Source organism: Paenibacillus tianjinensis, assembly GCF_017086365.1.
Lineage (GTDB): Bacteria > Bacillota > Bacilli > Paenibacillales > Paenibacillaceae > Paenibacillus_AQ > Paenibacillus_AQ tianjinensis.
In genome coordinates this window covers 6,226,558-6,273,877 of the sequence record NZ_CP070969.1, presented here as the reverse complement: position 1 = coordinate 6,273,877, position 47,320 = coordinate 6,226,558, and the positions used below count along the sequence as shown (strand labels likewise).

Genomic DNA, 47,320 nt, shown 5'->3' with positions numbered 1-47,320 from the left:
AGACTGTCACTCCTTTAAATCTTCCAAATGTGGCGTCAGCCATGAAGTGGAAATGTCGAAGAAAATGGGTTCGTGCTGAATCTTATCCCCAATATGCAATATCAAGAGACAAAAAAATATGGATAAATTTGAATTGTTCACAACTTTATCCACAGCTTGTTGATAATATAGAGAACAAACAAATCTATTCACATTCAAAAGTAATACCATCATAGCAAAACCACCCTTGTTTTTCAATGAGCCGGGCCATTTTATCCACAAATTCAATCACTTGTGTATAATTTTTAGGAACAACACTACATATTGTTGATAATTTGTTTACCGTTCGACAGTTTCCGTCATGGGGACTATTTTTTTATGCACAGGTTGTGCTCACTTTTGTGGATGTGGATTTATTTTTAGTCACAGGTGGATAACTGTAAAAGCTTGTGGATTAGATTTACGGTTCTGAAGGACTGTGGATAAACAATCTGTGGAATGGTGGAGGGAGTACAGAGAAACGGTTGACTTTTGGGCCGATTCTGTGTTTAAATATATAAAGGTGTTTTCTGTGAGGATAGGTCTCCAAATTTAATTGATAATACTTGTAGATACTGTCCCTACTCAAAAGAGCGGCTTAGACCGTTTCTGCTAATATGACAGTAATTAAGATCCTGTAAGGGAGGTGCAATACATGAGACCGACGTTCAAACCGAATGTGAGCAAACGCAAGAAGGTACATGGTTTCCGCAAAAGAATGAGCACGAAAAACGGCCGTAAAGTGCTGGCAGCCCGCCGCCTGAAAGGCAGAAAAGTTTTGAGTGCGTAAGTTAGGCCACTTAGGGACCACTGCGGTGGTCCTTTTTTAAATATAAGGGAGCATAAATGCAGAGCTGTATTTTTTGCTTCCTTATATAGGGCAGAAACGGATATCGTCCTGTTATATGGAACAAAGCCGTTTTCTTATTTGTGAATGGACACTTTCTAGGCTCAGCAAAGGCTCATGGCAACACTTTGCGGGCCTTTTTTAGCAGAGAAGAAAAGCTAATAGGTGTCACACTCAAAATGATCCCTCTCTAACTCGCAGAAACGGATACCTTCCTTACAAGGACGGCAAAGCCGTTTCTTCTTATGTATACGCAGATCGAAGGAAGAACATGCCTGATCCCGGACAAGCCGTTTATGGCGGCGGCCGGATGACTATACTAATTAGAAGATAAATTTCCGGAGCTTCCCTGAAAGCCCGGTTTTTGAATAGGAGATTCCCGTGCACAAAAGTTTACGATTACGAAACCGTGCGGACTTTAGCCGCGTATACCGCCATGGGAAGTCATTTGCGAATCATCAGTTTGTTGTGTACTGGTTCAGCAGAAAAGAGGTGGAGCGGTTCCGGCTTGGTGTGTCGGTCAGCAAAAAGGTCGGAAACGCCGTCGTCCGCAACCGGATGAGACGATTGGTGAAGGAAATTATCCGTCATCACGAACCGGAAATTGCCGGCGGGCTGGATATGGTATTTATCGTAAGAAAAGGAGCCCTGAACATGGATTATGCGGAGCTCGAAAAAAGTGCCCTCCATGTACTGCGCAAAGCCAAGCTGCTCAAGGCCTCACGCAAGTAATGGCTGCGGAAGAGGCTTGTTTATTTGTATTCATAATTATGGTATGATTTACGGTGCAATGGAATGTTTAAGAGAGGGGTTTTGAAGTGTCTCTATTGAAGACTAAACGAGGAAAAATGTTTCTTCTCCTCGGGTTAATGGTTCTAATGATCGCTGTTCTGTCGGGATGCTCTCCGTCGTCGACTACAGTGACGCATACTACGGAGGATTTGAAAAACGGAGGCTTTTGGCAGAGTAATGTAGTATATTATTTCGCCATCGCCCTGGATACGTTCGCAAAGTGGTTTAATGGACAATATGGACTGGCCGTTCTTGTAATGGTTATTATTGTCCGTACGCTAATTTTGCCGCTTACCATGAAACAGGTAAAGAGCTCGCGTGCGATGCAGGCGATTCAACCGGAACTTGAGAAGATTAAGAAAAAATATAAAGATGAGCCCGAAAAGGTACAGCAGGAAACGATGCGCCTTTTCCAGGAAAACAAAGTTAACCCGATGGCAGGCTGTCTGCCGCTGATTGTGCAAATGCCGATTTTTATCGCGCTTTACAACTCGATTTATTATAACCCTGATCTGCGGGAGCATTCTTTCTTATGGCTTCAGCTCGGTAAACCTGACCATCTGTTCATTCTGCCATTGCTGGCTGCAGCAACTACGTTCCTGCAAACCCGCATGATGACCAAAATGAATCCGGTTCAGCAGCAGGGTCCGATGCAGTTCATGATGATGGTATACCCGGTATTGATCTTCATCATGTCGTACAACTTCCCTTCAGCACTGCCGTTGTACTGGTTCTACAGTAACCTTTACACCATTATCCAGAACTACTTCTTATACCGCAACAACGATAAGACCAAGTTGGCTGTCGCAACTGCCGGTACCGGCAAAGAAGTGAACCTTGTGAAGGGCAAGGATACAAGCGCCCGCAAGGATGTTACTCCCGCTGCAAAAGGCAATGGCGGCAAAGCAAAGAAGGGAGCCAAAAAGTCAAAATGAGCAAAGTCGTCGCAACAGGGAAAACCATTGAAGAAGCTGTAGAACGGGGACTTAACCAGCTTGGAGTTCAAAAGGACCGGGTCACGGTCAACGTACTTGAACAGCCGTCAAAAGGATTCCTTGGATTGATCGGTGCGAAAAGTGCCAAGGTGGAACTCACCTTGATTACCGAAGCCGCACCGGCGTCAGCGGCGAGTGCTCCGTCACTGCCTCAGCAGTCAACACGAGAGAGCAAACAGGAGGCTGGCGGCGGTGTGCCGCGCCAAGATTCCGGACAACCGGTGGAGGAAGCTTACCAAGAGGCCGTTCATTTCATTGTGGATGTCGCCAAGAGCATGGGGCTCACGGTGGAAGTGGAAATCGTTCATACCAAGGAATCGACCATTCTGCAAATCTCCGGTCCGGATCTCGGCCTCCTGATTGGCAGAAGAGGACAAACTCTCGATGCTCTGCAGTATTTGGCTAATATTGTGGCCAACCGTTATTCTGACAGTTTCATCCGTCTGGTGCTGGATGCGGAGAATTTCCGCGAACGCCGTAAGAAGACATTAGAAGAACTGGCTGACCGGTTGGCTGGCCGTGTAGTTCGAACCCGTAAAGAGGTTGTGCTGGAGCCCATGTCGCCGCAGGAGCGTAAGATCATTCACTCCAGGCTGCAGGATCATCGTCAAGTCAGCACGCTTAGCAAGGGTGAAGAACCTAACCGGCGCGTCGTTATAACATTGAAGTAGAGATAAATACAGCCGCAATGACTCCTTGACCAATGTAAGGGGTCATTGCTTTTTTTAAAACCATAAGAATTTAGTGCATTCACATTCTAAATTAAACACTATATTGAGGTGAGAAACAGCATGCTTAGTGACACCATTGCTGCCGTCTCGACGGCACTGGGCGAGGGTGGAATTGCAATTATCCGCGTGAGCGGACCGGAAGCTATATCTGAGGTTGCACCTTTGTTCCGCAGCTCAACCCCGCTTACGGAAGTTGCTTCCCATACCGTTCATTATGGCCATATTATTAACCCGGTGGACGGTGAACGAATGGAAGAGGTCCTGGTGACTGTAATGAAGGGACCACGGTCCTTCACAACAGAGGATGTAGTGGAGATCAGTGCCCATGGCGGAGTGATTTCAGTCAGAAGAGTGATGGATCTGCTTTTGCAGCAGAATATCCGATTAGCCGAGCCGGGTGAATTCACCAAGCGCGCTTTTCTGGGCGGACGGATTGATCTCTCTCAGGCGGAAGCGGTCATAGATTTGATTCGTTCTAAGTCGGACCGTGCATTTTCCGTTGCCCTGAAACAGGTCAGTGGATCGTTATCCGAGCGGATAAAGAGTTTGCGCCATACCCTTATAGAGACTCTGGCACACATTGAAGTGAATATTGATTATCCTGAGCATGATGTGGAAGAATTTACGGCTGAGTTCATTAAAGAGAAAAGCAGTGAGGTAATGGAAGGTATTAATAAGCTGCTGAAGACGGCCAATGAAGGGAAAATTCTGCGTGAAGGTATTACGACGGCAATTGTCGGCCGCCCTAATGTCGGCAAGTCCTCCTTGCTTAATGCGCTCGCCCGTGACAACAAAGCGATTGTGACTGATATTCCGGGAACAACGCGTGATGTAATAGAAGAATATGTAACGATCAACAATATCCCGCTGAAGCTGCTCGATACCGCAGGTATTCGGGAAACAATGGATGTCGTTGAGAAAATCGGTGTAGAACGTTCCAAGGCAGCTTTCAGTGATGCTGATCTGATCCTGCTTGTCCTTAATGCGAATGAAGAATTGCATGAGGATGAATTGGCACTAATGGAACAAATCCACGGTAGACAAGCCTTAGTCATCATGAATAAAATGGACTTACCGCCACGCCTGGACAAAGCCAAGCTGCTTACGTTCTTTGATGAATCGAGCATTGTGCCGATGTCAGTGCTGGAGGAGGAAGGGCTGGATAAGCTGGAGGAAGCCATTTCGGAGCTGTTTTTCGGCGGCAAACTGGAATCCGGTGACCTTACTTATGTCAGTAATGTGCGGCATATTGCCTTGCTCAAAAAAGCGCATAAGTCGCTGCAAGATGCTTATGAAGCAGCTGATATGTTCGTTCCAATTGATATGATTCAAATAGATGTGCGTCTGGCTTGGGAGCAGCTCGGAGAGATTATCGGTGATACCGCTGCTGATTCGCTGCTAGACCAAATTTTCTCGCAATTCTGTCTAGGCAAATAAGATGCAGCAAGGGGCCTGTATGGGATCCCTGCTCTGCATAAACTATATAATTCAGCTTGTTATACGAAGCTATTAGGAGGAATAAGAGATGAGCTATGAAGGAGGCAGCTATGACGTAGTGGTCATAGGCGCCGGCCATGCCGGCTGCGAAGCTGCACTGGCTGCAGCCCGGATGGGCTGCAACACTTTGATGATAACGATTAACCTGGATATGGTGGCATTCATGCCTTGTAATCCTTCGATTGGCGGTCCGGCTAAAGGACATGTAGTCCGTGAAATTGATGCGCTTGGCGGAGAGATGGGCCGCAACATCGATAAGACTTTTATTCAGCTGCGGATGCTCAATACCGGTAAAGGACCGGCCGTTCATGCTCTTCGCGCACAGGCGGATAAATTCCTTTATCAGCATGCCATGAAAGAAACAATGGAGAAGACACCCAACCTGACGCTTCGTCAGGGAATGGTCGAAGAATTGATCGTTGAAAACGGCCGTTGCGCCGGGGTGATTACCAAGACTGGCACTATATACCGTAGTAAGACAGTTATTTTGACCACCGGAACTTATTTGCGCGGAAAAGTAATTATGGGTGAGCTGACCTATGAGAGCGGTCCAAACAATCAGCAGCCTTCAGTCCGACTGTCGGAGAATCTGCGTGAGTTGGGCTTTGAGCTGGTTCGCTTTAAGACAGGTACACCACCGCGTGTGCATAAAGATACGATTGATTTCTCCAAGACAGAAATTCAGCCGGGTGATGATAAGCCGAAGTTCTTTTCTTTTGAAACGAAATCGTCGCAAAACGAACAACTGCCTTGCTGGCTGACCTACACTTCTCCAGTGACGCACCAGATCATTAATGACAATCTTCATCGTGCTCCAATGTTTACAGGTATTATTGAAGGAACGGGTCCGCGTTACTGTCCTTCCATCGAAGATAAGGTGGTCCGGTTCAGCGACAAGTCACAGCACCAGATTTTCCTTGAACCGGAAGGAAAAAACACTTCGGAGTACTATGTACAGGGTCTTTCCACTAGTCTGCCGGAGGATGTTCAATTAGCAGTGCTTCGCTCCATCCCAGGAATGGAAAAGGTAGAAATGATGCGTAACGGCTATGCGATTGAATATGATGCGATGGTGCCTACCCAGTTGTGGCCTTCACTCGAAACCAAACGTCTGCCGGGACTATTCACAGCCGGACAGATTAATGGTACATCCGGATATGAGGAAGCAGCAGGACAAGGTGTAATGGCCGGTATTAATGCTGCCCGTAAAGTGCAGGAGAAAGAACCGGTGGTTCTCGATCGTTCCCAAGGCTATATTGGAGTACTGATTGATGATCTGGTTACTAAAGGAACCAATGAGCCTTACCGTTTGCTTACATCACGGGCAGAATACCGTTTGCTGCTTCGTCATGACAATGCTGATCTGCGGCTGACACCTATTGGTTATGAGATTGGTTTGATACCGCAGCAGCGTTATGAAGCCTTCCTGAATAAAAAGGAAACAGTCGAACGTGAAATTCTCCGGCTTAAAGAAACAAAAGTAAAACCCGTAGAAGTCAATGAAGCATTAGCAGCATTTGAGTCTGCAGCTATTGTAGATGGCAGTAACTTGCTTACTCTGATGCGCCGCCCTGAACTTGCATACAGCTTTGTTGATCAAATATCCCCAGCCCCTGAAATCCTTGATGAAGAGATGAAGGAGCAGGTAGAGATTCAAATTAAATATGCCGGATATATTGAGAAACAGCTGGCACATGTGGAAAAGCTGCAAAAGATGGAAAAGAAGAAAATCCCGGATGATATTAATTATAATGAGATTCATGGACTGGCTATGGAAGCACGGCAGAAGCTGACGAAGATTGCCCCGATTTCTATCGGACAAGCTTCACGGATTGCCGGTGTCACACCGGCTGACATTTCGATTCTGCTTGTGCATTTAGAGCATTACAACCGAGTAACGGCGGCGAAAGGATAATTTATGGACAGTACTTCAGCGCAGTTCATTGCACTTTTGCAGGAGCGTGGCCTTCAGCTTGCACCCCGACAATTGGAGCAATTTGAGCTTTATTATCAGGAACTGGTTTCTTGGAATGAGAAGATGAACCTTACGGGAATTACTGAACGTAGTCAGGTTTATATGAAACATTTTTACGACTCGCTTTCTCTTGCATTCTATTTAAACATGGATGATGTAAAAAGTCTGGCAGACATCGGATCAGGAGCAGGATTTCCTGGTATTCCCTTGAAAATTTGTTTCCCTCATTTAAAGCTGACAATTGTGGATTCTTTAAGTAAAAGAATTTCGTTTCTCCAGCATATTTGTGACACTTTAGGATTAATCGGAGTAGAGCTTATTCATGGCCGGGCAGAGGATGTAGCTAGACAATTCGTGCATCGTGACGCATATGATGTAGTAACTGCCCGTGCTGTGGCACGTTTATCACTGCTGAATGAATTCTGTCTTCCGTTCACGCGAAAAGATGGTATTTTTGCAGCGATGAAGGGTAATGATCCTGCCGAGGAATTAACAGAAGCCAAAAGAAGCCTCAAGGAATTGCGGGCTGAACTCAAGCAAGTTGAGTCATTTAGCCTGCCTGTAGAGGAATCGGCGCGGCATATCGTCATGATCCGCAAAACAGGAGCCACACCTGCTAAATATCCCCGCAAAGCAGGAATGCCAGCCAAATCTCCACTAATCTGATTGTTTCACGTGAAACAATGTAAATAGGTGAAAATAAGCTGCGTTCTATAGCAAGCAAAACAACAAGCCTTTTATCCATGGGCTTGTTGTTTTATTTTGTGATAGGCGTTAAACAGCTTTCACGCAGAATTTATTATGCAGGAAAAATAGGTCTTTATGGAGAATAGGATTATGAGCGGAAAAGTGATAGAATAATATAGTGATAGAATTTCAGCGACTATCTGGAATGGAGTTTCTTCCGGAAATGAGCGTCTTTTTACCTGGGGTTTCCAGGCTGCATTGAATGCTGTACGATAAGCTTTTTTCCAGGCAAGGTCAAGAGGATCGTACTATAACGAAACTAGGTGGTTATGAACGGAATGAAAGAACAATTCACCAAGCTTTTTGGATTTACCGAGCGGAGCAGCGGAGAAGAGATCAAACAGATCCCGGTTCATGAGGTTATTAGCAGTCCTTATCAACCACGGACAATTTTTGATGATGAGAAGATAGACGAGCTATGTCAGACCATCAAAACTCACGGAGTTATTCAACCCATCGTTGTGCGAGTGCGTGATTCTTTGTATGAGATTATCGCGGGTGAACGGCGTTGGCGTGCGGTTAAGAAGCTCGGCTTGGAGACCATTCCGGCCATTGTTCGTGAGTTCAATGATTCTCAGGCTGCATCAATTGCATTAATAGAAAATTTGCAACGAGAAGGTCTGACCTCTATTGAGGAAGCTATTGCTTATCAGAAACTGATTGATCTTCATCAATTGACTCAGGAAAGCTTGGCACAGCGGTTAGGGAAAAGCCAATCCACAATCGCAAACAAGATACGCCTCCTGCAGCTGCCCGAGCAAGTTAAGACAGCCCTCATGGAACGACAGATCACAGAGAGACATGCTCGTTCCTTGTTATCTCTGGACAATGTGGAAATGCAGCTGAAAGTACTGGCTGAGATCATTGCCAAGGGCTTGAATGTGAAGCAGACTGAAGCTCGAATTGCCTTTTACAAAGCTGTTAACCAGACCAAAAAATCAAAACGGGTTTCCTACACCAAGGACGTTCGTCTAGCGCTTAATACAATTCGTCAATCCATTGATATGGTATCAGGCTCAGGGATGGAAATAAAGACCTCGGAAAATGACCGCGGCGACCATTATGAGATTGTGATTCAGATCCCAAAACGATAAATTGTTTCAAAAGCTGAAGGCGGCCCTGAGGTGATTGGCCGCCTTTTGTATGACTACAATCGAATTATACCGGCGGATGAACTCGTTGATAATAATTACCTGTATATTTGTCTATATTTCTTGCAATAAGTGATTCCGTTTCATTCACGGTCTGCGCCGTTACAACTTCAGAAACTACAAGATGATTCTTTCTAACAATTCGAGGTGAAATAAGTGTCCAAGATTATTGCCATAGCAAATCAAAAAGGCGGCGTTGGTAAAACGACAACCTCCGTGAACCTGGGTGCCGGAATGGCTACTCTGGGGAGAAGAGTGCTTCTTGTCGATATCGATCCGCAAGGCAACACTACAAGCGGCGTTGGCGTCAACAAAGCGGATGTAGCAAATTGCATTTACGATATACTTATTAATGAGGCTAACCCTCAAGAAACAATTTTACAGACGCAGATCGAAGGGCTCGATATTATCCCGGCTACGATTCAATTGGCAGGGGCTGAAATCGAATTAGTGTCGACGATCTCCAGAGAACTAAAGCTTAAAAAGGCGCTCAATGCGGTGAAAGGTAATTATGATTACATCATCATTGATTGCCCGCCTTCTCTCGGCATACTTACTATTAATTCACTCACTGCGGCAGACTCGGTCATTATTCCAATTCAGTGTGAATACTATGCACTGGAAGGGCTTAGCCAACTGCTTAATACCGTGCGTTTGGTGCAAAAAAATCTTAATACTCATCTGAAAATTGAGGGAGTGCTGCTGACCATGCTTGATGCCCGAACGAATCTGGGGATTCAAGTTATTGAAGAGGTCAAAAAGTATTTCCAGGAGAAGGTATATAGAACGATTATCCCCCGTAATGTTCGTCTTAGCGAAGCTCCTTCGCATGGACAATCCATTATTACGTATGATACCCGTTCCAAAGGAGCAGAAGTGTACTTAGAGTTGGCAAAGGAAGTGATCTCTTATGAGTAAGCGTTTAGGGAAAGGTCTAGATGCACTAATTCCATCCTTGTCAATCAATGAAGATGATAAGGTTGTGGAGATACCTTTGGGTCAGTTGCGGGCTAATCCTTATCAACCGCGCAAGGATTTCAATGAAGAAGCAATTCAAGAACTGGCCGAGTCCATAAGACAACATGGAGTCATTCAACCGATTATTGTCCGCAGCGTGTTAAAGGGATATGAAATCATTGCTGGTGAACGCAGATTCCGTGCATCGCAGTATTGTGGAAAAGCAACAATTCCCGCTGTTGTAAGAAGTTTGAGTGACCAACAAGTGATGGAAATCGCCCTGATTGAAAACCTGCAGCGTGAAAATTTGAATGCGATGGAAGTTGCAGTGGCATATCAAGGTTTAATGGATCAATTTTCACTTACCCAGGAGGAATTATCTCTGAAGGTAGGTAAGTCGAGATCGCATATCGCTAACTTTTTGCGGCTGCTCACTTTGCCGGAGGAAGTTAAAGATTATGTTTCACGTGGAACAATTTCGATGGGCCATGCCCGGGCAATTGTGGCACTGAAAGATTCTGAGACTGTAAAACAACTGGCCGAACAATGCGTGGAACAGCAATGGAGTGTAAGGCAGCTGGAAGAGGTAGTGAAGAATCTTGATCGTAAACCTACAGCTGGAGTAAAGGCGAAAATTGTTAAACGTGATCCTTACATTGATAATGTAGAGGAAGGGTTGCGTGAAAGATTCAAAACCACGGTAAAAATTAAGCAAGGCAAGGAAAAAGGAAAGATCGAAATCAACTACTACAGCGCCCAAGACCTGGAAAGACTGCTTGAACTATTAGGGAACTGATTTGAATATCTTTGCCCGAAAACATATCCTGAGGTATCCTTAACACGGATATGGAGGGGTATGTTTTTTAAACTCGAAAAGTGAGGTTAGAGAATGGAGCCACTGGTATATCTGGATCATGCGGCAACATCCTGGCCTAAGCCGCCAGAGGTGGCTGTAGCGATGGTGGAAGCGTTGGAACACTCGGGTGCTAATGCCGGGCGCGGCAACCACTCGCTGGCTATAGGGACGGGTAGGGTGCTTGTGAGAGCGCGCGCCTTGCTGGCTGAACTGTTTGCAATATCAAATGCCCAGGATATTGCCTTTACCCACAATACAACGATGGGGCTAAATATGGCCATTAAGGGTACACTTCAACCAGGGCATCATGTGATATCGACGATGACTGAGCATAATTCTGTACGCAGGCCATTAGAATATTTGCGCCGGACAATGGGGGTAGAGGTTGATTATTTGCGGGTCGATAAAGAGGGACAAATCAATCTGCAGGAATTGAATAGGCTCTTCAAACCTAATACTAAAATGGTGATCTGCAATCATAGTTCGAATCTGCTTGGCAGTATACTTCCGATTGGTGACATAGGCGATATCGCCAAATCTAAGGGTGCTGTTTTTCTGGTCGATGCAGCTCAAAGTGCTGGTTCACTGGATATCAATGTGAAAGAGATGAACATTGATTTGCTTGCTTTTCCGGGACATAAAGGCTTGCTCGGTCCACAAGGGACAGGAGGACTCTATGTTTCGCCAGAGCTTGATTTGGAACCTTTGATGCTCGGGGGAACCGGCAGCCAATCCGAAAACAGCGAACAACCGGCGGTACGCCCGGACCGCTATGAGGCAGGAACACAGAATGCAGTGGGCATAGCGGGACTGCTCGCCGGTGTAAAAATCATAAAATCGCTGGGCACACAAAATATCCATCATCAAGAATGGATATTAACGCAGAAAATGATGGAGGGATTGTCTGCAATTCCTGGTATAAGGCTGCTTGGTCCTGCGATCGGCGCTCCGCGGAGCGGTATTGTTTCTTTTACAATCGAAGGACAGGAATCTGCAGATATTGCACATCGGCTGGACCGGGGATACAACATAGCTGTACGGGCTGGAATGCATTGCACGCCCTTAGCTCATCAAGCCGCTGAGACGCTGGAGAGTGGAGCTGTGCGGGCAAGTGTAGGTGTAAGCTCGACAGAACAAGAGGTTAACAGATTGCTGGATGCCATGGCAGAGTTATATGGCCTTCACTCCAGCAGATAAATACAAAAGGATGGTCCATATATGTCAGAGTTGAATCAAATAATTAGTGAACAGTTATCATTAGTTGTATTTGCTGCTGCAGTTATTCTGTTGGTGCTGGTAATTATCCAGATCGTTCAGGGCAGCAAGCTGCGTAAAATGCGGCGCAAATACGAAGCAATGATGAGTGGGAACGGTGTCGAGGATCTGGAAAGTCTGCTGATTGATCTAAAGAATCAGAGCGAAATGCTTGAAGAAGGCCAGCGTGAACACAAGGCATTAATTGAAGCTGCACAGACAAAAATGCGCGGCATGAAATCAAAAGTTGCGATGAAGCGGTATAACGCATTCGGTGAACGCGGAAATGACTTAAGCTTTTCAATGGCAATTATTGATGACAGCAGCAGTGGTGTGGTATTAACGAGCCTGCACAACCGCGAGAATTCCTATATATACTCCAAACCGCTGGAAGGCGGAACCTCCCAGTACCCGCTCTCACCGGAGGAGAAGGAAGTTATTGCTCTAGCGTTGCAGCAGATTTAGCATGAAGCTTCCATTGTTTTAATGCGGAATAGAGGCTGACGGCAATAATGTCAGATAGACGCATGACAAGACTCAACCGGGTATTCTGCAATACAAAATACTCCATAAATCCACCGACATTTACAATACCGGTCAGGTGGATATCACCAACAGGGGGCAGTTGTTTATTCACGCCAGCTCCTGGACGCAGCGGGCCATCCACGACCTGGATGCAGCCGACACTGGCGGAATGCCCCAGACAGGCATCAATACCAATGATAAAGGGATCATTATATTTGTTGTGAATTAGAGTCAAAGTCTCCTCCAGATTTACGGCGTGTACAGGCTCGTCCAGTGTACCGTAAAGATGAAACAAGGGACTGTGAAAGCGGGCTAGCGCCGTTCCGACCAACGGGCCAAGGGAGTCGCCGGTAGAGCGGTCCGTGCCTACACAGACAATCACAATTGGAGTATCTTGACGGGTACGCGACAAGTGGAAAAGCAAACGGTGCATGATCGCCGAGTAGATGTTAGGATCAGCATGTGATATTTTTAAACAAGACGGCTCTGGCAGCGGTACAGCTTGAGAAGAGAAATTCATATAATCTTCCTTTCTGCGGCGGAACTTCTACGAAAATACCAGCAGTCTGCCATTACCTTTCATAGATTGCTGATAACTTAAGCCATCTGTCCGCGGGGGAATGTTAGTTAATGATCCTAGTATATGGATGAAAGAGGGATTTTATACTACAGGTACAAGAGATAGGACCTTAAGCCCAGAGGGAGGCGTAGACATGGAGGAAGAGCTGCTGATTGCATTTGACTCTACACAGCAGGCGCTGCGCGCAGAAATGCTGCTTGAATATGCGGAAATCGAAATCGATATCTTCCCGACTCCCAAAGAAATTACCGCAGGGTGCGCGATGTCGATTCAATTTTTTAAGGCTGATCTCATTGGAGTCCGCAAACTGATTGCCGAACAGAATGTTGAAATCCGCGGAATATTCAGTAAGAATGGAGAGGGCAGCGGCTACATAGAGGTATATGAATAGGGAGGGATCATATGAATAGATGGCTACTCGAGGCGGGAACGTCTGAAGATGCTGTAGAGCAGGTGGTCCGTTTCAAGGATAAGGTCTGGAATTGGGTAACGGATGCAGATATGTGGGCGAACGTGCTTTTTTCCGGCTTGCGGATATTATTAATTATTATACTGACCCGGGTAATTATAAAGGTTGTATACCAGATCATCGACCGCTCGATGGAACGGGAAACCCGGGGGAGGATGCTGGCAAACAGCCGGCGCTTCTCGACGGTAGGCGGACTTCTGAAAAATGTGGTTACGTTCATCTGTAATTTTGTCATGATTATGCTGATTCTGTCTGAGTTTAACTTCAATCTTGCCCCGGTACTTGCAGGAGCTGGCGTCTTAGGTCTGGCTATCGGTTTCGGAGCACAGAGTTTGGTCAAGGATGTAATTACAGGCTTCTTTATTATTTTTGAGGATCAGTTTGCGGTAGGCGATGTGATTCAGACGGGGACCTATAAAGGAACCGTGGAAATGATCGGTCTCAGAACGACCAGACTGCTCAGCAGCACGGGCGAGGTTCATATTATCCCTAACGGCACGATCATCAACGTAACGAATTATTCTCTGGCTAATGCCTTGGCGGTGGTGGATGTGCCGGTGAAGATTGAGCGGGGACTTGAAACTACACTTGCTCTAATCGGCGAAGCGTTACAGGGGATTGAAGAGCGGAATGAAAATATATTGGCTTATCCGAATATACTGGGGATTCAATCCATGAATACTTCTGAATACGTAATTCGTGTAGCGGCCAATTGTCAGCCCAATGCCAGAGATGCAGCGCAGCGGCAGATCCAAAGCGATATTAAGCAAGCACTGGAGAAGCAGACGGCGCTGGAAGAAGCGGAGGCTGAGCGGAAGGCCCGTGAGCATGAAGTGCAGGCTGAAGAGGCCGCTGGTGCTGTTCCGCGAAGACAGGTCGCTGCTGCTCAAGAGGGAGAAAAGGGGGAGAACTAATGGAACGGAAGGTTTTTCAATTAGGGGATATTGTTCTGATGAAGAAGCCCCATCCCTGCGGAACCAATGAAATGGAGATCATCCGGATGGGGATGGATATTCGGATCAAATGCGTAGGCTGCCAGCACAGTGTTCTAATCCCCCGCGCCAAATTCGAGAAAAACCTGAAAAAGGTGCTGCGTTCAAAAGAAGAAGGCTTACAGAATAATTAAGCTTGCAAAACTGTAGGTGACATGATACAATAAATCTTGCTGCGGAGAGGTACCCAAGAGGCCCAAGGGGGCTGACTCGAAATCAGTTAGGCGTGTCACAGCGTGCGTGGGTTCGAATCCCACCCTCTCCGCCACTACAGCACAACTAATATCATTGATAAATAGAACCTTCGCTATTGCGGAGGTTTTTTTGTTATCAGAAATCGAATGCAGTGTTGTTATATTAACCAAGCACAACAAAAAGAGAGATCCTTGCGGATCTCTCTCCAGAGGCAGTACATCAATGATGTTCGGAATTTCTCTGTTTATAGCCGCTAAAGTGATTGGGTATTGCAAAAGCTGATGCCTTTTTTAAGGGCCAGCCTTACTGTTCCCGGGTTACAATAGTTGCTGAATCAGAATCCCAGTGATTGTGTTCGTCTACGACGTCCAACGGAACCACACCTCTCTTTTGTACTGCCTGAGTTTATTATGGGCCGGAACCCGTTTTATTATACATGTGATGTGAAAAAATTAATGAACCCGGGCTTTTTCAACCTTTTTCCACTTGCGGTCCTTGTTTGTGGTCTCAGGGAAGGTATCTCCCTTTTCCATCGTGATGCGTTTTGGATTCGTAATTTGAGTGTGGAAGCTGCGGGCTTCTCCTACTTCTGTATAGACTCCCGGGTTTGGTGCTTTGTCGCCTTTTTCATATTCAGTTTGTTCACCCATGTTTGATCCCTCCTCAGATGATGTGGTAATGCGGTTATATTGTGCGCCGGCCGGGTGCTGTTCATGTAGCCCATAAGCTCCCATGATCTGCCGAGGATTATTAGTACTTGCAATCAGCAGAACTATTTGGTATATTAATTTGGTGCGAGTCTATGTTTGTGCTCGTTCCTTGCTCCTGACGTGATCAGGGGCCGCAGACCATAAGGAGGTGAAAATTATGCGCAAATATGAAGTCATGTACATTATTCGTCCTGACATTGAACAAGAAGCCGTTCAAGCAGCAGTCGAAAAATTCCAAGGCGTCATCTCCAACGGCGGAGAAATTACAAAGCACGATGTGCAAGGTAAACGCCGTCTTGCGTATGAGATCAAGAAATTCCGTGATGGCGTTTATGTTTTGGTTAACTTTACTGCAGAACCTGCAGTAGTTACTGAACTCGAGCGTCTCATGAAGATTTCCGACGAAGTTATTCGTTATCTCATTACGAACGACGTTGCCTAAGATCTTGACAAGCTTTGTAACGAATCGCTTAAAAGGAGGGGATTGAATTGTTGAACCGTATCATTCTGATCGGTCGGTTGACCCGTGACCCGGAACTTCGTTATACTCCCGCTGGTGTTGCCGTAACGCAGTTTACGCTTGCCGTAGACCGCAACTTTACGGGCCAGAACGGTGAACGCGAAGCGGACTTCATCCCGGTAGTAACCTGGAGACAGCTGGCTGAGACCTGTGCCAATTATTTGCGCAAAGGGCGTCTGGCAGCCGTAGAAGGCCGCATCCAAGTTCGGAATTACGAGAATAACGAAGGTAAACGTGTATACGTTACTGAAGTTATTGCCGATAATGTCCGTTTCCTGGAATCCTCGCAGAATCGTGAAGGTGGCAATGCGCCAAGTGGCGGAAATGTACCCGAAGAACCATCCTATGGTGGCGGCGGTAACAGTGGACGCGGAAATAACAACAATTTTTCGCGCAGCAACAATAATCAAGATCCTTTTTCGGGCGATGGAAAACCGATCGATATATCGGACGATGATTTGCCATTTTAATAAGGAAGGACTGAACTGAACATGGCTTTCAAACAAAGAGAAGGCGGAGACAACGACAAAAGACCGGCACGTCGTGGTGGACGCAACAAGCGCAAAAAAGTGTGCTACTTCACTGTGAACAAGATTACTCACATTGATTATAAAGACACTGAGCTTCTTAAGAAGTTCATCAGCGAACGCGGAAAGATTTTGCCGCGTCGTGTAACTGGTACAAGTGCAAAATACCAACGCGCTCTGACCATTGCTGTAAAACGCTCGCGTCAAATCGCGCTGCTGCCTTACACAACGGAATAGGACGTTTTACGAAGCAGCCGGCTTAGCCGGCTGCTTTTTTGTTATGTCTGCGGATGTGTAGAGGGAGCCGGCTCAAGGCTTGGTAACCAGCGCTGCCATTGTATATAATAAAAAGGAGTGACGGCTGGCAGCCGTCCAACTAAAAGGCCGGAGGAATAATAATGATCAGTGCAAGCCCCTATGTAATTATTGAGAATGTACGTGAATCAGTGGAGTATTATCAAAGCGTATTTGGCGGTGAAATCCAAGTACTAAATGAGCATAACGGTAAGCTGCTGCATGCCGATCTGGTGCTCGGATCCAGCCTGATCCATTTCTCTGACGATTATGGCCGGGGGGCCAAAACAGAGAATGTCAGCATTATTATGGCTCTGGAGAGCGAAGAGGAGCTACGCAGCATCTACGGGAAGCTGGTAGCGGATGGCGGAAAAGTCCAGGTTGAGCTGCAAAAGACCTTTTTTGGGGCACTGCATGGACAAGTTGCTGACAGCAGGAATGGAATCACGTGGGTGTTCAATTTCTTCACTGGGAATTGACTCTCTTAGCAGAATGTAGTAAATTACAGGTATCCTATAACTAAAGGGGAAATTTTGATGTTGGTGAGCGTTCTTAACTAAGCAATTTCATATCACTTGAGGATAAGTAACAGCAGGACTCATTTTTACCGGGGGCTTGCTCTGTTTGAGTATGTGCAAATCATACTAAACTTATCGCAGAGTGGATGATTAGTTAAGAACACGCGAAGCGTCAACATGGCCTCTTTACGGCTATTGTTCTCTTTGTGATTAACCGTGCTCTTGAGCACGGTTTTTTCTGTTTTCCGGGACATGATTTTTGTCGTGAAGCGGGAGGTCAGCACATCAAGGGACAATACCATCCGAATGAGGGCAAGGACTGCATAGTGCAGTCTTTGCCCTTTTTTGCGTTAGGAACAAATACCGATGACTGTTGAAGAATAGAGGAGGAATACCAGTGAATCTAGAAAGCCTAAGCACACTCGGGTATGAAGACATTAAAAAGGATGTAGCACGGCATGCCGTATCCTATGAGGGCCGAAGAATGGTGAATGAGCTGAGTCCGATGACATATCTGCCGGCGGTACACCGGGCATTGGATGAAACGGAGGAGGCCAAAGAGTTGCTGGAGCGGGGGGCAAGTGTTCCTTTGCCTTCGTTAGAGGGGATCGAATGGATCATGTCTCTGATGGGTACGGGGTATCTCTACAATGAGCAGGATTTCACAGCCATCGTTACTTTTCTGAACAGCTGCAGTCAGCTGCGCAAGTATATGGCCTCCAAAGAGCAGATTGCCCCGCGTATTGCTGCTTATGGAGCGTCGCTGCTGGAACTGAAGCAGGTAAGGGAAGAGATTGAACGCTGTATCCGCTTCGGGGTAATTGATGATCAGGCAAGCAAGGGATTGGAGAGGGTGCGGAAGAAGCTGGCAGTGGCTAAGGAACGGCTGCAAAGGAAGCTGGAGAGCATTATGTCCCGGCACCAGTCGATCCTTCAGGAGAATCTGGTCAGCATGCGCGGCGGCCGGTATGTCATCCCTGTGAAACGGGAGTATCACAAACAGGTCAAGGGCTCTGTGCTGGACCAGTCCACCAGCGGGCAGACGGTGTTCGTGGAGCCTTATGAGGTAGCCGCCCTGCAGGGCGAGCTTGAGCTGCTGGCAGCGGATGAAGCCAGAGAAGAGAGCATCATTCTGAGTATGCTGAGCGGCCTTGTAGAGCAAGAGCAGGAGGCGCTGCGGATCAATATTGAAGTAACAGGCACCTATGACTTCATCTTTGCCAAGGCTAAATACGCTAGGACTCTAGGGGCTAGGAAGGTGGCCTTGAATGAGCGTGGATTCTTACGGATGAACGGAGGCAGACATCCAGAACTGAAGGATATGGTACCTGTAAGCCTTGAGTTTGGCCAGGGCTATAAATCACTGATTGTTACCGGCCCTAATACCGGCGGGAAAACAGTGGTCCTCAAGACGCTGGGCCTCCTGACCGCAATGGTACAATCCGGGCTGCTGGTTCCTGTGGAGGAGAACAGCGATTTTACGGTATTCTCAGATATGATCAGTGTGATCGGAGACGGACAGAGCCTCACACAGTCTCTAAGCACCTTCTCGGCCCAAATGAAGAGTATTGAGGGCATGCTTCGCTACGCTGGCAGAGGCGTGCTGCTGCTGATTGATGAGCTGGCGGCGGGAACAGACCCTGGGGAGGGCTTTGCACTCTCCATTGCCATTCTGGAGGAGCTGAACCGGCGTGGGGCCAATATTATCGTTACCACACATTTTAGTGAGTTAAAAGTATTCGCAGCGTCTACCCCGGGTTTCGAAAATGCGCGGATGGAGTTTGATAAGGATACACTGCGGCCATTATACCGGCTGACAATCGGTGAGGCTGGAGAGAGTTACGCGCTGCAAATTGCCGAGAAGCTGGGCATTCCTGCGGAGGTTATCCGGCGTTCACGCCAGCTCGTGGTGCAGCAGCGGGAGCAGCAGGGTCCGGAGACGGCGGCAGGCAGAGGGAGAGGCATAAGAGCATATACCAAGCATGAGCTGCGCAGAAATTCCGGGAAAGATACGCCAGCCCCGGTAGAGGAAGAGGCGAATTTGCCAAAAGACAATAAAAACCCGACATCCGGCTTTGAAATTGGCGATGCCGTTTACGTCAGCTCGCTTAACCGAACAGGGATCGTCTATGCAAAACAAGACAGTATGGGCATAGTCGGTGTAATGATCCAGAAGGAAAAAATGCGCTTCAACCATAAACGGCTTAAACCCTACTTGTCTAAGGATGAGCTGTATCCGGAGGACTACGATTTTGATATTATTTTCGAGACCAAGGAAGACCGGAAAAAGCGCAAGCTGATGCGAAAGCGGCATGTGGAGGGTTTAAGCATCATTCACACAGACGAAGAGAATTGAACGGAGATTTATACCTGAAGGTCTGCCCGGTGGGCAGGCCTTTTTGCCGGGGGGAATACCCTCTCAGATACAGCATCCATTTATTGGGCTTCACATCTGTTCGATTATTGGTTATCCTCAATATTGTAGTTTGTTAAATTCATGATTTAAAAATTTACGCATTATATGATATATATAGCTTATCGCAGGAAAACGCTTTCACTTAACCGCAGTATAGAAGAAAGGAAGGACTTCATGCTTAAATTCAAGATCAGCGGACTACTGCTGGTAATGACAATTATCCTGTCGGCATGTAATGGCGCTGGTTCAGGCGGCGATTCCTACCCGGTACGCTACAGCAAGGCGGAGGATAAAGCCATCTCAGGCGGTACCGTTACCTATGCATATACTGCTCCGTTCCAGGGCCTGTTTGACCCGGCGTTTTTTGAGGGCGAAGATGATTCTAATGTGCTTGATTTCATTACCGAGGCCATGTTTACTGTGAAGGATGATTTGACTACCGTTCCTAACATTGCTTCCTGGAAGGAATCTGATGACCATACCGTATTTACCTTTAACATCAGACCGGGGGTCCGCTGGCATAATGGCGATGAATTGACGGTTGAAGACTGGAAATTTGCGCTGGAGACGATCGCAAGCCCTGATTATACAGGCTCCAGGTATTATAGTGTGGAAATGATAAAGGGCGTGGAAGCCTACCATCGCGGAGAAACAGATCAGCTAAGCGGTGTAAAGGTTATAGATCCGTATACGCTCAGGATTACCGTGAATTCGGCACGGGTGAATACCATTGACAACTTGTGGCCGTATCCGATGAATAAGAAATATTTTAGCGGAGTAGCTGTTAAAGATATGGCCGACAGTGATCAGGTACGGAAGAGGCCGATCGGCATTGGACCCTTTGAGGTGAAGGAGATTCAGCCTGGCCAGCTTGTCCGGATGCAGCGGTTTGATAATTATTATAAGGGCAAGGCTTTATTAGATGGCATTAACTATAAGGTAGTAAAGGACAGTGAAATTACCGGGCTTTTGGAAACGGGCGGCATTGATATTGGTACGGCGCCGCGGGAGACCTTTGCTGCACTTAAAGAGCTCGATAACATATCCCTCATGCAATCTCCGGAACTGTCTTACGAATACATAGGCTTTAAATTCGGCCATTGGGATGAAACTGCACGGCGGAATGTGATGGACAACCCCAAATTCACCGACAAACGGCTGCGCAAAGCAATGTATTACGCTCTGGACCGGGAAGGGATTATTAACCAATACTCTTATGGACTGGGCAAGCTGATTGAGACACCGATTCCAAGCTCCAGCTGGGCCAAGATTGCCGATACTGAAATTGATACGTATCCATACAGCCCGGAGAAGGCGGAGGTTCTGCTTGATGAAGCAGGGTATCTCGATGTAGATGGAGATGGAATGCGTGAGGATCCGAAAGGCCAGAAGCTGGTTATTCATTATGATGCTATGACCGGCAGCAGTACGACCGTAGAGCGGACACAGGCAATTTTACAAAACTGGCGGGATGTTGGGTTAGATGTGCGGCTGAATGGCGGGGCACTTAAGGAGCTGAACCTTTTTTATGAGGCAGTGGAAAAGGATGACCCTACCGTTGAATTATTCAACGGAGTATGGGGGCTGGCAAGCGATCCCGATCCTTCGGGACTCTGGCGGGCAACCGATTTGTGGAACTACTCCCGCTGGTCCTCGGAGCAAAGCGAAGAGCTGATTCGTGAAGGAGTGGGGAACAAAGCCTATGATAAGGAATACCGGAAGCAGATTTATTATGAATGGCAGAAGCTGATTAATGAGGAAGTGCCGATGATCTTTTTTGCAGAGCGGGTCAATATTACTGCTGTAAACAAGCGCCTGCAGGGTGTGCATGTCGATTCCATGAGCAATATTATTGAGCCGGACAAATGGTGGATTAAGGAAATGGATTAAACAGTAACAGAATCGCAAGGCCCCCGCGACGTATACGCATTGGGCCTGCCGGTTCTGTTTTTTTTTTGCCGGAATAAAACAAATTGCAATTTTGAACGTCATATACTTAAGTAATTACCGGCAGCTAACGTACTATTAATGTCGTTTTTTGTTATTTCTTTTTAAGGCACAAGTGATTACAATAGAAATATTGTTTGTGTCAAAGCAGTTTTCCAGGTTTATTCTACAATTAGAAAGACCCTGATTCCTGAAAGGGGGGACAATAAGACCGAATAGGGCAAGTAAGACGGCCTAGAGAAATTCAGACATGAGTGCCTGGAAGAAGGCGGGCAGGCATTGAAAATAGATCGCAAGCAATCATTTGTTTATTCTGTATATTCCAACACAAAGAAGGAACCCATTTATGAAAAAAAATAAGTTTAAAAAAAGGTATATAGCCCTTATAGCCGTTGTAGTCATTCTCGCCGGAGGTTTTTTGTTTCAAAAGCCGCTTTCTGTACTGGCCTTTGATCTTTTCCTGGCCGACCGGGTGGAGTCCAAACTGGCAGAAGAGTCGTATGAGCCGCTGATTAAGGACAGCACGTCCACTGTACAGGCGGAACCCGTTGTCTACAAAAGCGATCCATTCTCTTTAATGCTGCTGGGAACAGATCAGCGGGCGAATGAGACAGCACGTTCGGATACGATGATCTATGCCGTTATCCGTCCGGAGGATTACAAAATCCTGCTGATCTCCATCCCCCGCGATACGTATACGGAAATCATCGGGCACAAGGGCAACAAAAAAGATAAAATCACCCATGCATATGCATTCGGCGGTCAGCAGATGGCAAAAGATACACTTGAAGCACTGCTCGGCCATGACATTCAATATTATGCTACGATCAATTTCCAGGGCCTTAAGGATGCAGTCGATGCCATCGGCGGTGTTCCGCTGCCCATCAAAAAGGACATTGTGAACAAAGGCGCCGATCATGAGAAATTCACCATCGAAGGCGGAAAATCGAATTATAACGGTGAAGAGGCGCTTAATTATACGCGCTACCGTGAAGACAGCGATTTTAACCGGACGAAACGCCAGCAGGTCTTTATTGATGTAGTTGCGAATAAAATGTTATCAATCAGCCAAATTGGCAAAATCCCTGAACTGCTCGATATTATGGGTGAAAACTTCAAGACAGATCTGCAGCCTTCCACCATTATTAGTCTCGCCAAAAAGTTCATGGGCGGCAAGGATATGGATATTTCCAGCTTTACCGTCATGGGTGAAGGCAAGAAGATTGACGGCGTGTATTATGATATCGTCGATGAAGAGGATTTAAGCGAAGCCCGGGCAATGATCGACAATTGGATGAATGCCGGCACTCCGGTAAGCCAGCTGATCGAGCCGGGCAAGGCTGAGAATGCACTGGAGCCTTCGGCTACAGCAGCAGCACAGTAATCAACCCGTAGCAAATACCATAAGAGTAAGAATGCAGCAGCCATGTGTAATGTTAGTGGCTGCTGCTTCCTGTCTTCATGGTATAATGGAGTGGAACGAATTGCTGGGTAAGGCGTATTACTACGGGTGCCCTAAATAGCAGGGTTAATTCCTTCGGAACTCTTTGAGGAGGATCAAGAGATGAATATTGCGTTTTTTTTACTTCCTAAACAAGAAGTGGCCTGTGTTACCTTGGATTCAACACTGCGCCAGACCTTGGAACGGATGGAGTTTCACCGCTATACCGCTGTACCGATTCTGAACCGCAACGGAGAATATGCCGGTACGGTGACAGAAGGGGATCTGCTCTGGTACATGAAGGATTCGGGCGGGACGGTTACCTTTGAGAATGCTTCAAAATATTTGCTGAAGGATGTACCGCTGCGGATGAATAATCTGCCGGTCTCGATCGATGCGGATATGGAAGATCTGATCAACCTGGCTAAAGTGCAGAACTTTGTGCCGGTGGTTGATGACATGAACCGGTTCATCGGAATTGTCCGTCGGAGTCAAATCATTGAATATTGTGAGAAGGTCGTCTCCCGGCAATCGCAGGAATCTTTATAACCTATAATCACGGCAGAAGCAGATGAACTTTAGGGCCTGTATTTCCGGCGATAACGGAATGCGGGCCTTTTTTGAAAGGCATGAAATTGCAGTTACCCGGCGGCCGGACCCTCTCGTGTGACTGCGAAATATTTATGCTATAATGGAGAATAATGCTTTTTGCCGGAGGTAGAGAGACGTGCCCAATGTGCCGAAGGATCTGGATGTGGCCAAACGCGCCAAGGTTATTGAGTGGTTAAAGACCGAAGTAATCGATCAAGTCTCACGGTTATTTAAAGCGCTTTGGGAAGGCAGTACCGCCCGTGTAGGCGACAGTCTGGCGAGTCTGATTATGAGCTCTTATATCTTGGGCCGCAGACTTGGCATTCCTTACCGAGAACTGGATGATTTATTACTGGAGAAGCTAAGAAAGCACAGGCAGGAAGGGCATCAGCTTGAAGAGTGGTACCAGGATATATCTGCGTTAGAAGAACATATGCGTAAGAGGTGAAAACTGTTGAAATTTCGCTGGACATCTGTGGCATGGAGCATCGCCTACTTGCTGCTGCTGCTATCCCTATCAACCCCGCTGCTCATTATCACTACACTTTTTTTAACTATTCCGGCCGTAGTGTTGTTCACTACCCTGAGTACAAAACAGTTTATTGTGCATTTATTGCCGATTCTGCTGATTGTAGGCCTGATTACACCTGTCTACGTATTGTTAGCACTGTATTTCCTGATCCCGGCTTTAGTCATGGGACGATGGTATAAGAGACGCTCCTCGGCATTGTCCACCATCATGGCAGGAACCGTTACCATTCTGGGTGAGTTTCTGCTGCTGCTGGTGATTGGTACGGCGCTGTTCAATTTTGATCTTTCCACTTACGTAAATGATATGATGCAAATGGTGATGTCCCCGCTCTCCGATCTGGGTACAGGCAATCCGATGATCAGTGAGTTCAATCTTACATCTGAGGATGTAAACACAATCAGTCATATGACGATACAGGTCATTCCGATGACACTGATTCTAAGCTCCTTTATGATGGCTGTAATCACCCACTCCATTGTTCGCCCTATCCTTAACAGTATGGGATATGCGGTTCCGAAGCTGAAGCCTGCGCGCGAATGGAGACTTTCAAGATCCTTTATCTGGTACTATCTGCTGGGTGTAGTAATTAGCCTGTTCTTTGGCAATTCAGATAGCAACTTTATGCTGATGATCTCCGCCAATCTGCTGCCATTACTCCAAATTGTCTTTAAGATTCAGACCATCGGGTTCGTGTTCTTCCTGGTCCATGAGCGCAAGTGGAGCAAGATTGTGGCAATATTGCTGTCACTGCTCGTTGTCTGGCTGCCGGGGCTTTGGATTATCGGTATTATCGATATTGCGTTCCCGCTGCGGGAGCTTGTGAAGAAATCGAAACGATAGGGTGAGAGGTCATGCCTAAATTTCTGCAAAGACGCTGGCACGGCTATCATACCGTCTGGGCGTTCATGCTGCTGCTGGTCCTTATTATCATCGTCAGTATCTACAACTGGGTTCTGGGTGTGACCAGTCTGTTTCTGGCCGGCACCTTGTGCTTCTCGATGCTGCAGGCGGAGCTGGCGTTCCGGCGCAATCTGGTGGAATATATTAACGGCCTGTCCTTTCGTATCAAGCGGGTCGAAGGCGAAGCGGTCAGTATGCTCCCCCTTGGAATCATCCTCTACAGCGAGGACCGCACGGTGGAGTGGAACAACCGCAATGCCAGTGATATATTTAGCCGCAAATCGCTGGTAGGTGAAGAGCTGCAGGAATTATTACCTGATGTAGTGCCTGCACTGACGGGCAGTGGTCCAGTCAAGCGGGAAATCGCCAAGGACATCGGCATACTTAAGGATGTCAGACAGGAAATCACTGTAGACGACCGGTATTACCAGGCAGTGATTATTCCCAGTGAACGTATGCTGTATCTATATGACATTACTGAGCTTGTAGTGCTGCGTGAGCGCTATGAAGAAGAGAAACTGGCTATCGGCATCGTTATGATGGACAATCTCGATGAAGCGGCTCAGGGTATGGATGACCAGCAGCGTACCTCGCTGATCGCCAAGGTGGCCAGTGAGATTACCGAGTGGAGCAAACAGTTCGAGGTGTATCTCCGGCGGCTGTCTTCCGAACGTTACCTGATGCTGCTTAATCACCGCAGCCTGCAGGCACTGGAGGAGAGCCGGTTTGTCATCCTCGATGAGGTGCGTGAAATGACCGCCGACCTTAAGGTGCCGATGACGCTGAGCATCGGCCTCGCGTATGGCGCGGAGTCTGCCAGCGAGCTGGGAGCGCTGGCGCAATCCAGTCTGGACATGGCGCTGGGACGCGGCGGAGATCAGGCAGCCGTGAAGGCGGGCCAGCGCCTGTCCTTCTACGGCGGCAAGAGCAATGCCGCAGAGAAACGGACGAGAGTCCGGGCGCGGGTTATTGCCCATGCCCTGCGCGATCTGATGCAGGAGAGCGATAAGGTGCTGATTATGGGGCACCGTAACCCCGATATCGATGCCGTAGGGGCAGCGATTGGCCTGCTCAAAGCGGCCCAGATGTACAATGTGGAAGCCAGCATTGTAATGGAGACGCCTAACCCCTCCATTACCCGGATGATGGAGCAGATCAAGCGGGACGAGGATCTGTACAAGACCTTTATCACCACAGAGCAGGCGCTGCAGGTCATGACCGAGCATACGCTGCTGATCGTAGTAGATACCCATAAGGCCTCTATGACGATGGAACCGCGTCTTGTGCAATATGCCAGCCGGATTGTGGTCGTTGACCATCACCGGCGGGGGGAGGAATTCATCAACGAAGCGGTGCTGGTGTATCTAGAGCCGTATGCATCCTCCACCTGTGAGCTTGTAACAGAGCTGCTGCAGTATATCCACGATAAGATCAAGCTTAGCCCGCTGGAGGCAACCATGCTGCTCGCCGGGATTACGGTCGACACGAAGCATTTTGCTCTCCATACCGGCTCGCGCACCTTTGAAGCAGCAGGTTTCCTGCGGCGGATCGGGGCGGATACGATCCTTATCCAGCGGATGCTGAAAGAGGATTTGCAGGAGTATATCTCCAAAGCCGAAATTATCAAGCATGCGCGAATGGTGTATGATCATATAGCGCTGGTTGTAACCGCACCGGGAATGAAAATCCCGCAGCTGCTTATCGCCCAGACCGCAGATACGCTGCTTGGGATGACTAACGTGGTGGCATCTTTTGTCATCAGTGAGCGGCCTGACGGCCTGATCGGCATCAGCGCCCGTTCACTCGGGCGGATGAATGTTCAAGTCGTGATGGAGAAGCTGGGCGGCGGCGGGCATTTGTCCAACGCTGCGGTACAGCTTGAAGGAACAAGTAAGGAAGCAGAAGCCAGACTGCTGGAAGTGCTGGCTGAAATTGAAGCGAAAGAGGGGCTGTTCGAATGAAGGTCATTTTCATAAAAGATGTTAAGGGACAAGGCAAGAAGGGGCAGGTTAAAGAGGTATCCGAAGGGTATGCAGCCAACTTCCTGCTGCCGCGCGGGCTGGTTCGTCCAGCTACAGAAGGCAATGTAAAAACACTGGAGAACCAGGCTGCTGCTGAACAACGCCGTAAGGACCAGGAGAAAGAGGAAGCGCAGCAGCTCGGCAAGAAGCTGGACGAGCTGACACTGACGCTAAAAGCAAAATCGGGTGAGGGCGGCCGTCTGTTCGGTGCAATCACCAGCAAGCAGATTGCGGAAACCCTGGCTGCAACTCAAGGCATCGTTATTGACAAGCGCAAAATTGAGCTGAGCGACCCGATCCGTCATGTGGGTACATTCCAGGTTCATGTGAAGCTGCATACTGAAGTAAAGGCTAACCTCACGGTTCAAGTAACGGAGGAGTAACATGGGTGGAGATCTCTTTTTCGATCGGGTTCCCCCGCAGAATCTGGAGGCGGAGCAGGCCGTACTGGGTGCTATTCTGCTGCATGATGAGGCGCTGATTACCGCGATGGAGCGGGTGAATACCGAAGACTTCTACGATAAACCGCATCAGATGATTTTTGAGGCGATGGTGCAGCTCGGAGAAGAGAGCCAGCCGATTGATCTGATTACCCTGACGTCCCGGCTTCAGGACAAGGGAGAGCTTGAGGATATCGGCGGTGTCAGCTATTTGGCTAAGCTGGCGCATGCAGTGCCGACTGCGGCCAACGTGGACTACTATGCTCAAATTATCGAGGAAAAGGCGATGCTGCGGCGGCTGATCCGTACAGCGACACAAATTGTCAGCGAAGGTTATACCGGCGGCGAAGATGTAGGCATCATGCTGAGCGATGCGGAGCGGCGGATCTTAGAAATCTCTAACCGCCGCAGCGGCAGCGGGTTTATTGCCATCCGCGATGTAGTGATGGAGGTATTTGACCGGGTGGAAATGCTCCATCAGAATAAAGGCAATACCTCGGGGATTCCGAGCGGTTTCGTTGATCTTGACCATATGACCAACGGTTTTCAGCGCAATGATCTGATCATTGTTGCTGCCCGCCCTTCTGTCGGCAAGACTGCATTTGCGCTGAATATATGCCAGAATGTAGCGGTCCGGGCCAAAGAGACCGTAGCGATCTTCAGTCTGGAAATGTCGGCGGCGCAGCTGGTACAGCGTATGATTTGCGCCGAAGCCAATCTGGATGCCAACATTATGCGTACCGGTGAATTCAAAAGCGATGACGACTGGTCCAAGCTGACGATGGGCATTCAGGCCTTGGGAGAGTCGGAAATCTACATCGATGATACGCCCGGGATTACAGTTACCGATATTAGAGCCAAATGCCGCAGGCTGAAGAAGGAAAAAGGCCTTGGCATGATCGTCATCGACTACCTGCAGCTGATTCAGGGCCGCGGCAAAGCGGGCGAGAACCGCCAGCAGGAAGTATCCGAAATTTCGCGTACGCTGAAGCAGATTGCCCGTGAATTGGACGTTCCGGTCATTGCCCTGTCCCAGCTTAGCCGCGGTGTAGAGCAGCGTCAGGATAAACGTCCGATGATGAGTGACCTTCGTGAATCGGGTTCGATCGAGCAGGATGCTGATATCGTAGCCTTCCTGTACCGTGATGATTACTATAATCAGGACACGGAAAAGAAGAACATTATCGAAATAATTATTGCCAAACAGCGTAATGGTCCAGTAGGCACCGTAGAGCTTGTTTTCTTGAAGAATTTTAACAAGTTCGTCAACTACGAGCGGGCGCATGCGGAACCATTTGCAGGTTAGGCGATTTATGCACAATATCCGAACGATTGCACATTTCCTTGTGTGATCGTTCGTTTTTATTTGACTTTAAAAAGTACCGCTGTTACACTGGTTATTGTGCTTTAGCGGGTTAAACCGCTTAGCGTCCGGAGGGCTGCGTACATAAGAACGCTGTACAGAGCCCATATTATGAAAAATAATGGTGCTAAGCAAGCACCTACGGAGGAATGAACATGTCAACGGTAGTCGTCGTGGGAACACAATGGGGAGACGAAGGCAAAGGGAAGATCACGGATTTTCTGGCGGAGAGCGCAGATGTGGTCGCCCGGTATCAGGGGGGTAACAATGCCGGTCACACGATTCTGATTGACGGGAAGAAATTCAAGCTGAGCTTGATTCCATCTGGTGTATTTTATAAAGAGAAAACTTGCGTAATCGGTAACGGAATGGTGATCAATCCCGAAGCCCTGATCCAAGAAATTAATTATATTCATGAGAACGGCTTCGATACCAAAAACCTGGTGATCAGTGATCGTGCCCATGTCATTATGCCCTATCATATGCTGCTGGATGCGCTTGAAGAAGACCGCAAAGGCCCGAACAAAATTGGCACGACCCGTAAGGGAATCGGCCCCGCTTATATGGACAAAGCTGCCCGCAACGGAATCCGGATCGCTGATCTGATGGACGCTGAGGAATTCGAGCTTAGACTTCGTCACTTAATGGAAGAGAAGAACCAGGTTATCACTCAGGTATACGGTGCAGAGCCGCTTAATGTGGAAGAGATCCTGGTGAAATATCTGGAGTATGCAGAAGTGCTCCGCGGTTATGTAACCGACACGTCGGTTGTACTCAATGATGCCATTGATGCGGATTCCAGAGTGTTGTTCGAGGGTGCACAAGGTGTAATGCTCGATATCGACCAAGGGACATATCCATTTGTAACTTCCTCGAATCCATCAGCCGGCGGTGTATGCATCGGTTCCGGTGTGGGTCCGTCGAAGATCAAGCAGGTTATCGGCGTTGCCAAAGCTTACACAACCCGTGTCGGCGATGGCCCGTTCCCTACAGAGCTGAACGATGCAACTGGCGATTATATCCGTGAGACCGGCCATGAATACGGTACTGTAACCGGACGTGCCCGCCGTGTCGGCTGGTTTGACAGTGTAGTTGTGCGTCATGCCCGCCGTGTCAGCGGAATTACCGGCCTGTCACTCAACTCACTGGATGTGCTCAGCGGCCTGGATACGGTCAAAATCTGCACAGGCTACAAATACCGCGGTGAGGTAATTACCCACTATCCGGCTAGTCTGAAAATGCTGGCTGAATGTGAAGCGGTCTATGAAGAGCTTCCAGGCTGGAACGAGGATATCACTGCAGCCAAGACTTTGGACGATCTGCCGGCTAATACACGCCGCTACGTAGAACGTGTAGCAGAGCTTACAGGTATTCCGATTGCGATCTTCTCTGTGGGACGTAACCGTGAGCAGACCAATCAGGTATTGCCTATCTATATCTAAGCTATAAATCACAAGGGTCCCGGATGGGGCCCTTTTTTTGTACATAGTGTATTCCCTGGAGGTACGCTCTTTGCCTGCTGCAGGTTTCCCGCTGCCCAATCTGGTCAATACTGGAAGAATACAGTGCTAAAGGACTGATCTAACGGGAAATGGGATAAGACAGAGGGCAAGGAGAGATGATGGTGAAAATAGTTAAAAGTGCAATTGGCGTATGCCTGATCGTTGTGCTGGCCAGCGCGCTATCCGTACTGACTACCGCATATGTAGTCAATACGTACATTCAGTCTGTTCTGGCAAGCTTTGATATTAAATTGGATGGACCGGAACCGGGTATCGGCGGCTTTGTGAAAAGTCTGACGGGAATGGGGGCGAAGGCGGATGCGGATGCCACGGATATCAAGGACGATCTGAAGGACACCGTTCCTGCTGCAACCCAGACGGACAAGGAGAGAACCGGCAATACACCCGCTAAGGATAGTGACAAGGCTGTAGAGGAAAAGGTCCCCGAAGATGCCTTGGCCGTTATGGGAGAGGCTGCAGATGCGGACAAACAGAGTGACGAGGGCCTGGATCAGCAGCTGGTTATGACACCGGATGCGATGAGCGATCTGAAGGACAGCCTTCCGGCTGAGGAGAAGGCCAATATCTTCAACATTCTGATGACCAAGCTTCCACAGGAGGAGATGCAGAAGATCTCCACAGCGATGGAGGATGGACTGACGGAAAGTGAAGTGAAGGAAATACAGGAAGTCATTGCTAAATACGTGAATCAGGATGAATATGAGATGCTAATGAAAATGCTTACACCTGAAGCAGATGAGAATGCACAGCATTAAAAAAGTGTCACTTTATTGACACAGTTATATTGTTTAAACGTCATATTTTGGATAAAAACCCGCGATTTTCGCGGGTTTTGCCATGACCGCGAAGTTGAAATTTTTCTCCCGGCTATGGTACAGTAAAAAAGGACTAGAAGGGGTTAAATTTTTGTAACCTTTTAAACGGCTGAAAAACATAGGTTTCACGGCATGATTTATACTTATATTTTTCGCTAGATTAGGGGATATTGTCCGGATTTTCTAAGGGCTTTAGAACCGTATCTTCTCAGTTCAGGACAACAAGATCATTCACACTAACGCAAATAGAAATATAGATGCAGCAGAATATATATAAGGGGTCGTAAAACAAGCTTGTCCGCTCGTATAGCGGACTGAACGGGCAATTGAAAGGGAGAGTTTGATGAAGGGATTTAAATTCATGCGCCGGATGGGGAAGCTGCGGAGCAGTGAAGAGACACCCGCGGAATTCAGCGCAGAGAGCGAAGCCAATGTCTTTCATCAGGAACCTAATCCGCGGAGATTGCGGCGCTCCTGGATCGCGGCTTCTGCCGGTCTGGTGCTGCTGTCTGCCTTTTTAGTCGGGGCAGAGAAGAAGTATGTTGCCGCAAACACGGTAACCTATTACAAGGTACTGGTGAAGGGCGAAGAAATCGGCAAGATCAGTGAGGAGTCTGAACTTGACCGGCTGTTCGAAGAGAAGCGGCAGGAATATCAGACAAAGTATCCGGATTCAGTAATGGTACTGCAGACAAGTGGCATTACAACGGAGCAGGAGCAGGCGTATAAACCGGAAGTTGACAGTGAAGGTACTTTGGACAAGCTGGATAGCATGCTCAAGGCGTATGCGGTTGGTGTACAATTGACTGTCGATGGCAAATCTGTCGGGATCGTCAAGGATCAGGAGACAGCAAATGCAGTACTGCAGAGCGTCAAGGAGCATTATGTTCCGGCAGTAGCGGCGGCGGCTGGTGCCCGGCTGAAGAAGATGTCGGCTGCCAGCAGTAAGACTCCAGCTACATCGGCTGGTGGGGATAAGATTGAATCGGCCTCCATTGAGGAAGAAGTGAGCATTGTTCCGGTAAAGGCAGATCCCAATAAAGTCATGAGCGTGGAGGAAGCAGTCAAGGCACTGACCGAAGGCAAGGACGAACCGGTTGTTTATACCGTACAGGAAGGCGATACGATCTCCGGAATTGCTAAACGGTTCAGTATTACGCAGGATGAGATTTTTCATAACAATCCTGCGGTGAAAGAACTCACCCTGCAGATCGGGGATGAGCTGCAATTAACCGTTCCGCAGCCTGAGCTTACGGTAGTTACAGTAGAACAGGTGACCGAGCAGGTGGTCACAGAACCTGAGGTTATTGTCCGTACCAGCGATCAGCTGCCAGCAGGCAAGAGCAAGGTAGTGCGCCCAGGCCAGACCGGGCTGAAGGAAATGCAGTACCGGCTGACGAAGGAAAATGGCCTGGTCGTTAGGGAAGAGTGGCTCGGCCAGACCGTAGTGAAGGAATCACTGCCTGAAGTAGTCTACCGGGGAACGAAGGTTGTCGGTGAAGGTACAGGCATGTTCGCCTGGCCGGTCAGCGGCGCAGCCTTATCCAGCAGCTTTGGCGAACGTTGGGGACGTGTTCATAAAGGGGTCGACCTTGTTTCGGGCAACCGCACAATTAAAGCAGCCGATGCCGGAACCGTTACTTTTGCCGGGGTACAGAGCGGGTACGGTAATGTTGTTATCGTCGATCACAAGAATGGGTATACAACCTATTACGGCCACTTGAGCAGTATTTCCGTATCGGTCGGACAACGGCTTGAGCAAGGCGGTAAGATTGGCATTATGGGCAACACGGGGCGTTCGACCGGTACTCATCTTCATTTTGAAATCCGCAAGAACGGTACGGCGGTCAATCCGCTGAAATACTTGAAATAATTCATAAATTCATAACATTCCTCAGCCGTCCGGAATATTCCGGGCGGCTTTCAGTTTGACCAGAGGTAGGGTGTGACGCTAGATAAGATGAACTTAAGCACGAAGTTCTAATGGAACATTCTTAAGTTCACGTTCTATAGGACAGGTATGTTAAAATAAAAGAATCAATGAAAAGTATGGTGAGAAAGGTGAAGCTGAGCATATGCAGATGGGAACGATTCTGGTAGTAGACGATGAACAGCCTATTGCTGATATTTTAAAATTCAATTTAGAAAAAGAAGGCTATGAGGTAATCTGCGCCTTTGACGGCAACAGTGCGGTGGAGCTTGCGCTATCTATTCGCCCCGATCTGATGCTGCTTGACCTCATGCTTCCCGGCAAGGACGGAATGGATGTCTGCCGTGAGGTACGCTCAGCCCATCTGGATATTCCCATCATTATGCTCACAGCTAAGGACGGGGAGATTGATAAGGTCCTTGGCCTTGAGCTTGGCGCTGATGATTATGTGACCAAGCCCTTCAGCACACGTGAGCTGCTGGCCAGAGTCAAAGCCCAGATGCGGCGCCAGCATAAGCCGACTCCGCCCGGATCGCTAAGCGAAATGGCAGAGAGTAAACAGGGCGTGCATCATTTCGGCCTGTTCGTCGATACCGATATGTATATGGTCTATAAAGACGGCGAAGCACTGGACCTGACCCACCGCGAATATGAGCTGCTCTACTATATGATCCGCCATGCCGGCAAAGTTATGACACGGGAGCATCTGCTGCAGGCCGTATGGGGCTTCGAATACTTCGGCGATGTGCGGACCGTAGACGTAACGATCCGCCGTCTGAGAGAAAAAATTGAGGAGAATCCCAGCAAACCGGAATATATCTTCACCCGGCGGGGACTCGGTTATTTGATGCATAGCCCCAAAAGCGGAGGCCTGTGATGAAAAAAGGGCTGTCCTTTTTCCGGACGATTCAAGCCAGGCTGACTATTATCTATGTCCTGCTGATTCTAGTGGCGATGCAGCTGATTGGGGTGTATTTTGTCAGTTCGATGAAGAATTCACTGACTGAGAATTTCACCAAGGATCTGAAGGCCCGGGCGGAGATGCTCTCCATCCTGACTGCAGACAAGCTCGGTAGCGAAGCCGGAACCGCAGATGAAGAAACGGCAGTAGAGAGCCTGCGCGGCATGGTCAACAATCTGTATATCAACGGTGCAGAGATCCAGGTGCTTGATGCAAGCGGTAAGATCATTACCACTTCAGTCCCCTCCCAGAATGATTATGTGGGACAGCGCAATACCCAGACTGTGGTCAGCCGGGCGCTGCAAGGCATCAGTGACAATGAAGAATATATTATTGCCGATGATAATGTGCGGAAGAAGGTCGTAGCCAAGCCGGTGCTTTCCGGCGATAAAGTGGTAGGGGCTATCTATATTGCCGCCGATATGAAGGATTTATACGCTACTATGAGCCGGATTAACAGCGTGTTTCTCTCAGGTCTGCTCCTGGCACTGGCGCTTACCGCGGTATTGTGCGTGATTCTCGCCCATACGATTACTCATCCGATTAAAGAGATGACCCGGCATGCCACCGCCCTTGCCGAAGGCCGGTTTAACCGTAAAATGCCGGAGTTCGGCAATGATGAAATCGGGCAGCTTAGCCAGGCGTTTAATTATATGACAGGCAGGCTTCGTGAAGCTCTGTCTCAGAACGAAGAAGAGAAGGAGAAGCTGGCTTCGATCCTGACGAATATGAGTGACGGAGTTGTAGCGACCGACGAGAGCGGGGTGGTCATTCTGATGAATACCCGCGCTGCGCATATGCTGGGCTCGGAAGGTCCGCTGCCGGAAGGTGCGCCGCTCGATGAGCTCCTCGGCCTGAATCATGAGCAGTCGGGATCGCTGGCTGAGGGCAATGCCCAATCAGCGATGATTCACCTCTCTCCGATGGGCGGAGGGGATCCCAATATCGTGAGAGTTACCTTTACTCCGATCCACCGCCGTGAAGGCGGCGGAATCGCCGGTACGATTGCCGTGCTGCAGGATGTCACCGAGCAGGAGAATCTGGAGGAATCGCGGCGCGAGTTCGTGGCCAACGTCTCCCATGAGCTGCGGACACCGCTGACGACAATCAAGAGCTATGTCGAAGCCCTTGATGACGGAGCACTCGATGATCCGCAGCTTGCTGTACGCTTCGTCGGGGTTATCCGTAATGAGACGGAGCGGATGATCCGCCTGGTAACCGACCTGCTGCATCTCTCGCGGCTGGATTCCAAGGAATCTAGTCTGCGTATTCAGCAGACGGATATCTCCGAGATGCTGGAGGATGTGGCTGACAGGTTCTCCTTCCAGATTCGCCAGAAGCGGATTCATATCAGTACGGTTGTCCATAAGGATGTAGCCTCCGCCTGGCTGGACCGCGATCAGATTGATCAGGTGCTTGGCAATCTGGTCTCCAATGCGCTGAAATATACGCCGGAGGGCGGGACGATCAGCCTGCAGGCAGTGAAGAGCGAGGACGGCATGCTGGCTATTTCGGTACGGGACTCCGGAATCGGGATTCCTAAGAAGGATATTGAACGGATCTTTGAACGCTTTTACCGGGTGGATAAGGCCCGTTCGCGGAATATGGGCGGCACCGGACTTGGATTGTCCATTGCCCGGGAAATTGTCAAAGCGCATGGGGGTTCGATTTCCCTGCAATCTGAGCTTAACGAGGGCTCACTGGTCACATTTACGCTGCCTCTGCACCAGCAAAGGGGGAGTGAGGGATGAAAGAAAGAATAAAGACCTGGGTTCTGGCCTTATTGGTAGCGGGCAGTCTGGTAGAGAGCTATTATCTGATATACCGGCTTCCAGGCAGTGACTCAGCGATATTGTCAGAGAACCTGTATGTTAAGACTGATAATATGGGCCCGGAAGAAAAGGTTGAGAATCTGCTCTATCCGGACAGAATGATTATTCATATGGGCGGGGACAAGCATACATTGTTCTACCCGGATTCTACTTTTTATGATCTGATTCTGGGCCGCCTCAAGGGACGCGGCTTCGAGAGCTTCCAGCGGCGCCCGGTGCAGGATTTCAACTGGGATCAGATCCGCAGGGAGAACCCCGGCATTGAGCTATCCTTCGGTGCGGGCATTCCGGTGACGTTGCTGCAGCGGGTCATGCAGCTGTCTCCGGATTCGCTCTTTGAGGGGGAGAGCATTGACCGGATTTGGATTTACAATGTGAAAAATGACTCGAAGGCACATGCCGTCTTTTTCAGCACCAGAGGTGACATCGTCTATGAAGCGGCTAAAGCCGATCTTACCGTCCAGGACGTGCAGCAGCATGTCGATTTCGGGACGAACTGGATGCCTTATACGGCAGTGAATGGTGATTATTATGTTCCTGAGCAGAAGCTTCCTCTGGTTGAGGCAGAGCTGCCGTCGGGGATGTATACCATAGAACAAATGCAGAGCAACCTGTTCTTCGATGCAGGAAGCACCAGGTATATTCCGGAGAAGGACGGCTCCAAAATCTATACAGACAGCAAGCGCAGCCTTCAGGTTGACCAAGAGCAGAACTGGATGAGCTATAGTGATCCTGCGGCGCTGCCTGCCGGAGACAGTACGCCTGCAAAGGATGCGCTGGAAGCGGTCGACTTTGTGAATCAGCACGGGGGATGGAACGGAACCTACCGGCTGGCGTCGACGGAGGAGGACAAGCAGGAGCGTAAAGTCTCATTTCAGCAGTATTACGGCTCCTATCCGATCCTGAGCAAACCGCAGCTGCAGTATGGCGTCATTAATTTGGAGCTGCAGCAGGGAACTGTATCGTCCTACGAGCGTTCGCTAATGTATACGGAGGAGGACCAGGCTGTAAAGACACTTGTGAATCTCCCCGGAGGAGAAGAACTCAAGGTTAAGCTGGCACGAATCAGTTCAAGCTCACCTGTGAAGGATCTGATTCCGGCTTATATTCCTGTAGAGCAGAGAGAATCACTGCGGCTGGTGCCGGTCTGGCGGGTGACACTCGAGGACGGAAGTGTGCTCACATTGAATTAGGGGCTTCCGAAGCGAGTTTTATTCGAAGCAAAATCAATGAAGCATACGCTCATAAAACTTTTAGGAGGGAAAGTATGGACTGGGGAAAAGCCAAAAACGTGCTGATTTACGCTTTTCTGGTACTAAATCTGCTGCTGTGTTATCAGCTGTGGATGGATTTGCGGGATCAGGCCAGTGCCAACCTGGACTTTACTTCCCTCTCGGCAGAAACGCAGGCGGTTATGGAGCAGAAGGGGATTCGTGTACTGTGCCCGATTCCGGCGGCTACCCCTCAGCTGCCCGATATCACCTACATTTACTCCGGAGAAGAGCAGAATGATCCGCCGGTTCCGCTGAAGGAGCCGATTGACAGCGGACTGATGTATTCCTCGTTCACTGAACTCAGCAATGAGCTTCAGGGACAGATTACGGATATCGCCAATTACCGTTTTGATGCCCAGGAGAGTGAGGTCGGCAAGTTCGTGCTTCATCCGCTGGTGGATAACAAATACTCCTTATTCCAGGTCAGGCTGGAGCTGATTAACAACAATCAGAAGATCGTAGCCTACCGGTGGCCGAAGATTGAGATTGGAGCCAGCAGCAGCGAAGACAAGGATGTGCAGAAGGTGCTTCCGGCCTCACAGGCACTCAGCAGTCTGATTGAAAAGTATTTTCCGGCAGACTCGGTAGTGAAGGAGATTGAACTCGGTTATTACGGGGAATTGTTCAACTCCGAAAGTCAGGTGGCTTCGCCGATGTGGCGTTTTATGCTGGAGAACGGCAATGCTTATTACGTGGATGCCATAAGTGCGGATATTATCAGTCCGAAGACAACAGAGTAGAAGGAGCAGGAGAGATGGGAATTTCATTTACAGTGCTGTCCAGCGGTTCTACCGGTAATGTGACAGTAGTGCGAAACGGGGAAACAACGCTGATGATTGACGCCGGCCTTAGTGCCAAGCGGATCGATGAGCTGCTGGCTATGCGCGAGCTGACAGGTAAGGATATAGACGGCATTCTGGTTACGCATGAGCATTCCGACCACATTAAGGGGCTCGGGGCCATGGCGCGCAAATACGATCTTCCGATCTACGCCAACACCAATACCTGGGAGGCGATAGAGAAAGGGATTGGCACGATTCCCGAGCATAACCGGATCATTATGGAGACCGGCGGGTACCGGGACTTCGGCAGCCTGAGAGTAGAATCCTTTGCGATCTCCCATGATGCGGCTGAACCGGTAGGCTATAACTTTTATGACGGTAAGGAAAAGCTGTGTGTAGCGACGGATCTTGGCTATGTGAGCGATAAAGTAAGGCTGGCGCTTGAAGGCGCGGACGTTCTTGTGCTTGAAGCCAATCATGATATCGAGATGCTGAGAATGGGGCGTTACCCGTGGAACACGAAGCGGCGGATTCTTGGCGATATGGGCCATCTCTCGAATGAGGCAGCCGGAGCAGCACTTAGCGAGATTCTTACCGGACGGACCAAGCGGACCTATCTGGCACACTTAAGCCGGGATCATAATATGATGGACCTGGCCAAAATGTCGGTTCGCGGAGCGATGGAGGATCGGGGATGCTTCTACAAAGATAGTGAGTTCAAATTGTGCGATACCTATTATGACCAGCCTACGCCATGGGATAAGGTGAGCCAGTCATAAGGCTGTCTACTTCTGTTATTTTATGGTCCAGCTCCTGGCGTGAGAAAACTCCCTTATCGATCAGGAGTTCAATCAGGGCGCTCTGGACCAGAATCAGATGATAGTGTTCGTCCTTTAGATCACCAAGTTTGCCAATAAATTGTACAAGGTCCATACTGGTGGAAAAAGATTCCATGTGATTTCCTCCTTTTCGGCTGTAACTAATGCTCCACCTGTTAAAAATTTGCATGCATTTTGCAGCAGAAAAATCGTGGGCGGTGCCCCGGCGTGTGATACAATTATATTGAACGGATTAAGCGTTTGTCGTGAGCAGCACTTCTATTATTGTAGTCTTTTAAGTTGCAAAATATTCCTGAGACTTGCTTATTATTCTGATATGTTGCAAGAATCAAAAGACCCCTTGCGCTTACAACTCACACTATTGTGGTGAATGAATAAAGTGAAACCTTTTAGCACTTCCTGGAGTCTAAGAGATACAGCAATAAGCTCGGGCGTGGTTGCTTGGCGTTCAGGTCTTGAATGCAGTTAGCAATAGAGGGGAGAGGATGTACGGGTGGGATTGTTCGATGATGATTTCTATTCAACCAAAGTGTCACGCCGCAAAAGTAGAGAGCAGGAGAATTCCAAGGTGTTCACCAGCCGGAAATGGACGGTGCACAAAACCCGGAGGAGCCTGGCAACGTGGCAGGTATCCGTTATCAGCTCTGTAGTCAGTGCGGTTGTTGCGGTTCTATTATTCAGTCTTGTTACAGGTCAGCTAACAGAAGAGAGCGGAGCCCAGACACAGAATGTGAACCAGAAGGTAACCGCAAGCAGCGGAGATCCTTATGACCGGATTATTCAGGCTGCGGCACTGGTACGCCCTGCGGTTGTAAGCATCATTAACCATAAGGAAGATAATAAGGAACTCAATATTCTCGATGAGTCTGCACTCGGTTCGGGAGTTATCTATAAGAAAGACGATAATAAGGCCTTTATCATTACGAATAATCATGTTATTGAAGGTACGGGCAAGCTGGAAGTCGTAACGGTGGACGGTGTGACGCACAAAGCTACTCTGGTCGGAGCAGATAAGGTGACGGATATTGCTGTGCTGTCCATGGATGCCGAGGGTATTACGACTGTAGCCCAGATCGGTGATTCCTCCAAGCTGCGGCTTGGCGAGACGGTTATTGCGATAGGCAATCCGCTGGGTCTTGGCGACACCCTGACCTCAGGCATTGTGAGCTACACGGAGCGGACGATTCCCGTATCGCTGAATCAGGACGGTGTCTATGATTGGGAGCAGGAAGTCATCCAGACGGATGCAGCGATTAACGAAGGCAACAGCGGCGGCGCTCTTGTTGATCTGGACGGCAAGGTGATCGGGATCAATACGATGAAAATCTCTGATACCGGCGTGGAAGGACTCGGATTTGCCATTCCGGCTAACCATGTGATGGAGACAGCCGATGAGCTGGCAGCTAACGGTAAAATATCCCGTTCTTACTTGGGTGTCTATTCGGTAGATCTCAATAATCCCTATGTACCGCTTGCAGAGGATCAGGTTAAGGAACTGAATCTTCCGACATCTGTAAAAGACGGTGTAGTCGTACTCGATGCTGTGGGACCGGCACAGGCTGCAGGCCTTCAGTTCAACGACGTGATTACGAAGTTTAATGATCAGCCGATTACATCAACTCTTTCGCTGCGTAAATATCTTTATGAGCAGACCAAGATCGGTGACGAGCTGAAAATCACGTATTACCGGAATGGTGAAGTGAATCAGGTTACGGTGAAACTTCTTGAGAAACCGGAGGAATAAAAGCCGGAGCAGCTGTATATAATGAAAAGGCAGTCATGAAAAAGGAAGCGGCTTGGCCGTCCTGATATTTTTTTGGGACGGCACCGTTTCAGCCTGAATTGATGTGGGTAATGAATGATACAGTGCGGAATTTTCCTTTATATGTAGACTGGCAGCCCTTACATTGGTAAGTACTCCTTATAAGGGAAAAAACGGAGAATTTCGGATAAGCCAGCTTGCCTTTGTTCCGCGGGTGTGGTAACATGAGAATAATCATACATTTGATACCTAATTTTCACATTGAAAAGGGCTGTCATATGGAATAACAACCTTTTTCAATGTGTGAATTTTTTCTTTGTTTGAAGATAAAAAGAACATATTAATTTAAATTTGTGGAGGTAACACACATGCAAACAGGTACAGTTAAATGGTTCAACGCAGAAAAAGGATTCGGATTCATCGAAGTTGAAGGCGGAAGCGACGTATTCGTACACTTCTCCGCTATCACTGGCGAAGGATTCAAAACTTTGGACGAAGGCCAACGCGTTGAATTCAACGTTGTTCAAGGCAACCGTGGACCACAAGCCGAAAACGTTGTAAAACTGTAATAATAGAAGCACCGTCCCCGCTTTTGTAAGTTGGGACGGTCTTTTTTTATAAAGATCAGACCGAACTTCACCATCGCAAATACAGCCTGATCTTAGCAGAGGAATAACGCTAACGAAGGATTTGTCAGCACCCTGTAAGAGCATCGTTAGATGCTTTTTTACTTGTTTCTCAGGCATGTGACATAAAGGAAGGGAGGAACGGCAATGAACTACCGGAAGAAGCCTATGGAGGAAGTACCGGAAGAAAATACCGCAATTTGGGCCTGTACCAATGATGGTTGCAATGGATGGATGAGGGACAATTTCGCATTTGAACATGCGCCTTCTTGCCGTCTCTGTCATGCCCCAATGGTCCGCAGTATGAAGATGCTACCGCAACTGCTTAATTCCAATGGCGATCTAAAATCATTGAAGAAGGGTATTTCCATTACCTGACCAATGCCTTTATGAGTCAAGCTTAATATAGAACGATGAACAAATCCAAGACGGTGAAACCGTCTTATTTTTTTTGCTTTCTGGGTGTAATATTGTGATATTTGTCACAAATTTATTGAATTTTAGCGCCAAACGGGGTGTATAATGTGATTATTGTCACACTGTGATGCTTAAATTTTTGACAGAATAGATGTAATGAATGGGGAGAAGGAAGGGGAGAAATATGGATACAGTAATGCTGTCGCGTATACAATTTGCGTCGACGACGATCTTTCATTATTTCTTTGTACCGGTGTCGATTGGTCTGGCACTGCTGATTGCGATTATGGAAACGATGTACGTCAGAAAAGGCAATGAAGAGTACAAAAGAATGGCGCAGTTCTGGGGGAAGCTTTTCCTGATTAACTTCGCAGTGGGTGTAGTAACAGGAATTCTGCAGGAGTTCCAGTTCGGAATGAACTGGTCGGACTATTCACGCTTTGTCGGTGACGTGTTCGGAGCACCGCTGGCGATTGAAGCGCTGCTGGCCTTCTTCCTGGAATCCACGTTTATCGGATTATGGATTTTTGGCTGGGACAAGGTTTCCAAGAAGATTCACCTGCTGGCGATCTGGATGGTTGCACTGGGGACTACCCTGTCGGCGTTCTGGATTCTCACAGCGAACTCTTTTATGCAGCACCCTGTCGGCTTTGCAATGAATAATGGCCGCGCTGAGATGAATGATTTCCTGGCGCTGATTACAAATGGACAATTGCTGGTTGAATTACCGCATACCCTGCTCGCCGCCTATGCAACGGGCGCGTTCCTGGTGACCGGTATCAGTGCATATAAAATGCTGAAGAAGCAGGATGTGGCTTTCTTTAGAAGATCGTTCGAAATTGCGGCGATTGTCGGTATCGTCTCTTCGGTGGGTGTAGCCGTTGCCGGACATGCTCAGGCACAGTACCTGGTGGAAACACAGCCAATGAAAATGGCCGCTTCTGAAGGACTCTGGGAAGACAGTGGAGACCCGGGGGCATGGACGGTCACTGCTTTTATCGATCCTGTTAATAAGGTGAATTCCGGGGAAATCAAGATTCCTTACCTGCTGAGTTTCCTCTCCTACAGTGAATTCTCAGGCAGCGTCAAGGGGATGAATACCCTGCAGGCTGAATATGAACAACAGTATGGTCCCGGGAATTATATCCCGCCTGTACGCACTACGTTCTGGAGCTTCCGGATCATGGTTGTTGCAGGCTCGCTCATGGTCGTCCTTGGTCTGTATGCAATGTATCTGATGTGGCGTAAAAAGATGGAACGTCCGAATACCTGGTTTATGCGGTTCATGTTCTGGGGGCTCTTGCTTCCGCCAATCGCTAATACTGCGGGCTGGATTATGACCGAAATCGGACGTCAGCCTTGGACTGTATTTGGCCTAATGACGACAGAAGACAGTGTATCACCTAACGTTTCGGCGGGTTCGATCCTGTTCTCGGTAATTACTTTTAACGCCATTTATGCCATATTGGGTCTTGTATTGATCGGTTTGTTTGTCAAAGTTATCAAAAAAGGCCCTTATCACATGGATCACGATCACGGTGAATCACATGATCCGTATAGCAAGGAGGGAACAACGCATGCTTTCTCTTAATGAATTATGGTTTGTGCTGATTGCGGTCTTATTTATCGGATTCTTCTTTCTGGAAGGCTTTGACTTCGGCGTAGGAATGGAAACACAGATCCTGGCCAAGAATGATACGGAGCGCCGGGTGCTGATCAACTCGATCGGACCTTTCTGGGATGCCAACGAGGTATGGCTGCTGACAGGGGCAGGGGCGATGTTCGCCGCCTTCCCGAACTGGTATGCCACGCTGTTCAGCGGATTCTATATTCCGTTCGTCTTCGCCCTGCTGGCGCTGATTGCCCGCGGTGTAGCCTTTGAATTCAGAGGCAAACGCGATTCGCTGGCCTGGAAAAGAACCTGGGACGCCTGCATTTTCTTCGGAAGCTTCCTGCCGCCTTTCCTGCTTGCCGTTGTATTCGCCAGTTTCATCAAAGGGCTGCCGATTGACGGGGATATGCAGATGTATGCCGGATTCTTCGATATCGTAAATGGTTATACAGTAGTAGCCGGACTCACGGTAGTCATGCTCTGCCTGGTGCATGGGCTCATGTTCACTACGCTGCGCACCGTTGGCGATCTGCAGGTACGGGCACGCAAGCTGGCCCAGAAGCTGCTGCTTCCGCTGGCTGCATTGCTCCTTGCTTTTGTAATCATGACTTATTTCATGACAGATGTATTTGAACAACGCGGAGCCCTGCTGCTGGTGCTGGTAGTTCTGGGGATTGCCGCTTATGTACTGTCCGGTTATTTCATGAGTATTAAGAAAGACGGGTGGGCTTTCGGCATGACGGGAGCGGTAATGGCTCTGTCGGTGCTTTCGGTCTTCGTCGGATTGTTCCCGCGGGTGATGATCAGCTCGATTGATTCGGCGTTCAACTTGACGATTACGAATGCTGCATCCGGACATTATTCACTGAAGGTTATGACCATTGTGGCACTGTCACTGCTGCCGTTCGTGCTCGGCTATCAGATTTGGAGTTATTTCATCTTCCACAAACGGGTTCACGAGAAGGAGCATCTTGAATACTAATGGATAAAAATTTGCTTGGGTACAAAGGAGTTAAGCCGGTCTTTCTGATCGTAGGCTTCCTTACCCTGGTGCAAAGCTTGTCCATACTGCTGCTGGCGAAATCGCTGGCAGAGGTAGTCTCTGCGCTGTTTGCGGGAGAACCGCTGAAGGAACAAGGGGCGACTATGCTCTTGTTCCTTCTTGCGTTTCTTGTGCGCCATGCCTGCGCGATGCTGATGAGCCGGGTTTCTTACCGTTTTGCGGAGAATACCGGCAGCAGTATGCGGAGACAAATGATGGACAAGCTGTTCGAGCTGGGGCCAAGGCTGGCAGGTGACCGGGGAACGGGGACACTGGTTACCATTGTACTTGAAGGGGTAACCAAGTTCCGTACGTACCTTGAACTGATTATTCCACGCATGGTGGGCATGGGTGTTACGCCGTGGCTGCTGCTCGTGTATATCTATACGCTGGATACATCAAGCGGGGTCATTCTGACCTTAACGATGCCGATCATCATTGTCTTTATGATTCTGATTGGGATGACGGCCCGCAAGCAGATGGACCGCCAGCTGAAATCGTACCGGACGCTCTCCAACCACTTTGTGGATTCGCTGCGGGGGCTGGAGACGCTGAAGTTTCTTGGACGCAGCCGTAGTCATAGCGAGAGCATTGCTGCTGTCAGCGACCGGTACCGCTCGGCTACAATGCGTACGCTGCGCGTAGCTTTTCTGTCTTCGTTCGCAATGGACTTCTTCACGATGCTGTCTGTTGCGTCCGTCGCCGTAAGCCTCGGCCTGCGGCTGGTTAATGAGGAGATGACCCTGGTCACCGGGCTGACGATTCTGATTCTGGCACCTGAATATTTCCTGCCGGTTAGGCTGGTGGGTGCTGACTTCCATGCAACCCTGGACGGGAAAGAAGCCGGAGAAGCGATGAAGGATATCATCGACCGGGAAACCGTCAAGGCCGTGGCCCTCGAGGCTGACGGGAATAAGGCTGTTCAGCCGCTTCAGTCAGGGACGTTCGGCTGGAAGCCGGACAGTGTGCTGAAGCTTGAGCAGATAGGCGTCCAATATGAAGCGGATGGGAGTTCTTCGCTGGCAGAAGTGAGCCTGGGAGTGACAGGCGCCGTGAAAATTGGCATTATCGGAGAGAGCGGGGCCGGCAAATCGACGCTGGTCGATATTCTGGGCGGCTTCCTGCACCCTACCTCCGGCAGCATCGTCATTAACGGGAACCGGGTCAGTGCGCTGACCGATGAGGAATGGCGCAGACAGACTGCGTATATTCCGCAGCAGCCGTATATCTTCAGCGGAACGCTGGCCGATAATGTACGGTTCTATTATCCGGAGGCGTCCATGGAAGACGTGGCTTCGGTAGTAGAGGCGGCCGGATTATCGAAGCTTGTCTCGTCCCTTCCGAACGGACTGGATGAAATGATTGGCGGCGGCGGACGCTCACTCAGCGGCGGGCAGGAACAGCGGGTTGCGCTGGCCCGGGCACTGCTGAGCAGCCGTCCGGTGATGCTGCTCGATGAGCCGACGGCCCATCTTGATATTGAGACTGAATATGAGCTTAAGGAAACGATGCTTCCGCTGTTTGAGGGGAAACTCGTGTTCCTGGCGACCCACCGGCTGCACTGGATGATGGACATGGATCTGATTATCGTGATGCAGAAGGGCAAGGTAGCTGAGGTTGGTACGCACCGTGAGCTGATCGAGCGCAAGGGTGCCTATTCTGAGCTTATTCAAAGTCAACTGGAGGGAATCCATTGAAACGTGAAGGATGGTTTGCTCCCTATGCCTCTGCTTATTTCTGGCGGTTTCTGCTGATCATTGCCCTGGGGGCGCTGACGGTCTTCTCGGCTTCGTCCCTGATGTACACCTCGGGCTTCCTGATCTCCAAAGCCTCCATACCGCCGGAGAATATTCTAATGATCTATGTGCCGATTGTCGGTGTGCGCACCTTCGGGACAAGCCGCGCAGTCATCCACTATGTGGAGCGGCTGGTAGGCCACGATACCATTCTGCGGATCCTCTCGAAGATGCGTATCCGGCTGTACAACATTCTGGAGCCGCAGGCGCTCTTCCTGTCTTCCCGCTTCCGCACCGGAGATATTCTCGGGATGCTGGCCGACGACATTGAGTATCTGCAAAATGTATATTTGCGCACCGTATTTCCGAGTATTATCGCGCTGCTGATCTATGCGGCAGCGGTGATTTCACTCGGTACGTTCGATTTGGCCTTTGCCCTCCTGATGGGGCTGTATATGCTGGTGCTGGTAGTCGTGCTGCCGCTGATCTCGCTGCTGCTGACGCAAAGCCGCCAGCGGCAGGTGAAGCAGGAGCGCAACCGGCTCTACCAGAAGCTGACCGATGCCGTGCTCGGGATGGGCGACTGGATGATCAGCGGACGGCAGGCACAGTTCGTGGCAACGTATGAGGCGGATGAGAACAAAGTCGCCCGCACCGACGGGGCGCTCCGCAGCTGGTCGCGCCTGCGCATGTTCATCGGCCAGGCCATTGTCGGACTTGGCGTGCTGTCCATGCTCTACTGGGCGGCGGGACAATTTGCGGACGGCGCGATTGCCGGAACGCTGATTGCAGCGTTCGTGCTGGTGGTGTTCCCTGTAGCGGATGCCTTCCTGCCCGTTTCCGACGCCGTTGAGAAAATTCCGCAGTACCGCAATTCCCTGGAACGCTTGAACGGTGTGGAAGCAGCGAAGGATGCCGTGCCGCATGCAGCGGCAGAGGCCAAGAGTGCGGAAGCTGCGGCTCTGGCCACGGCCGCAGTTAAGAAGATTCAGGCCTCCGGTCAGACCCATATCGAACTGAAGTCTGCAGGTTACCGCTATGCAGCGGGTGATGACTGGTCCATCCAGAATCTGAGCCTCAGCATTCCGCAGGGCCGGAAGATTGCGGTCATCGGCCGCAGCGGAGCCGGCAAATCCACGCTGCTGAAGGTCGTGCAGGGCGTGATCACGCCAACCGTCGGCTCGGCAACGATTAACGGAGTTGACGCAGCCGCTTACGGTGAGCGGATCCCGCAGCTCATTGCCGTGCTGAATCAGAGCCCGCATCTGTTCGACACTACGGTGGCGAACAACATCCGGCTCGGTAACCCGGAAGCCTCGGAGGAAGCGGTCAAGCAGGCGGCAGCCCTGGCGAAGCTGGATACGCTGA

The 47,320-nt window shown here is 49.0% G+C and carries 46 protein-coding genes and 1 tRNA gene (1 of these 47 cut by a window edge); 44 read left to right on the top strand and 3 right to left on the bottom strand.

All coding sequences use genetic code 11. The annotated features are described in order from the left end of the window. Nucleotides 1-673: 673 nt before the first annotated feature. From rpmH to JRJ22_RS28975, 12 genes are all read left to right on the top strand, one after another. Nucleotides 674-808 (top strand): 50S ribosomal protein L34, encoded by a 135-nt coding sequence (rpmH, locus tag JRJ22_RS29030; RefSeq protein ID WP_019914530.1) that lies wholly within the window; start codon nt 674-676, stop codon nt 806-808. Nucleotides 809-1,246: 438 nt separating this feature from the next. Further along, nucleotides 1,247-1,597, top strand: a complete 351-nt coding sequence (gene rnpA / locus JRJ22_RS29025) for a ribonuclease P protein component (protein ID WP_206102614.1) — start codon at nt 1,247-1,249, stop codon at nt 1,595-1,597. A gap of 86 nt (nt 1,598-1,683) precedes the next feature. Continuing rightward, nucleotides 1,684-2,592, top strand: coding sequence for a YidC/Oxa1 family membrane protein insertase (locus JRJ22_RS29020; RefSeq protein ID WP_206102613.1), 909 nt, complete (start codon nt 1,684-1,686; stop codon nt 2,590-2,592). After that, on the top strand, nt 2,589-3,323 hold the full coding sequence (jag, locus tag JRJ22_RS29015; RefSeq protein WP_206102612.1) for an RNA-binding cell elongation regulator Jag/EloR: 735 nt from the start codon (nt 2,589-2,591) through the stop codon (nt 3,321-3,323). The genes JRJ22_RS29020 and jag overlap by 4 nt, the downstream gene beginning before the upstream one ends. 120 nt (nt 3,324-3,443) lie before the next feature. Beyond that, nucleotides 3,444-4,820 carry a tRNA uridine-5-carboxymethylaminomethyl(34) synthesis GTPase MnmE gene (mnmE, locus tag JRJ22_RS29010; RefSeq protein WP_206102611.1) on the top strand — a complete coding sequence of 459 codons (1,377 nt, stop codon included), beginning with the start codon at nt 3,444-3,446 and terminating at the stop codon, nt 4,818-4,820. An 88-nt stretch (nt 4,821-4,908) separates the two neighbouring features. After that, the gene (gene mnmG / locus JRJ22_RS29005; RefSeq protein WP_206102610.1) at nt 4,909-6,795 is read left to right on the top strand and encodes a tRNA uridine-5-carboxymethylaminomethyl(34) synthesis enzyme MnmG; all 1,887 of its coding nucleotides are present in this window, start codon (nt 4,909-4,911) and stop codon (nt 6,793-6,795) included. 3 nt (nt 6,796-6,798) lie between these two features. Next, nucleotides 6,799-7,521 (top strand): 16S rRNA (guanine(527)-N(7))-methyltransferase RsmG, encoded by a 723-nt coding sequence (gene rsmG, locus JRJ22_RS29000; protein ID WP_206102609.1) that lies wholly within the window; start codon nt 6,799-6,801, stop codon nt 7,519-7,521. A gap of 359 nt (nt 7,522-7,880) precedes the next feature. Further along, on the top strand, nt 7,881-8,696 hold the full coding sequence (noc, locus tag JRJ22_RS28995; RefSeq protein ID WP_206102608.1) for a nucleoid occlusion protein: 816 nt from the start codon (nt 7,881-7,883) through the stop codon (nt 8,694-8,696). Nucleotides 8,697-8,909: 213 nt separating this feature from the next. Then, nucleotides 8,910-9,671: a ParA family protein gene (locus JRJ22_RS28990; RefSeq protein ID WP_206102607.1), complete on the top strand. Its 762-nt coding sequence runs from the start codon at nt 8,910-8,912 to the stop codon at nt 9,669-9,671. Then, nucleotides 9,664-10,506: a ParB/RepB/Spo0J family partition protein gene (locus JRJ22_RS28985; RefSeq protein ID WP_054942644.1), complete on the top strand. Its 843-nt coding sequence runs from the start codon at nt 9,664-9,666 to the stop codon at nt 10,504-10,506. Before JRJ22_RS28990 ends, JRJ22_RS28985 begins: the two co-directional genes overlap by 8 nt. Nucleotides 10,507-10,599: 93 nt before the next feature. Then, nucleotides 10,600-11,763 carry an aminotransferase class V-fold PLP-dependent enzyme gene (locus tag JRJ22_RS28980; RefSeq protein WP_206102606.1) on the top strand — a complete coding sequence of 388 codons (1,164 nt, stop codon included), beginning with the start codon at nt 10,600-10,602 and terminating at the stop codon, nt 11,761-11,763. Nucleotides 11,764-11,784: 21 nt separating this feature from the next. Next, on the top strand, nt 11,785-12,285 hold the full coding sequence (locus JRJ22_RS28975; RefSeq protein ID WP_206102605.1) for a DUF4446 family protein: 501 nt from the start codon (nt 11,785-11,787) through the stop codon (nt 12,283-12,285). Here the strand turns inward: JRJ22_RS28975 and yyaC are convergent. Further along, nucleotides 12,257-12,865 (bottom strand): spore protease YyaC, encoded by a 609-nt coding sequence (gene yyaC / locus JRJ22_RS28970; RefSeq protein WP_206102604.1) that lies wholly within the window; start codon nt 12,863-12,865, stop codon nt 12,257-12,259. The two genes, JRJ22_RS28975 and yyaC, sit on opposite strands and share 29 nt — an antisense overlap. Nucleotides 12,866-13,058: 193 nt before the next feature. Between yyaC and JRJ22_RS28965 the strand changes: the two genes are divergently transcribed. From JRJ22_RS28965 to JRJ22_RS28950, 4 genes are all read left to right on the top strand, one after another. Continuing rightward, nucleotides 13,059-13,316 carry a putative Se/S carrier protein gene (locus JRJ22_RS28965; RefSeq protein ID WP_206102603.1) on the top strand — a complete coding sequence of 86 codons (258 nt, stop codon included), beginning with the start codon at nt 13,059-13,061 and terminating at the stop codon, nt 13,314-13,316. An 11-nt stretch (nt 13,317-13,327) separates the two neighbouring features. After that, the gene (locus JRJ22_RS28960) at nt 13,328-14,308 is read left to right on the top strand and encodes a mechanosensitive ion channel family protein (protein WP_206102602.1); all 981 of its coding nucleotides are present in this window, start codon (nt 13,328-13,330) and stop codon (nt 14,306-14,308) included. After that, complete coding sequence (locus tag JRJ22_RS28955; protein ID WP_054942638.1) at nt 14,308-14,520, top strand: DUF951 domain-containing protein; 213 nt, start codon at nt 14,308-14,310, stop codon at nt 14,518-14,520. Before JRJ22_RS28960 ends, JRJ22_RS28955 begins: the two co-directional genes overlap by 1 nt. Before the next feature lie 43 nt (nt 14,521-14,563). Continuing rightward, nucleotides 14,564-14,654, top strand: a tRNA-Ser gene (locus tag JRJ22_RS28950). 379 nt (nt 14,655-15,033) lie between these two features. Here the strand turns inward: JRJ22_RS28950 and JRJ22_RS28945 are convergent. Then, nucleotides 15,034-15,231 carry a YjzC family protein gene (locus JRJ22_RS28945; protein WP_054942637.1) on the bottom strand — a complete coding sequence of 66 codons (198 nt, stop codon included), beginning with the start codon at nt 15,229-15,231 and terminating at the stop codon, nt 15,034-15,036. Nucleotides 15,232-15,448: 217 nt separating this feature from the next. Here JRJ22_RS28945 and rpsF point away from each other — a divergent pair, with 217 nt between their 5' ends. From rpsF to JRJ22_RS28840, 21 genes are all read left to right on the top strand, one after another. Next, on the top strand, nt 15,449-15,733 hold the full coding sequence (gene rpsF / locus JRJ22_RS28940) for a 30S ribosomal protein S6 (RefSeq protein ID WP_054942636.1): 285 nt from the start codon (nt 15,449-15,451) through the stop codon (nt 15,731-15,733). Between the two features lie 47 nt (nt 15,734-15,780). Next, the gene (gene ssb, locus JRJ22_RS28935; RefSeq protein WP_054942635.1) at nt 15,781-16,281 is read left to right on the top strand and encodes a single-stranded DNA-binding protein; all 501 of its coding nucleotides are present in this window, start codon (nt 15,781-15,783) and stop codon (nt 16,279-16,281) included. Between the two features lie 21 nt (nt 16,282-16,302). Next, entirely contained in the window at nt 16,303-16,575 is a 273-nt protein-coding gene (gene rpsR, locus JRJ22_RS28930) for a 30S ribosomal protein S18 (protein WP_019914552.1), read from the top strand. A gap of 161 nt (nt 16,576-16,736) precedes the next feature. Next, a complete protein-coding gene (locus JRJ22_RS28925; RefSeq protein ID WP_206102601.1) occupies nt 16,737-17,111 on the top strand; it encodes a VOC family protein in 375 nt (124 codons plus the stop codon). Between the two features lie 436 nt (nt 17,112-17,547). Next, entirely contained in the window at nt 17,548-19,506 is a 1,959-nt protein-coding gene (locus JRJ22_RS28920) for an endonuclease MutS2 (protein WP_206102600.1), read from the top strand. A gap of 234 nt (nt 19,507-19,740) precedes the next feature. Further along, complete coding sequence (opp4A, locus tag JRJ22_RS28915) at nt 19,741-21,456, top strand: oligopeptide ABC transporter substrate-binding protein (protein ID WP_206102599.1); 1,716 nt, start codon at nt 19,741-19,743, stop codon at nt 21,454-21,456. 403 nt (nt 21,457-21,859) lie between these two features. Further along, entirely contained in the window at nt 21,860-22,897 is a 1,038-nt protein-coding gene (locus JRJ22_RS28910) for an LCP family protein (protein ID WP_206102598.1), read from the top strand. A 180-nt stretch (nt 22,898-23,077) separates the two neighbouring features. Then, the gene (locus tag JRJ22_RS28905) at nt 23,078-23,503 is read left to right on the top strand and encodes a CBS domain-containing protein (protein WP_206102597.1); all 426 of its coding nucleotides are present in this window, start codon (nt 23,078-23,080) and stop codon (nt 23,501-23,503) included. A 187-nt stretch (nt 23,504-23,690) separates the two neighbouring features. Next, nucleotides 23,691-23,993 (top strand): MazG-like family protein, encoded by a 303-nt coding sequence (locus JRJ22_RS28900; RefSeq protein WP_206105356.1) that lies wholly within the window; start codon nt 23,691-23,693, stop codon nt 23,991-23,993. Between the two features lie 6 nt (nt 23,994-23,999). Then, entirely contained in the window at nt 24,000-24,917 is a 918-nt protein-coding gene (locus JRJ22_RS28895; RefSeq protein WP_206102596.1) for a DUF2232 domain-containing protein, read from the top strand. 11 nt (nt 24,918-24,928) lie between these two features. Beyond that, on the top strand, nt 24,929-26,938 hold the full coding sequence (locus tag JRJ22_RS28890) for a DHH family phosphoesterase (protein WP_206102595.1): 2,010 nt from the start codon (nt 24,929-24,931) through the stop codon (nt 26,936-26,938). Beyond that, a complete protein-coding gene (gene rplI, locus JRJ22_RS28885) occupies nt 26,935-27,381 on the top strand; it encodes a 50S ribosomal protein L9 (protein WP_206102594.1) in 447 nt (148 codons plus the stop codon). Before JRJ22_RS28890 ends, rplI begins: the two co-directional genes overlap by 4 nt. Nucleotide 27,382: 1 nt before the next feature. After that, nucleotides 27,383-28,744 (top strand): replicative DNA helicase, encoded by a 1,362-nt coding sequence (dnaB, locus tag JRJ22_RS28880; RefSeq protein WP_206102593.1) that lies wholly within the window; start codon nt 27,383-27,385, stop codon nt 28,742-28,744. Between the two features lie 212 nt (nt 28,745-28,956). Then, the gene (locus tag JRJ22_RS28875; protein ID WP_206102592.1) at nt 28,957-30,243 is read left to right on the top strand and encodes an adenylosuccinate synthase; all 1,287 of its coding nucleotides are present in this window, start codon (nt 28,957-28,959) and stop codon (nt 30,241-30,243) included. Between the two features lie 182 nt (nt 30,244-30,425). Then, nucleotides 30,426-31,079: a hypothetical protein gene (locus tag JRJ22_RS28870; RefSeq protein ID WP_206102591.1), complete on the top strand. Its 654-nt coding sequence runs from the start codon at nt 30,426-30,428 to the stop codon at nt 31,077-31,079. A 403-nt stretch (nt 31,080-31,482) separates the two neighbouring features. Continuing rightward, nucleotides 31,483-33,012, top strand: a complete 1,530-nt coding sequence (locus tag JRJ22_RS28865; protein WP_206102590.1) for a peptidoglycan DD-metalloendopeptidase family protein — start codon at nt 31,483-31,485, stop codon at nt 33,010-33,012. A 202-nt stretch (nt 33,013-33,214) separates the two neighbouring features. After that, nucleotides 33,215-33,946, top strand: a complete 732-nt coding sequence (gene yycF, locus JRJ22_RS28860) for a response regulator YycF (protein ID WP_054942622.1) — start codon at nt 33,215-33,217, stop codon at nt 33,944-33,946. Continuing rightward, complete coding sequence (gene walK, locus JRJ22_RS28855; RefSeq protein ID WP_206102589.1) at nt 33,946-35,781, top strand: cell wall metabolism sensor histidine kinase WalK; 1,836 nt, start codon at nt 33,946-33,948, stop codon at nt 35,779-35,781. Before yycF ends, walK begins: the two co-directional genes overlap by 1 nt. After that, nucleotides 35,778-37,055 (top strand): YycH family regulatory protein, encoded by a 1,278-nt coding sequence (locus JRJ22_RS28850; RefSeq protein WP_206102588.1) that lies wholly within the window; start codon nt 35,778-35,780, stop codon nt 37,053-37,055. Before walK ends, JRJ22_RS28850 begins: the two co-directional genes overlap by 4 nt. A gap of 74 nt (nt 37,056-37,129) precedes the next feature. Then, on the top strand, nt 37,130-37,876 hold the full coding sequence (gene yycI / locus JRJ22_RS28845; protein WP_206102587.1) for a two-component system regulatory protein YycI: 747 nt from the start codon (nt 37,130-37,132) through the stop codon (nt 37,874-37,876). 14 nt (nt 37,877-37,890) lie between these two features. Beyond that, entirely contained in the window at nt 37,891-38,697 is an 807-nt protein-coding gene (locus JRJ22_RS28840) for an MBL fold metallo-hydrolase (protein ID WP_206102586.1), read from the top strand. Here the strand turns inward: JRJ22_RS28840 and JRJ22_RS28835 are convergent. Continuing rightward, nucleotides 38,666-38,872 carry a hypothetical protein gene (locus JRJ22_RS28835; RefSeq protein WP_206102585.1) on the bottom strand — a complete coding sequence of 69 codons (207 nt, stop codon included), beginning with the start codon at nt 38,870-38,872 and terminating at the stop codon, nt 38,666-38,668. The genes JRJ22_RS28840 and JRJ22_RS28835 overlap by 32 nt on opposite strands. Before the next feature lie 378 nt (nt 38,873-39,250). On the opposite strand from JRJ22_RS28835, the gene JRJ22_RS28830 reads away from it, so the two are divergent. From JRJ22_RS28830 to cydC, 7 genes are all read left to right on the top strand, one after another. Beyond that, nucleotides 39,251-40,501, top strand: coding sequence for a S1C family serine protease (locus JRJ22_RS28830; RefSeq protein ID WP_206102584.1), 1,251 nt, complete (start codon nt 39,251-39,253; stop codon nt 40,499-40,501). A gap of 386 nt (nt 40,502-40,887) precedes the next feature. Then, nucleotides 40,888-41,088: a cold-shock protein gene (locus tag JRJ22_RS28825; protein WP_039878010.1), complete on the top strand. Its 201-nt coding sequence runs from the start codon at nt 40,888-40,890 to the stop codon at nt 41,086-41,088. A gap of 204 nt (nt 41,089-41,292) precedes the next feature. After that, nucleotides 41,293-41,523 carry a cold-shock protein gene (locus JRJ22_RS28820; RefSeq protein WP_054942614.1) on the top strand — a complete coding sequence of 77 codons (231 nt, stop codon included), beginning with the start codon at nt 41,293-41,295 and terminating at the stop codon, nt 41,521-41,523. 223 nt (nt 41,524-41,746) lie between these two features. Continuing rightward, on the top strand, nt 41,747-43,153 hold the full coding sequence (locus JRJ22_RS28815; RefSeq protein ID WP_206102583.1) for a cytochrome ubiquinol oxidase subunit I: 1,407 nt from the start codon (nt 41,747-41,749) through the stop codon (nt 43,151-43,153). After that, the gene (gene cydB, locus JRJ22_RS28810; protein ID WP_054942612.1) at nt 43,140-44,156 is read left to right on the top strand and encodes a cytochrome d ubiquinol oxidase subunit II; all 1,017 of its coding nucleotides are present in this window, start codon (nt 43,140-43,142) and stop codon (nt 44,154-44,156) included. The genes JRJ22_RS28815 and cydB overlap by 14 nt, the downstream gene beginning before the upstream one ends. Continuing rightward, on the top strand, nt 44,156-45,913 hold the full coding sequence (cydD, locus tag JRJ22_RS28805) for a thiol reductant ABC exporter subunit CydD (protein WP_206102582.1): 1,758 nt from the start codon (nt 44,156-44,158) through the stop codon (nt 45,911-45,913). Before cydB ends, cydD begins: the two co-directional genes overlap by 1 nt. Next, nucleotides 45,910-47,320, top strand: the 5' portion of a protein-coding gene (gene cydC / locus JRJ22_RS28800) for a thiol reductant ABC exporter subunit CydC (protein WP_206102581.1). It continues 389 nt past the right edge of the window; only the first 1,411 of its 1,800 coding nucleotides appear in the window; it begins with the start codon at nt 45,910-45,912; its stop codon lies off the right edge, out of view. The genes cydD and cydC overlap by 4 nt, the downstream gene beginning before the upstream one ends.

Bases quoted from the DNA above. Each gene is read 5' to 3' on its own strand.
- rpmH (WP_019914530.1), top strand. From the start codon at position 674: ATGAGACCGACGTTCAAACCGAATGTGAGCAAACGCAAGAAGGTACAT.
- jag (WP_206102612.1), top strand. From the start codon at position 2,589: ATGAGCAAAGTCGTCGCAACAGGGAAAACCATTGAAGAAGCTGTAGAA.
- mnmE (WP_206102611.1), top strand. From the start codon at position 3,444: ATGCTTAGTGACACCATTGCTGCCGTCTCGACGGCACTGGGCGAGGGT.
- mnmG (WP_206102610.1), top strand. From the start codon at position 4,909: ATGAGCTATGAAGGAGGCAGCTATGACGTAGTGGTCATAGGCGCCGGC.
- rsmG (WP_206102609.1), top strand. From the start codon at position 6,799: ATGGACAGTACTTCAGCGCAGTTCATTGCACTTTTGCAGGAGCGTGGC.
- noc (WP_206102608.1), top strand. From the start codon at position 7,881: ATGAAAGAACAATTCACCAAGCTTTTTGGATTTACCGAGCGGAGCAGC.
- JRJ22_RS28985 (WP_054942644.1), top strand. From the start codon at position 9,664: ATGAGTAAGCGTTTAGGGAAAGGTCTAGATGCACTAATTCCATCCTTG.
- JRJ22_RS28980 (WP_206102606.1), top strand. From the start codon at position 10,600: ATGGAGCCACTGGTATATCTGGATCATGCGGCAACATCCTGGCCTAAG.
- JRJ22_RS28975 (WP_206102605.1), top strand. From the start codon at position 11,785: ATGTCAGAGTTGAATCAAATAATTAGTGAACAGTTATCATTAGTTGTA.
- yyaC (WP_206102604.1), bottom strand. From the start codon at position 12,865: ATGAATTTCTCTTCTCAAGCTGTACCGCTGCCAGAGCCGTCTTGTTTA.
- JRJ22_RS28965 (WP_206102603.1), top strand. From the start codon at position 13,059: ATGGAGGAAGAGCTGCTGATTGCATTTGACTCTACACAGCAGGCGCTG.
- JRJ22_RS28960 (WP_206102602.1), top strand. From the start codon at position 13,328: ATGAATAGATGGCTACTCGAGGCGGGAACGTCTGAAGATGCTGTAGAG.
- JRJ22_RS28955 (WP_054942638.1), top strand. From the start codon at position 14,308: ATGGAACGGAAGGTTTTTCAATTAGGGGATATTGTTCTGATGAAGAAG.
- JRJ22_RS28945 (WP_054942637.1), bottom strand. From the start codon at position 15,231: ATGGGTGAACAAACTGAATATGAAAAAGGCGACAAAGCACCAAACCCG.
- rpsF (WP_054942636.1), top strand. From the start codon at position 15,449: ATGCGCAAATATGAAGTCATGTACATTATTCGTCCTGACATTGAACAA.
- rpsR (WP_019914552.1), top strand. From the start codon at position 16,303: ATGGCTTTCAAACAAAGAGAAGGCGGAGACAACGACAAAAGACCGGCA.
- JRJ22_RS28925 (WP_206102601.1), top strand. From the start codon at position 16,737: ATGATCAGTGCAAGCCCCTATGTAATTATTGAGAATGTACGTGAATCA.
- opp4A (WP_206102599.1), top strand. From the start codon at position 19,741: ATGCTTAAATTCAAGATCAGCGGACTACTGCTGGTAATGACAATTATC.
- JRJ22_RS28910 (WP_206102598.1), top strand. From the start codon at position 21,860: ATGAAAAAAAATAAGTTTAAAAAAAGGTATATAGCCCTTATAGCCGTT.
- JRJ22_RS28905 (WP_206102597.1), top strand. From the start codon at position 23,078: ATGAATATTGCGTTTTTTTTACTTCCTAAACAAGAAGTGGCCTGTGTT.
- JRJ22_RS28890 (WP_206102595.1), top strand. From the start codon at position 24,929: ATGCCTAAATTTCTGCAAAGACGCTGGCACGGCTATCATACCGTCTGG.
- rplI (WP_206102594.1), top strand. From the start codon at position 26,935: ATGAAGGTCATTTTCATAAAAGATGTTAAGGGACAAGGCAAGAAGGGG.
- dnaB (WP_206102593.1), top strand. From the start codon at position 27,383: ATGGGTGGAGATCTCTTTTTCGATCGGGTTCCCCCGCAGAATCTGGAG.
- JRJ22_RS28875 (WP_206102592.1), top strand. From the start codon at position 28,957: ATGTCAACGGTAGTCGTCGTGGGAACACAATGGGGAGACGAAGGCAAA.
- JRJ22_RS28865 (WP_206102590.1), top strand. From the start codon at position 31,483: ATGAAGGGATTTAAATTCATGCGCCGGATGGGGAAGCTGCGGAGCAGT.
- yycF (WP_054942622.1), top strand. From the start codon at position 33,215: ATGCAGATGGGAACGATTCTGGTAGTAGACGATGAACAGCCTATTGCT.
- walK (WP_206102589.1), top strand. From the start codon at position 33,946: ATGAAAAAAGGGCTGTCCTTTTTCCGGACGATTCAAGCCAGGCTGACT.
- JRJ22_RS28850 (WP_206102588.1), top strand. From the start codon at position 35,778: ATGAAAGAAAGAATAAAGACCTGGGTTCTGGCCTTATTGGTAGCGGGC.
- yycI (WP_206102587.1), top strand. From the start codon at position 37,130: ATGGACTGGGGAAAAGCCAAAAACGTGCTGATTTACGCTTTTCTGGTA.
- JRJ22_RS28840 (WP_206102586.1), top strand. From the start codon at position 37,891: ATGGGAATTTCATTTACAGTGCTGTCCAGCGGTTCTACCGGTAATGTG.
- JRJ22_RS28835 (WP_206102585.1), bottom strand. From the start codon at position 38,872: ATGGAATCTTTTTCCACCAGTATGGACCTTGTACAATTTATTGGCAAA.
- JRJ22_RS28825 (WP_039878010.1), top strand. From the start codon at position 40,888: ATGCAAACAGGTACAGTTAAATGGTTCAACGCAGAAAAAGGATTCGGA.
- JRJ22_RS28820 (WP_054942614.1), top strand. From the start codon at position 41,293: ATGAACTACCGGAAGAAGCCTATGGAGGAAGTACCGGAAGAAAATACC.
- JRJ22_RS28815 (WP_206102583.1), top strand. From the start codon at position 41,747: ATGGATACAGTAATGCTGTCGCGTATACAATTTGCGTCGACGACGATC.
- cydB (WP_054942612.1), top strand. From the start codon at position 43,140: ATGCTTTCTCTTAATGAATTATGGTTTGTGCTGATTGCGGTCTTATTT.
- cydD (WP_206102582.1), top strand. From the start codon at position 44,156: ATGGATAAAAATTTGCTTGGGTACAAAGGAGTTAAGCCGGTCTTTCTG.